Annotated in this window: 49 protein-coding genes and 7 pseudogenes (1 of these 56 running past the window's edge); 26 read left to right on the top strand and 30 right to left on the bottom strand. The window is 57.9% G+C overall.

The window, feature by feature from the left end:
• Positions 1-243, top strand: a 243-nt coding sequence (locus tag C3L37_RS18770) for a zinc ribbon domain-containing protein (protein ID WP_146333946.1), incomplete at its 5' end; no start/stop codon positions are given.
• Positions 244-354: 111 nt separating this feature from the next.
• Here C3L37_RS18770 and C3L37_RS18775 read toward each other — a convergent pair.
• Both C3L37_RS18775 and C3L37_RS18780 read right to left on the bottom strand, forming a co-directional pair.
• Entirely contained in the window at positions 355-738 is a 384-nt protein-coding gene (locus C3L37_RS18775) for a DsrE family protein (protein WP_129116115.1), read from the bottom strand.
• 5 nt (positions 739-743) lie between these two features.
• A complete protein-coding gene (locus C3L37_RS18780; RefSeq protein ID WP_129116116.1) occupies positions 744-986 on the bottom strand; it encodes a sulfurtransferase TusA family protein in 243 nt (80 codons plus the stop codon).
• A 204-nt stretch (positions 987-1190) separates the two neighbouring features.
• Here C3L37_RS18780 and C3L37_RS18785 point away from each other — a divergent pair, with 204 nt between their 5' ends.
• From C3L37_RS18785 to C3L37_RS18860, 15 genes and pseudogenes are all read left to right on the top strand, one after another.
• The gene (locus C3L37_RS18785) at positions 1191-2372 is read left to right on the top strand and encodes an MBL fold metallo-hydrolase (protein ID WP_129116117.1); all 1182 of its coding nucleotides are present in this window, start codon (positions 1191-1193) and stop codon (positions 2370-2372) included.
• Between the two features lies 1 nt (position 2373).
• Positions 2374-2868: a YeeE/YedE family protein gene (locus tag C3L37_RS18790; RefSeq protein ID WP_129116118.1), complete on the top strand. Its 495-nt coding sequence runs from the start codon at positions 2374-2376 to the stop codon at positions 2866-2868.
• A complete protein-coding gene (locus C3L37_RS18795; RefSeq protein WP_129116119.1) occupies positions 2865-3332 on the top strand; it encodes a DUF6691 family protein in 468 nt (155 codons plus the stop codon). The genes C3L37_RS18790 and C3L37_RS18795 overlap by 4 nt, the downstream gene beginning before the upstream one ends.
• Positions 3333-3535: 203 nt before the next feature.
• Complete coding sequence (locus tag C3L37_RS24525; protein ID WP_164974814.1) at positions 3536-3685, top strand: DUF7512 family protein; 150 nt, start codon at positions 3536-3538, stop codon at positions 3683-3685.
• Positions 3686-3687: 2 nt separating this feature from the next.
• Positions 3688-4683, top strand: a complete 996-nt coding sequence (locus C3L37_RS18800) for a sulfite exporter TauE/SafE family protein (protein WP_228546357.1) — start codon at positions 3688-3690, stop codon at positions 4681-4683.
• Between the two features lie 1145 nt (positions 4684-5828).
• A complete protein-coding gene (locus C3L37_RS18815; protein ID WP_129116120.1) occupies positions 5829-6953 on the top strand; it encodes an MBL fold metallo-hydrolase in 1125 nt (374 codons plus the stop codon).
• A 13-nt stretch (positions 6954-6966) separates the two neighbouring features.
• A complete protein-coding gene (locus C3L37_RS18820; RefSeq protein ID WP_394345808.1) occupies positions 6967-8247 on the top strand; it encodes an MFS transporter in 1281 nt (426 codons plus the stop codon).
• 180 nt (positions 8248-8427) lie between these two features.
• Complete coding sequence (locus C3L37_RS18825; RefSeq protein WP_129116350.1) at positions 8428-8829, top strand: helix-turn-helix domain-containing protein; 402 nt, start codon at positions 8428-8430, stop codon at positions 8827-8829.
• A 321-nt stretch (positions 8830-9150) separates the two neighbouring features.
• Positions 9151-9456, top strand: a complete 306-nt coding sequence (locus C3L37_RS18830) for a hypothetical protein (RefSeq protein WP_129116121.1) — start codon at positions 9151-9153, stop codon at positions 9454-9456.
• On the top strand, positions 9457-9954 hold the full coding sequence (locus C3L37_RS18835) for a type II toxin-antitoxin system VapC family toxin (RefSeq protein WP_228546359.1): 498 nt from the start codon (positions 9457-9459) through the stop codon (positions 9952-9954).
• Between the two features lie 171 nt (positions 9955-10125).
• Entirely contained in the window at positions 10126-10416 is a 291-nt protein-coding gene (locus C3L37_RS18840; RefSeq protein WP_129116122.1) for a hypothetical protein, read from the top strand.
• Positions 10413-10748 (top strand): annotated as a pseudogene (locus C3L37_RS18845) (DUF7558 family protein); the annotation flags it as partial. The gene C3L37_RS18840 and the pseudogene C3L37_RS18845, both read left to right, overlap by 4 nt.
• Positions 10749-10840: 92 nt before the next feature.
• The gene (locus C3L37_RS18850; RefSeq protein WP_129116123.1) at positions 10841-11200 is read left to right on the top strand and encodes a MarR family transcriptional regulator; all 360 of its coding nucleotides are present in this window, start codon (positions 10841-10843) and stop codon (positions 11198-11200) included.
• The gene (locus tag C3L37_RS18855) at positions 11197-11538 is read left to right on the top strand and encodes a PemK-like protein (RefSeq protein ID WP_129116124.1); all 342 of its coding nucleotides are present in this window, start codon (positions 11197-11199) and stop codon (positions 11536-11538) included. Before C3L37_RS18850 ends, C3L37_RS18855 begins: the two co-directional genes overlap by 4 nt.
• Positions 11538-12170, top strand: coding sequence for a trimeric intracellular cation channel family protein (locus tag C3L37_RS18860; RefSeq protein WP_228546360.1), 633 nt, complete (start codon positions 11538-11540; stop codon positions 12168-12170). Before C3L37_RS18855 ends, C3L37_RS18860 begins: the two co-directional genes overlap by 1 nt.
• A gap of 230 nt (positions 12171-12400) precedes the next feature.
• On the opposite strand, the gene C3L37_RS18865 is transcribed toward C3L37_RS18860, so the two are convergent.
• Positions 12401-12847: an ester cyclase gene (locus C3L37_RS18865; RefSeq protein WP_129116125.1), complete on the bottom strand. Its 447-nt coding sequence runs from the start codon at positions 12845-12847 to the stop codon at positions 12401-12403.
• A gap of 97 nt (positions 12848-12944) precedes the next feature.
• On the bottom strand, positions 12945-13298 hold the full coding sequence (locus tag C3L37_RS18870; RefSeq protein WP_129116126.1) for a winged helix-turn-helix transcriptional regulator: 354 nt from the start codon (positions 13296-13298) through the stop codon (positions 12945-12947).
• A gap of 62 nt (positions 13299-13360) precedes the next feature.
• Here C3L37_RS18870 and C3L37_RS18875 point away from each other — a divergent pair, with 62 nt between their 5' ends.
• From C3L37_RS18875 to C3L37_RS18885, 3 genes are read left to right on the top strand one after another with little or no spacing between them, the layout of a single operon-like run.
• The gene (locus tag C3L37_RS18875; protein ID WP_129116127.1) at positions 13361-14062 is read left to right on the top strand and encodes an SDR family NAD(P)-dependent oxidoreductase; all 702 of its coding nucleotides are present in this window, start codon (positions 13361-13363) and stop codon (positions 14060-14062) included.
• Complete coding sequence (locus tag C3L37_RS18880; RefSeq protein ID WP_129116128.1) at positions 14062-14481, top strand: DoxX family protein; 420 nt, start codon at positions 14062-14064, stop codon at positions 14479-14481. The genes C3L37_RS18875 and C3L37_RS18880 overlap by 1 nt, the downstream gene beginning before the upstream one ends.
• Positions 14482-14491: 10 nt before the next feature.
• On the top strand, positions 14492-15340 hold the full coding sequence (locus C3L37_RS18885; protein WP_129116129.1) for a VOC family protein: 849 nt from the start codon (positions 14492-14494) through the stop codon (positions 15338-15340).
• Between the two features lie 156 nt (positions 15341-15496).
• On the opposite strand, the gene C3L37_RS25875 is transcribed toward C3L37_RS18885, so the two are convergent.
• Positions 15497-15985 carry a hypothetical protein gene (locus tag C3L37_RS25875; RefSeq protein ID WP_129116130.1) on the bottom strand — a complete coding sequence of 163 codons (489 nt, stop codon included), beginning with the start codon at positions 15983-15985 and terminating at the stop codon, positions 15497-15499.
• Between the two features lie 17 nt (positions 15986-16002).
• Complete coding sequence (locus C3L37_RS18895) at positions 16003-16554, bottom strand: DUF7342 family protein (RefSeq protein WP_129116131.1); 552 nt, start codon at positions 16552-16554, stop codon at positions 16003-16005.
• A 136-nt stretch (positions 16555-16690) separates the two neighbouring features.
• On the opposite strand from C3L37_RS18895, the pseudogene C3L37_RS25090 reads away from it, so the two are divergent.
• Positions 16691-16897: pseudogene (locus C3L37_RS25090) on the top strand (hypothetical protein); the annotation flags it as partial.
• 10 nt (positions 16898-16907) lie between these two features.
• Here the strand turns inward: C3L37_RS25090 and C3L37_RS18905 are convergent.
• Both C3L37_RS18905 and tnpA read right to left on the bottom strand, forming a co-directional pair.
• Positions 16908-18136 (bottom strand): annotated as a pseudogene (locus C3L37_RS18905) (RNA-guided endonuclease InsQ/TnpB family protein).
• Positions 18133-18555: an IS200/IS605 family transposase gene (gene tnpA / locus C3L37_RS18910; protein ID WP_129116132.1), complete on the bottom strand. Its 423-nt coding sequence runs from the start codon at positions 18553-18555 to the stop codon at positions 18133-18135. Before tnpA ends, C3L37_RS18905 begins: the two are co-directional and overlap by 4 nt.
• Positions 18556-18815: 260 nt before the next feature.
• Between tnpA and katG the strand changes: the two genes are divergently transcribed.
• Complete coding sequence (gene katG, locus C3L37_RS18915; protein WP_129116133.1) at positions 18816-20981, top strand: catalase/peroxidase HPI; 2166 nt, start codon at positions 18816-18818, stop codon at positions 20979-20981.
• A gap of 447 nt (positions 20982-21428) precedes the next feature.
• On the opposite strand, the gene C3L37_RS18920 is transcribed toward katG, so the two are convergent.
• The 5 genes from C3L37_RS18920 to C3L37_RS18940 all read right to left on the bottom strand — a co-directional run bounded on the left by C3L37_RS18920 (position 21429) and on the right by C3L37_RS18940 (position 31197).
• Positions 21429-21677, bottom strand: a complete 249-nt coding sequence (locus tag C3L37_RS18920) for a hypothetical protein (protein WP_129116134.1) — start codon at positions 21675-21677, stop codon at positions 21429-21431.
• Positions 21678-22583: 906 nt separating this feature from the next.
• Entirely contained in the window at positions 22584-23054 is a 471-nt protein-coding gene (locus C3L37_RS18925) for a DUF7344 domain-containing protein (protein WP_129116135.1), read from the bottom strand.
• Between the two features lie 956 nt (positions 23055-24010).
• Entirely contained in the window at positions 24011-28618 is a 4608-nt protein-coding gene (locus C3L37_RS18930; RefSeq protein WP_164974815.1) for a GAF domain-containing protein, read from the bottom strand.
• An 840-nt stretch (positions 28619-29458) separates the two neighbouring features.
• Complete coding sequence (locus C3L37_RS18935; RefSeq protein WP_129116137.1) at positions 29459-29947, bottom strand: universal stress protein; 489 nt, start codon at positions 29945-29947, stop codon at positions 29459-29461.
• Positions 29948-30018: 71 nt separating this feature from the next.
• On the bottom strand, positions 30019-31197 hold the full coding sequence (locus tag C3L37_RS18940; RefSeq protein WP_129116138.1) for a M24 family metallopeptidase: 1179 nt from the start codon (positions 31195-31197) through the stop codon (positions 30019-30021).
• Positions 31198-31375: 178 nt separating this feature from the next.
• On the opposite strand from C3L37_RS18940, the gene C3L37_RS18945 reads away from it, so the two are divergent.
• A complete protein-coding gene (locus C3L37_RS18945; RefSeq protein WP_129116139.1) occupies positions 31376-32791 on the top strand; it encodes a sodium:solute symporter family protein in 1416 nt (471 codons plus the stop codon).
• Between the two features lie 309 nt (positions 32792-33100).
• Here C3L37_RS18945 and C3L37_RS18950 read toward each other — a convergent pair whose 3' ends face one another.
• From C3L37_RS18950 to C3L37_RS18990, 9 genes and pseudogenes are all read right to left on the bottom strand, one after another.
• Positions 33101-34417, bottom strand: a complete 1317-nt coding sequence (locus tag C3L37_RS18950) for a DUF362 domain-containing protein (RefSeq protein ID WP_228546362.1) — start codon at positions 34415-34417, stop codon at positions 33101-33103.
• Positions 34418-34475: 58 nt separating this feature from the next.
• Positions 34476-35483, bottom strand: a complete 1008-nt coding sequence (gene pdxA / locus C3L37_RS18955) for a 4-hydroxythreonine-4-phosphate dehydrogenase PdxA (RefSeq protein WP_129116140.1) — start codon at positions 35481-35483, stop codon at positions 34476-34478.
• Positions 35476-36747: a four-carbon acid sugar kinase family protein gene (locus tag C3L37_RS18960; RefSeq protein WP_129116141.1), complete on the bottom strand. Its 1272-nt coding sequence runs from the start codon at positions 36745-36747 to the stop codon at positions 35476-35478. Before C3L37_RS18960 ends, pdxA begins: the two co-directional genes overlap by 8 nt.
• A gap of 254 nt (positions 36748-37001) precedes the next feature.
• Positions 37002-37807: pseudogene (locus tag C3L37_RS18965) on the bottom strand (IS5 family transposase); the annotation flags it as partial.
• 218 nt (positions 37808-38025) lie between these two features.
• Entirely contained in the window at positions 38026-41457 is a 3432-nt protein-coding gene (locus C3L37_RS18970) for a molybdopterin-dependent oxidoreductase (protein ID WP_129116142.1), read from the bottom strand.
• Positions 41454-43070, bottom strand: coding sequence for an NADH-ubiquinone oxidoreductase-F iron-sulfur binding region domain-containing protein (locus C3L37_RS18975; protein ID WP_129116143.1), 1617 nt, complete (start codon positions 43068-43070; stop codon positions 41454-41456). The genes C3L37_RS18970 and C3L37_RS18975 overlap by 4 nt, the downstream gene beginning before the upstream one ends.
• A gap of 344 nt (positions 43071-43414) precedes the next feature.
• Positions 43415-43999 (bottom strand): AarF/UbiB family protein, encoded by a 585-nt coding sequence (locus C3L37_RS18980; RefSeq protein WP_129116144.1) that lies wholly within the window; start codon positions 43997-43999, stop codon positions 43415-43417.
• 164 nt (positions 44000-44163) lie between these two features.
• Positions 44164-44697, bottom strand: coding sequence for an Rrf2 family transcriptional regulator (locus C3L37_RS18985; protein WP_129116145.1), 534 nt, complete (start codon positions 44695-44697; stop codon positions 44164-44166).
• Positions 44698-44942: 245 nt separating this feature from the next.
• Positions 44943-45395, bottom strand: a pseudogene (locus C3L37_RS18990) (IS1595 family transposase); the annotation flags it as partial.
• A 707-nt stretch (positions 45396-46102) separates the two neighbouring features.
• Between C3L37_RS18990 and C3L37_RS18995 the strand changes: the two are divergent.
• Positions 46103-47407, top strand: coding sequence for an amidase (locus C3L37_RS18995; protein WP_129116146.1), 1305 nt, complete (start codon positions 46103-46105; stop codon positions 47405-47407).
• A 140-nt stretch (positions 47408-47547) separates the two neighbouring features.
• On the opposite strand, the gene C3L37_RS19000 is transcribed toward C3L37_RS18995, so the two are convergent.
• Entirely contained in the window at positions 47548-47769 is a 222-nt protein-coding gene (locus C3L37_RS19000) for a hypothetical protein (protein WP_129116147.1), read from the bottom strand.
• Between the two features lie 387 nt (positions 47770-48156).
• On the opposite strand from C3L37_RS19000, the gene C3L37_RS25880 reads away from it, so the two are divergent.
• Complete coding sequence (locus C3L37_RS25880) at positions 48157-48549, top strand: sodium:solute symporter family transporter (protein ID WP_394345815.1); 393 nt, start codon at positions 48157-48159, stop codon at positions 48547-48549.
• Entirely contained in the window at positions 48468-49871 is a 1404-nt protein-coding gene (locus C3L37_RS19005; RefSeq protein ID WP_394345810.1) for a sodium:solute symporter family protein, read from the top strand. Before C3L37_RS25880 ends, C3L37_RS19005 begins: the two co-directional genes overlap by 82 nt.
• 142 nt (positions 49872-50013) lie before the next feature.
• Here C3L37_RS19005 and radA read toward each other — a convergent pair whose 3' ends face one another.
• Positions 50014-51042, bottom strand: coding sequence for a DNA repair and recombination protein RadA (gene radA, locus C3L37_RS19010; RefSeq protein ID WP_129116148.1), 1029 nt, complete (start codon positions 51040-51042; stop codon positions 50014-50016).
• Between the two features lie 618 nt (positions 51043-51660).
• On the opposite strand from radA, the pseudogene C3L37_RS19015 reads away from it, so the two are divergent.
• Positions 51661-51938 (top strand): annotated as a pseudogene (locus C3L37_RS19015) (hypothetical protein); the annotation flags it as partial.
• A gap of 66 nt (positions 51939-52004) precedes the next feature.
• On the opposite strand, the gene C3L37_RS19020 reads toward C3L37_RS19015, so the two are convergent.
• The 6 genes and pseudogenes from C3L37_RS19020 to C3L37_RS19050 all read right to left on the bottom strand — a co-directional run.
• Positions 52005-52589 carry a DUF2243 domain-containing protein gene (locus C3L37_RS19020; protein WP_129116149.1) on the bottom strand — a complete coding sequence of 195 codons (585 nt, stop codon included), beginning with the start codon at positions 52587-52589 and terminating at the stop codon, positions 52005-52007.
• 1777 nt (positions 52590-54366) lie between these two features.
• Positions 54367-54732: pseudogene (locus C3L37_RS26020) on the bottom strand (TatD family hydrolase); the annotation flags it as partial.
• A 45-nt stretch (positions 54733-54777) separates the two neighbouring features.
• The gene (locus tag C3L37_RS19035; protein WP_129116150.1) at positions 54778-56001 is read right to left on the bottom strand and encodes an iron-containing alcohol dehydrogenase family protein; all 1224 of its coding nucleotides are present in this window, start codon (positions 55999-56001) and stop codon (positions 54778-54780) included.
• Between the two features lie 57 nt (positions 56002-56058).
• Positions 56059-56382, bottom strand: coding sequence for a 3,4-dihydroxy-2-butanone-4-phosphate synthase (locus tag C3L37_RS25095; protein WP_394345811.1), 324 nt, complete (start codon positions 56380-56382; stop codon positions 56059-56061).
• Positions 56383-56725: 343 nt separating this feature from the next.
• Positions 56726-57154 carry a DUF120 domain-containing protein gene (locus tag C3L37_RS19045; protein WP_129116152.1) on the bottom strand — a complete coding sequence of 143 codons (429 nt, stop codon included), beginning with the start codon at positions 57152-57154 and terminating at the stop codon, positions 56726-56728.
• A 142-nt stretch (positions 57155-57296) separates the two neighbouring features.
• On the bottom strand, positions 57297-57671 hold the end of the coding sequence (locus C3L37_RS19050) for an alpha/beta hydrolase (protein ID WP_228546364.1). The gene runs 564 nt beyond the window's last position; 375 of the gene's 939 nt are visible here — the last part of the coding sequence; its start codon lies off the right edge, out of view — the gene reads right to left on this strand; the stop codon is at positions 57297-57299.

Here is a 57671-nt window from a genome sequence, read left to right on the forward strand (position 1 = left end):
ACGGACTGTGGGTTCACGCACGAAGCGAACCGTGACGGCGAACAGTTCCACTGCCAGAAGTGCGGCTACGAGGTCAACGCGGACTACAACGCAGCGAAGAATATCGGGCTACGCTACGCCCGAAAGCGGACACACAGACTCCGTTCCTCGCCCACGTCGGGGAGCGGAGACGCACCAGTAGACGTGCGTATACATGGTGGGGCGTTGAACGGCAAGAGTCACCGGCAATTGGCCGGTGACTGATTGCCGGGAGTCCACATCAAAGCCCTCCCCTCAACGAGCGAACCCCGTATGGGGTGAGCGAAGTAGGGTAGGGTAGTTTACTCGACTGCTGTGGCGCGTCCGAACTCATGCTTAGAAGCTGAACACTTGATCGGCGCCGTCTACTTCTTCGAGGAACGTCGCCGCGCCTGCGAACTTGGTCGTGACTGACTCGTCCACCGCATCCCGATCCCACTCAAGCATGTCGAGCGTGGTGGTGCAGGCGACCGTCGAAACGCGGTTGCCACCGTCGGCTACGAACGCTTTGAGTAGGTCGTATGGGTTCGGCATCCCCGCATCGAGAAGGGGCTCAATCTCTGAGAGGTCCTTCTCATCCCCCATCAGGTGGGTCAATCCGTCGAAGGTGAAGTAGGTAATGACCTCGATGTCGGACGCGAGCGCGGTGTGGCCCAGGTTCATGGCCATCGCCAGGTTTTTCGGGTTCTCGTCAGAAACGATGATTCCGATCTTCTCCATCGGTGTTACTCCGTCTTGCGGACGTAGTGCTTGTACACGTCGTCGTCTTCCACTTGGTTGACGAGTTCAACGCCGTCTGTGGTCTTTGCCCAGCCTGCGATGTCGCTCATACTTCCAGGATCCGTCGCGAAGACTTCGAGAACGTCTCCTTCGGCAAGTCGGTCGATATTCTGTTTGGTCTTGACGACCGGCATCGGACAATTCTGTCCCTTTACGTCGAGCGTTTCGGTTACTTCGTACTGTGTCATGGTATTGACTTCATCACCCAATATTAGATCTGGGTGTAAAAGCGTGTCGGTAGAAGTTCGATATTCGAACACAGCTGTTCACCCAATTCTATTCACTATGGCTATAATCAGCTTGAGACGGAGGAATTCGTGATTCAATCTTGCGTAATCATAGAATTACTATGCAAAGCCTTATTTGGAACGCATGGTTAGCCAAGAGTGACGATGACCAAGGATACCCTCTCAGACATGGAAGGAGAGGTCGAATCGATCACCCCGGAGAACCTCAAAGAGCAGATTGATAGCGGTTCGAAGGTATTCCTCCTCGATACTCGGTCAGAAGAGAACTTCGACGAGTGGCACATCGACGGTGACAACGTTGAGATTGTGAACTACCCTTACTTCCAGCTGCTGGAGGGAGTTCCACTGGATCTGCTCGCCGAGCTTCCTCACGAACAGAAAATCACAGTGCTTTGTGCAAAGGGAGGCTCAAGCGAAATGGTCGCCGAACTCCTCGGGGAAGAAGGCTACGACGTCAATCACCTCGAACGCGGAATGAACGGTTGGGCGCGCATTTACGAGTACACGGAACTTGACGTCAACGTCGACGCTACGATCGCTCAGTATCAGCGGCCATCCAGCGGCTGTCTGGCGTATCTTATCGCCTCCGGTGACGAAGCTACCGTTATTGACCCACTCCGTGCGTTCACAGACGAATACGAACAGGACGTGCGCGCACTGGGGGTTGAACTTAGGTATGCACTCGATACGCATATCCACGCTGATCATATTTCCGGTGTCCATAATCTCTCGGAGCAAACTGACGCAACGATAGTTCTACCTGAGCCTGCCGCCAATCGTGGTGTGATATACGATCAGCCCTACGAGATTGTCTCAGACGGCGATACCATCTCCGTCGGCGATGTCAAGTTAGAGGTCATACACACACCTGGGCATACGACAGGGATGACTGCGTACAAAGTCGGGAACGTCCTGTTCACGGGCGATGGACTCTTCACCGAGAGTGTCGCCCGGCCGGACCTCGAAGATCCAGAAGCGGCGAAGAACGCGGCGGGGACGCTCTATGAGAGTCTCACCGAGAAGATCCTGACGCAGCCCGACGATGTGATCGTCGCACCGGCGCACTTCAGCGACTCTGCGACGCCCAACGACGATGGAACGTACACAGCCGAGCTTGGCGAGCTAAAGGAAACGATGAACGCACTATCGATGGACAAAGACGAGTTCGTTGAATTTATCGTCTCAGACTTGCCTCCGCGGCCGGCCAACCACGAAGAGATCATTGCGACGAACCTAGGACAGCAATCGCCCGACGATGAGGAAGCGTTCGAACTCGAACTCGGGCCGAACAACTGCGCAGCGAGCGAAGGAGCGCTGACGAATTAAAATGGCATCATTCGTGCAACTGGTCGCGCTCAGTGAGCTCTTCCCGCGAGGAATTCTGCCGTATCTTCTTGGCGGATTGCTCGTCGGCAGTGGAGTCGCGGTTATCTACCTTGCAACGGGAATCATCGCCGGCGCGAGCACGTTTCTCGAGTCGACGCTGTCGTACGTCTCGGACGTCCCACGGTTCAACCAATTCAAATACATCCAGTCACGCGGCTGGCGACTCGTATTCACCGCAGGCATCATCAGCGGCGCAGCCCTGTACGGACTCGTCTTAGATTCGGGCATCTGGACAACTGAGGTCCAGTGGTGGCGGCTGCTCGGGGGCGGATTTCTCGTCGGAGTTGGCACCCGCCTCGGCAAGGGATGTACCTCAGGCCACGGTGTCTGTGGGACTGGTTCACTCTCGCAGACGTCACTCGTGAACGTCGTGACATTCCTTATTGTGGCTATCGGAACTGCTCAGTTCGTGCAGGCACTTGGGGTGACACCATGACTGGCGAGAAACGTAGCCCCTTGTTCCTCCCCGTCATCTATATTGGGGGGTTGATCTTCGGATTCGGCCTTGCTATCAGCGGGATGGCTCGCCCCGAAGTTGTACTGGATTTCCTCCAATTCGAAGACTTTGGTCTCCTGTTTGTCATGGGTGGTGCGGCCCTCGTCACCGGAATCACGTTCGCTGTCGCAACGCGATCACTTGAGCAGGCACCATTGACTGGTGACGTCTACCTCCGGCGGCTGAAGGAGTTTGACCGCAACGTCGTCATTGGCGGGACGATCTTCGGCGTTGGTTGGGGTTTATCCGGTATCTGTCCCGGGGCTGCGTATGCGAGCGTCGGAATCGGCAATTATCCAATTCTGTGGGCCATCGGGGGAATGTTCCTCGGGGCGTACGCCCAGGGATACTGGCGGACCGCGCGGACATCGACCACCGCTGACGCGGCAGCAACGGACGACTGATCGGTAACTGACCTGTTTTGAACACGTACTCCGCGGTTTCGTTCGTAACTTATCCATCGCATACACATGGATACCAGTTCGTTACTCGGATATAGTATTGTGCAATATTCCCAAAATTGTTTTTACCCCGCGGGCCTAACCCAGTATTGTGCAGAATGGTATGTACTATACGAAAAAAATCCGAACGCTAACGGTGAGCTAAGATGTTCGAAATTGGACTACTAGGTGGGTCGGTACAGGCTGTAATAACAGTTGGCCTCGTCCTCAGCGAGGCCATTATTCTATACATTGGATATGGTGCTCTCTCACAAGTTGCCAGCTCAACTGTGCTCGAAGCACTTGAAGGAGAGTGAGTATGGATTTGCTTGGAATGAGCATTACGATGGCCGGGGTCTTCGTCGGATTCGGTCTCCTAATTGGGACCCTCTTTGGGTTCTTTGGTATGGGTGGGTCGTTCCTAATCACACCGGCGCTGTTGGTCATGGGGTATCCGGCGAAAGTGGCTGTGGGAAGTGGTCTCGCGTTTGTGTTCGGGACGAGCATCATCGGAGCGCTCAGACACCGTAATCACGGCCAAATTGACTACAAGTTAGCAGCCATCATGACAGTGTCCATGACTATTGGAATTGAAGGAGGCAAACACGCCGTCCTCTTCCTGGAAGCGACTGGAATGGCAGACCAGATCGTTAGCATCGCGTACGTCGGTCTATTGGCTACCGTCGGTCTTCTCACTCTGCGTGATGCCCGCTCTGCAAACGACGAATCCGCAAGTTTCGATCTTTCCGAGAGAGTGCAGTCGATCGAACTCCCGCCAATGGTCACATTGAAGGGAGATATCCGTGTCTCTGGTGTGATCGTCTTCACGATTGGACTAGTAGTTGGTGTACTATCTGGTTTTCTCGGCGTCGGTGGTGGATTCTTGCTGATGCCCGCGATGATGTATGGACTCGGCGTCCCTGCCACAGTTGCTGTGGGAACCGATATCCTCCAGATCACTATCTCTGGCGCGTACGGCACATTCGCCTACGCGCAGGCTGACGCGGTCGCCCTCCCTGTCGTCGCCGCACTACTCATTGGAAGTGCATTCGGGGCACGGATCGGAGCAGGAGCGACGAAACTTGTCGACGATGATGAGATCAAGGGCTATTTCGCGGCGATGCTGCTCGCGGGAAGTCTGGCAGTCGCCACAAAGAACTTCGGGACTGCGTACGGAATCGACGCGCTCAACACGGTGAGTATCATGCTTATCTTCGGCGCAGCAATTCTCGTCAGCGGTGCGGTCGTCCTCGCGGCCGTCTGTCGCCTTCGGGGAGATCATACGGGGACGTTGTGTCGGTTCACTACATCATGAATTGTCTCACCAATCCAGAGAATCCGTACGTGAACTACCCTACCCGACTCGCTCATAGCTGACGCCGTTCGCTCCATCAGGGTAGGGGTTCCTACTTCCACGACGCGCGTTTCAGCTTTAGCAGATAGCGCGGAGCCCCCTTCCTCACCGAGCGCCGATGGCGCGGGGAGGGAGGGGTGGAGCGCGTTTCGCAAAGGGGTAAGCCGGTGTACTGCCGATCCTGAGTTACTGCTCTCCCGGCACACGTCCAGGTGGGTAGGCGTCGCCAGTAGACCGACGCCTGTGGCACGAGAGTATCGCGTCCTAAACTCGGGAACGACGACCGTGAACGGGTTCGACTCCCGTTCCCCGATTGGGGATAGAGCGCGAGAACACCGGAAATTAAATCGGCGGGACAATCCTCGCCGCGGTCGGAGTAGGAGGCATCAACAGTGCGCCTACGCCGTCGGCAGGACGGTAATAGGAAGCCGGGCCGCGTCCATGCATGGGGTCGCGGGGTACAATGTCGGTGCGGTAAAGCCCCGTCCTCAAGGAGCGACCGACCGCCGCACGGCGGGAGCGAGCGAGTAGGGCGGGGTAGTTTACACACCGAGGTGGACACAGAGAGCGCAGTCTCCACAGGCGTTCAAAAATCGCTGTGCGATTTTCGCCGGTCATCAGAATCGCGGTGCGATTCTGAGGACGTTGATTCGGAGATCCCCGCATCTACGTCTTCGAGGCCGCGAGAAAGAATGTTCCACGCTCGTTCGCGTGGAGAACGCCGCACCGAGGCAGGCGTCCTCGAGGAGGAAGTCAGCAACGCCAGCCGTGACGAGGTCGGCGACCGTCTTGCCACCGTCGAGCGCGAGCGTCCATAGAGTTCCTCCCGGGAGAGGCATCGATACCGCTCGGACGCGTTCTCGAGTTTATCCGCCTCCGCAGCATCGAACGTGTGATGGCCTATATGTTCTCAGTTGTGGAACTATCACGAAGTAGTTGGCGGTCGTCGAAACATGCCGTCAGGTTAGAATTCTATGCCAGATTTTATGAAGCCGATGTTTCAAGCCGAACCACCGGTTTGGCAGGCATATAGAAACCATGTGCTGGGACGTCCCCCACTGGAGTCAACGGATTTAAGACAGTGGAGTTGCATAGTTGTGTACGTAATGAGCAATACCAAGCTCGCACCGTCGCAAGTCGCACAGCGAGTTCAAGACGACGACGCCGAGAACGTCTTCCTCCTTGACGTCCGTCGGGAGGATGACTACGAAGAGTGGCAGATCCCCGGGAGTACGAACCTCCCGATTTACGACGATCTCCTGGAGTACGACTTCTCCACGCTCGAAGATCGCCTCGACGAACTTCCCGAGGACGAGAAGATCGCCGTCGTCTGTGTCGCCGGCATCACGTCGGCGCGCGCGGCCGAGTTCCTCCGCGAGCACGGCTACGACGCAGAATCCATCGACAATGGGATGAACGGCTGGGGGCGTGTTCATCGCCAGTACGACATCGACGCGGTCAATGGTGTCGTCCAGATCGTCCGCCCCGGCACGGGCTGCGTCTCTTACCTTATCCACGACGGAGGCGAAGCCGTCATCGTTGACCCGACACAGTACATCGACGAGTACCTGGCGGCGGCCGACGAACGCGACCTCCGGATCGTCGGCGTCGCGGACACGCACGCCCACGCCGACCACGTCTCCGGCGCTCGGCGCCTCGCGGGCGAACTCGACGTCCCCTACTACCTCAACGCCGAGGACGCCGGCGAGCTCGATCGGGTAACCGAGATCGAAGACGGCGACGCCATCGAGGTTGGCAACCGTGCTCTCGACGTGCGTCACACGCCCGGCCATACGCCCGGCAGCGTCTCCTTCGAGTACGGTGACGCCCTCCTCTCTGGAGATACGCTGTTTCTTCGGAGCGTCGGTCGTCCCGATCTGGAGGACGGCTCTGAGGACGCCGTCCGCGAGGCCGCGAGTCTGTTATTCGACAGCCTCGGCGGACTGACCGACATCGACGACGGAACGGTCGTCCTCCCCGGTCACTTCAGCGACGAAGGGGTTCGGCCGCTGGCGACCGAACTCAGTGAACTCCGTGCGGAGACGACCAATGAGCTCCTCAGCTACGTCGAAGACGACGACGAGGAGGCGTTCGTCGAAACCATCGTCGAGAGTCTCGCCGACGAACCCGCAAACTACAACGAGATAAAGCAGATCAACTGGGGCAGAGAACAGCCCGGCGACGACGTCGAAGCGCTCGAACTCGGCCCAAACAACTGCGCGGCCAACTAACGACCGAGACCGGTTGCATCATGTCATACAGGCAGGGATTCGACGGAACTTGCCGCAGTTCGCGCTCCAGCTGCTCACCGTCTTCGCAGTCGGGTTGACCATCGGCGCCGAGCGAAACGTCGTCCCCGTGCTCGGACGGGACGTTCTTGGCATCGAGTCAGTGCTCGTTATCGGTTCGTTCGTGGTGAGCTTCGGCTTCGTCAAGGCCCTGCTCAACCTCTACGGTGGAAAGTGGTCCGAAGCGTACGGACGCAAACCGATCCTCGTCGCCGGGTGGCTCGTGGCACTCCCGATTCCCGTCATTATCGTCTACGCACCGAACTGGTGGTGGATTTCGGTTGGAAACGTACTACTCGGTGTCAACCAGGGACTTGCGTGGAGCATGAGCGTGAACGCGAAGATTGATCTCGCTGGAAGCGACGCGCGCGGCTTCGCCGTCGGACTCGACGAAGCCTTCGGCTACGGGGGCGTGGCCATCGGTGCCTGGGTAACGGGCGTCCTCGCGGCACAGTACGGGCTCCGTCCTGCACCCTTCTACTTCCTCGCGGGCGTCATCGTGGTCGCACTCGTGGTTTCGGTTCTCCTTATCGAGGAAACGCTCCCCTATGCACGGGCTGAGGCCGAGAACGAATCCGACGACGCGGACGCCGACCTGCCGTTCCGGACGATACTGAAGCGTGCGACGTGGGGCGACAGGACGCTGTTTGCTGCGTCACAGGCGGGAAGCGTCGAGAAGTTCGTCGACGCCCTCGTCTGGATTGCGTACCCGCTCTACCTGACGACCGCCGGGTTGTCAGTCGCCGAGGTCGGCGTCGTCGTCGGCGTCTACGGCGGTGTTTGGGGTGTCCTCCAGCTCTATACCGGGAAGCTTGCGGATGATATCGGACGACGACCGCCCGTCGTCGCCGGGATGTTCGTCGCCGGCGTGGGCGTGTTCGCGACGGTGTTGGTCGACAACTATTGGCTTTGGCTCGTGACCGCCGGCGTTACGGGCGTCGGGATGGCACTGCTCTACCCGAACCTGATCACGGTCGTCGGCGACGCCGCACACCCCTCTTGGCGTGCGACCGGGCTCGGCGTGTACCGGATGTGGCGCGACGCCGGCTACGGCTTCGGCGCGATCCTCATCGGCACGACGGCCGATCTTGTCTCCACGGAGGCAGCGTTCTACGTCGTCGCCGCCGCGATGTTTCTCTCAGGCGGTATCGCGGTCGTGTGGATGCGGGAAACCCACCCTGAATTCGGTGCCGGCGGGAACATGGAAATCCAGGCATCAAGCCTTTTTGACGACTGAGATCAGCGCTAGGAAAGATGCTGACATTTGACAAGAGGGTCCAGCGGCTTGTTCTTTTGGAACATACGGGTTATGAAGAGTCAGCGGTCACACCAAAAACGTTCAGCAAGGATGGCGTAGACTTGTACAACCTATGCACAAGTCTTTTACGGGCCTAGTACCTAGCTAAACGTGATACGAATGCCGAATTCAATGGCCGAACAACTCCAGCAGGACATGGAGTGCGAGGGACTCTTTGAGTGCTTCCACGGGCTCAAGCAACTCGACAAAGAGTGCTTCCAGGAGCTCGTCGGCGCTGAGGAACCTCTCACCGTCGATGAACTTGCGGAAGCGGTTAATCGCGAACGTTCAACCGCCTATCGAGCCGTTCAGCGTCTGCTTCAGGTTGGGTTCATCCAGAAAGAGCAGGTCAATTACGATCAGGGCGGCTACTACCACGTTTACTCGCCGACCGATCCCTCGAAGATCTCCAAGAACATGCAGCGGATGCTCAACGACTGGTACGCCAAGATGGGGCAGCTCATCCAAGAGTTCGAAACGAAATATAAACAAACTGACTCGACGGCACCCATCGAAGGGTAAACAGCGCTTTTACCTGAATTGCAGACGGGTAAGGTGAATCTCAGAACATCATGGCTGCGACTAGTGACTCGTCAGCCTCCTTCGAGGAGACCGACACGCGGAAAGACGAGATGCACAGTACGATCGAAGCATGAATCGACGAGCTCGTTGACGACGGTGTGGTGACGGCGGTCACCGACCAGCGGGCCCTTCTGAATTCCGATCTTGCTACTGGGGATGACCCTGACGACACCAGCCGTTCGGTGATATGACGCCCCAAGGTTCCATGGATAGGCTTGTACTCCATGAACCCGAATCTATTCATCAACAAGATGAGTGCCGATGAGTAAGACCACACACGTCCAGACCGAACTGCCGGACGAAGAATACCGTCACTTTAAATCGCTTGCCCAAGAGCGGGGCCTCTCGCTCACGGCGGCATTGCGTGAAGCGACCGCAATCTGGATTGAACAACAGGAACGGGTCGATCCAGACAATCCACTGTTTGCGATTCTCGACCAACTCGATCAAGAGCCAGTGCCCGAGACACCACGGACGAACGCCGTCACAGAAGATGACCTGGCTGAGGAGTGGAGTGAGGATACGGCTGGGATCCGATTCTCGGGCGCTCCCGACAGCGAGGAGTGAATGGGCCGCTCGATTGAGACTGACGCTGGGCCGGTGTCCGCGGGAGACTTCGAGCCTGAACGACTCACACATCGGGTGTTTCTCGGTCCGAAATTCCTGTTCGCGTTTTTCAATCCGAACGACGAACTTCACCGAGCATCGCGAGCGCTCGCCGAATTCGCACGCAGCGGGGACCTTCCATATCGACAGTTCATCGTTAACGAGCACGCGCTCGATGAGGCGGCAACGCGACTGAAAAAGCGTGCGTCGCTCCGTTACGCCGAGTTGCTCTTCAAAGCGGTCGATGAAAGTGGGCTATTTCGCTTCGAGCGTGTTCCCGACGAGGCATTTGAGCAGGTACGTGACAGATTCATCGGATGGGACGACAACAACGCTTCATTCACGGACTTCGTCATTGCGTGTCACATGGAGGAACTAGGTGTCGATCACATTGCGACGTACGTTCGACACTACCAGCTATTCGATGTCGTGACGGTTCCGCACATCGACCTCGGATAAGACCCTCACCGGGGTTGTGCTGGCCGCCAGTGGCCTCGTGGTCGGGGGGCGTGTCCTCGCTACTCGGGGTGTGTTGAGAGAGCGTATTCGGTCGCGTCTGCGTCGTAGGGATGTTTGGCAGCGCCAGGGGGGCGTGAGGCGCGTTCACGATTGGGCCTCGCGTGAGTTCTCATGACTGACCCAGACAAACTCGATGACACTGCAGATAATCACGAGCGGCTCGAAACCGAGCTTCTCGCAAAGGACTGGGATCTTGCTCAGGTATCGACGGCGGACGTTGACGAGACGACCGCACGACACCTTCTGAATGACCTCGTCGACGACGGTGTCGTGACGGCAGTCGCCGAACAGCGAGTCCTCGTTCACGAACCAAGTGGTGAAGCGTTCGGCTCAATTCGGCAGGTCGTCGTCTTCCATCGTGGGTGGACGGCTGGCTGTGATGCTGGCGAGGTAGACGAGTGACGCAGCAGACGCTTTCCGGATGTGCCTTCTGTGCGGCCCTGGGCAGGGCCGCACCAGGCACGGCGTATACGTGGGGGAAAGACGAACGAGTCGCCCACCAGATCTGTGTCGACTGTGCCCTACAGGAGCATCCCGATCCCGACGAAGGTGACCACCACGCTTGCGACGGGTGTGGACTCGTCGTGGACACGCTCGCAGCGCTCATTCGATTCCGCGTGGAGGTCGGCCATCTCGAAGGCCCATTGCAACTATGCGAGCGGTGTAGTCCAGGCGGGCTCGCGACGTACTGGACGCGCGACCTCGAGAAACATCTCGTCTCGACGCCAGCGGAGTGGCCCCCTCCCGCATTTCTGGGCACGGAAACGCCCACCCACGGTAACAAACATGCCAAACAACTATGTTCCAACAGCCCCAACACTAGCCTATGTCGAGCGGTACCATCGATATCGACGAGTTCGAGAACGCTGACGCCGACGAATTCGAGAAACGGAATGATACCGAACGGATCGTGCTGTTCCTCGACAAGAATAACGACAGGGCGTGGAAGGCAGCAACGATCGCCGAACAACTCGGGCTGGATACAGACGCCGTCAGTGCGATTCTCTCGCGATTGAAGGAACGCGGTCTCGTGCGGCACAAGCGCCCGTACTGGGCGATCACAGACGACGAGGAACGGCTCCAATCTGCCTACCGGCTACACCGACACTACGAGACGGCAGACGAACAATACGATGAGGAGCGTCTTGAGGAACTCCAGACCGACGAGATGGAAGAGATACAGTGACTGCGTTCGAGGACTTGGAACGTGGCGACATCATCTGGGGGACCGACCCGCTCTCAGATAAAGGTCGCCCGATGCTCATTCTGGGAGCGCCTCAATTCCCGGACCATGGCACCCAACTCATCACGGTCCTGCTCTCCACGAAGACCTACCACGAGGAGGCACTCCCACTCCGAGACGACGACTACGAGGGCGACCCACTCGGAGAACGAAGTCACGTGCTTCCGTGGTCGCTCGTGACCCTCAACAGTGCTGCCGATGTCGAGTACTACCTGACCTCTCTCGTCGTCGAACGAACTGACGATGTGGCCAACCAGTTGATCGACTATATATCGTCCTGATGCGACTGCTCGTTGCGGAGCATCCATTCGCCGTGATGAACACGATTGGGCTCGTCGCATTCGCACTCGTTGGCGCCAGCAAGGCGATCCGAGAGGAGTTCGACATGTTCGGAGTCACAGTAGTCAGCCTCGCCACGGCATTCGCTGTCGGGATGACCCGTGACCTCCTCGTCAACCGGGTCCCGCTCGCACTCAGCTCACACATCGAGATTGGTCTCGGCCTGCTCGGTGTTGGACTGGCGATAGGGGTGAGTGCTGCACTCGAGTCCGCCGACACTCATCCAGTGACATCGCTCTCAGATGCGATCGGGCTCGCTGCGTTCACCACGACCGGCGCTATCGTGGCGACGCAGGCCGACATCCCGGCGTTCGGCGTCGTCGCGATCGCGACGATCAACACCGTCGGAGGTGGTGCTGTCGCGGATATACTGCTGGACCGCTCGCCGTTCATCCTGCTCGACGACTTCTACGCCAGTTGTGCGGTACTGGGTGGCAGCACCTACTGGATTGTCGTCACTGCCGGCGGCTCGAACGGAACCGCTGCAGCGATCGTAGTTGGCACGCGAATTGGCGCACTCATTTTCGGGTGGTCACTTCCGACAACACAAGTACTGGGGTTAACGGGCGAGTAGCACCGTTCGAGATTCGCGAGCGGCAATGTGATCCCCGCTGTCGTGGCCTCGGGCGGAATAGTCAACACGGTAGCTATCCTGACGGGATGTAGTCGATACCACACCTCCTCGCCCTAGAGGTGGTACATTGCGTCGATGGGTTCCAGAGAGAGGAATTTCCCCCGTATCACCGAGGAATCATCTGCATTCCCTCGCATCAGCAGGTCGGAAAGATAGTTGTTCTCGATTTGCTACGTCTCCAGCCCGATCTGCTCCATGAACGTCACGAGGTCGTACATGAGATTCTCCTCGACGATCTGCCCGTCATCCCACTGGGCAACCGTACAGAACTCGATGTCGAAGCTCTTCCCAGTCGGCGGGATCTCTGTCCCATCGGGGGCGATCATCGGTCCCTCCATGGTTCCCCGAAAGCGCGCGATTGAACACGTCCAATCCCCTGAGGCGAAGAAGATACGATAGGGGCGGTTGTCGAGTTTCTGGTCGGGGAACGTCCGCCAGAACTCTTTCGATTCCTCCGTGTGATCTTCGATGCCCACGGTCGGCTCTGGCTTCCCGGGCCAATGCACGACCACGCCCGGCTTATGCCTTTCCCTGAAGACCTCGACGTCCTGATCGTTCCATGCATCGTCCAGCGTCTGCATGAGCTCCATGTTGCGCTGCTCAACGTCTGTAAACATGGCTTGCGTTCACCTGGATCCCAGGTATTTGTGTCCACCTGGAATCTATAAATAGGGCATATCGCGTGTTAATGGTTCCCACAGATCCAGACCGAAGTTACAGCCAGTCTTCGCCCCAGGCGTCGAGCGACTCGAACACGGGACAGAGGGCATCCCCCTTCTCAGTCAGCGTGTAATAGCTCGCGACCGGCGATTCGAACTCCTTGCGGTTCTCGATGAAGCCTTGCTCCTCCAAATCATCGAGCACACGCGAGAGCGTGTAGGAGCTCGCTCCCGTCGAACGCTTGAGTTCGTTGAACCGCTTTTCGCCGTCACGCAGGTCGTTGAGGACGATGAGTTTCCACTTCGCCCCCATCTCTTCGACAGCCCCGACGACGTTGCAGACGTCCGCATTCCGCCGTTCGACCTCAGTGTCTTCGTCAGTGTCAGCCGATGGTGGTTGGGTCGCCATTACTTGGTCACACTATTGTTGCCTTATCTATATATAGGTTTGGGAGCAAACTAGGTAATGTAATGGAACTACAACACTCGACGGTACTCGTAACCGGCGCCACCGGCAACATGGGCCCGTACGTAACGGATTCGCTCGTCGACAGTGACGCCGACGTCATCGGCACCTACGTCACCGAAAAAGCGAGAGATGAGGTAGCGACCCGCGCTGAGCACGCTGAAGAGATATCGTACTACCAGGTCGATCTGACCGATCAGGCGGCGGTCGACGCCGTCGCTGAGACTATTACCAACGAACATGGGTCGGTTGATCACATCGTCGGCCTCGCTGGCGGGTTCTCGATGGGCGGGGTCAGCGATACCGATGGCGATGCGTTCCAAGCCGCGCTCAATCGTCACGCCACGACTGCCTTCCTGACCGTCAAGGCCTTCGCAGACCACCTCGACGAGCACAGTGGCGTCGTCCTGTTCAGCTCCGACCGCGCCATCGACCCTGTCGGCGGTACGCTCGCATACGATGTCGGCAAGGGAGCAGTCCGTACGTTGGCCGAATCGCTCGACGTCGAACTCGATGCCCGCGTCAACGCGGTCGCCCCGCTCCTCATCGACGTCCCGGGCAACCGCGAAGCGATGCCCGACGCTGATTTCTCGGAATGGACGGCCCCCGAAGCCATCGTCGATGAAGTGCTCCACCTGCTTTCGAACGAGGGCGTAACGGGGCAGATCGTCCAGATGACCGGCGGCCAGCCCGAGGGCGCAGTCTGATGGCGCTGGAGACTACGGCTGGCGGTCTCGCCTTCCTGGTGGGTCGACTCGTCTTCGGTGTCCTACTCGGATTCATGGGGCTCAATCACTTCACGGGCCTCGACGGAATGAGTGGCTACGCCAAGACCAAGGGCGTTCCAGCCCCCCGGTTCGCGGTCATCCTGTCCGGACTCATGCTCATCCTGGGCGGGCTTGCCATTGCGCTCGGTATCTACCCACTCCTCGGTGCGGCAGCGATCGCACTGTTCTTCCTCGGTGTAACGCCGGTCATGCACGACTTCTGGACGGTCGATGACCCCGAACAGCGCCAGTCCGAGATGACGAACTTCCTGAAGAACGCCACGCTCTTCGGCGCAGCGCTCGTACTGGTTGCAGTTAGTGGAACCGCCTGGCCGTACGCGCTCAACATCGGTCTCTGAGATGTCCACCATGACCACGCAACCGAATACAGACACGCTCCCGCAGGGGACACACATCGGTCGAACTGCACTCCGCGTCAACGACCTCGAGGAACTGACCGGGTTCTATCGGGACGTCGTTGGCCTCAGCGTGCTCGAGGAATCCGATATCCGTTCGGTGCTCGGTGTTTCAGACACCCCGCTGCTCGTCTTGGAGGGTGATGCAGACGCACCCACACGGCATCGGTCAGGCGCTGGACTCTACCACACTGCCTTCAGAGTGCCCTCGCGTGAGGCCCTCGGTGACGCGTTGGCTCGAATACGGGCCCACTGGCAACTCGGTGGCGCATCCGACCACTGGGTCAGTGAGGCCCTGTACCTCACTGACCCGGAAGGGAATGGAATCGAAATCTATCGCGACTTCCCACGCAACGACTGGTCCCACAGTGACGACGGCCGTGTTCGAATCAGCACAGAGCCACTCGATCTCGACAGTATCGAAGCCGCAGCCACAGGTGACGCCCAGGCACCTCCTAAAATGGATATCGGGCATATCCATCTCGAAGTCTCCTCGCTGGACGCGTTCAAGGACTTCTACGTGGACACCCTCGGGTTCGAGGTGCAAACGGCCGTGCCCGCCGCGGCCTTCGTCTCCGCAGGGGGGTATCACCACCACATCGGCGCGAATACCTGGCATCACCGAACGAGCCCAGTGAGCGGGCGCGGGCTGTCGTGGTTTGAGGTGATCGTCCCGGATCAGGGTGCGCTCAGCGCTGTTCAGTCGCGACTGGAAAGACGTGAGATTCCTGTGACCGAGACGGATGGCGATCTCGTCATCCACGATCCCGACGAGATCGAGGTCCGAATTCAGGTCAAATAATCTGCCCTGTAGTCCAGATAGAGACGGACTATTGTCGTAGAACGAGGGTCCTCACTCTCGTAAGCTACCCACGACTACAGTCGTGGGCTTCCTCGCCCTACAGTTATGTGAATCGCACTAGAGGAGGCGTGGTGGTCGCAGTTCTCGGGCCCCTATTCAACCCAGCCACGTTGGGAGAGATGGCTGCCCGTCCTGCCAGCGAATCGATCCCAGTGCTGTAGGCAGTTGCTGGAGTCGGTCATTGAGGACAGCGAGTGGGTGCGCATCGAGAAACGAGGCACTATGTCGATCGACGGGTGTGTCTTCGTAATTGAGCTGGATGTGACAGGGCCCAAGGTCCGGATGGTCGGCATCTTGGTGAAAGCCGAGCATCAGGTTCCGTTCCGGTTCGACCCAGTTGATGCGGTAGTATTCGTGGTCGACGCCAGCTGGGTACCAGAAACGAACCTCCAGTCGTGCGGTCGCCGCGTCGTAGGAGTCACTCAGGAACGGTGTCGGATCGACATCCGCGATAACGTACCGAGGTCGTCGTCGAGACGGGTGATAGCGCACGTCCTCACACCCAGCCTGCCTCGTCAATCGGTCGTGAACGTCCCGGAGGAGGGTCCGCTGTGTATAGCGGTCGCGACCGGCGAGAAAGATCATATTGTGTGAAGGGCGGATTAGCTCGTGGCGCGGTCGGCCATGTCGGTCATCTGTTCGCGAGCGGCTTCGACATCCGAATAGAGTTCCAGTGCGTGCTTGATGAGGCGGCGATCCTCCTCGTTCTCGCGCCAGAATGCGATGACGTCGCGGCGTTCGCGAAGCTCATCACTTGCGAGATCGCCGTCGGCGAGCGACTGTTCGAGATCCTCCCACGTCTCGACGTCGTAGGTTGCCTGCCACTCCTCGATCTCCTCGGTAATCGCGGCCAATTCGTTACGAAGCTCCTCGCGCGTGTTCTCCTCGATGAGCGTGCGGATTTCCTCGAAGAGCAGTCGCGTGTAGTCCGGCAAATAGCGCGTCGTCTCGCCGGCCTCGACGCGGCGCAGCTGGCCCTGCTCGACGAGAGCCTGGAGTTCCTCGTTGGTCGTGCTCCAGGCGGCATCGGCCTGCTCGCTGATCCAATTGATCGACCGGGGTTCGCGAAGCGTCTCGGCGACCACCCGAATGCGTTCGCGGGCGCTCATCGACTCGGTCCACGATTGGACCCCATCTCGCGAGGACTCGGACATTCTGGGCACCTCTATCAACAGTGTTCGTGCCTAGCTCTCATATATGTTTGTGTCTTCGCGCATAATCAAGATGCTACCGCGAGCACGGTCACCCTAACGTTGAAATACTATCACGGCAGAACCTACGAGTCAATCGATGTACAACCGATATTCGGACTTTGAGGAGCTGCAGCCGACCGGTGAGACGTCCCACATTCCAGACGATAAGCTCAACGAAGGTCGTGATGGCGAACCTCGGCGGCAACGCATTGCAACGAGTACAGGTGGCTCCCCCGACGAGCCGACGGAAGCTGGCGGTGAGTGCCGATCCTGTGGCGCGTCGATTCCAGCAGACCAGAGTGAACCACCCCACCCTACGCGCTTCGCGCGTTGAGGGTGGGGCTTCCCCGTTCTATGACGCGACGTGCAGATACCACACGGGTATCCGTAGCGGTCGCAGTCTCCGGGGGCGTCGATTCGGCCTGTCCCATGCCTAATTCAGAAAACGCGCGTTGAAGGATGTTCTTCGCGGCGTTCGCGTCCCTATCGTCCTCGTATCCGCACGACGGACACGAGTGTTCGCGCACCCACAGGGGCTTGTCGGTTTCGACGCTGCAGTTGCTACACTCCTTGGTAGTGCCGCGTGGATTAACTTCGACGAGGTCCGTACCGGCGCTCTCAGCCTTGTATCGCAGAATCTCGATGAAGGTTCGCCACGCGGAATGGGCCGTGTTTCGACTGTTTCGGTCCTGTTGCATCATGCCGCGAACGTTCAAGTCCTCTACCGTCACCGCGTCGTAGTTCGAAACGTAGTAGCGAGCGAGCTTGTGGAGAAAGTCGCGGCGCTTTCGCTTGATACGGTCGTGACAACGGGCAACGACTACCCGTTGTTTCTCGTAGTTGTTCGACCCCTTTTGCTTCCGCGAGAGCTTCCGTTGCTCGCGTCCTAGTCGTTCACGTTCATCCGAGAGGTCCAAGATTCGACGGCGGTCCCGTCGGTGTCGTGAGCGTATTTCAGAATACCTACGTCGATTCCGACGGTATCCCTCGGGTCGATAGTTTCGGGAGCGGATTTCTCCGGTTTCTCGTCGGTTTCGATACCGAGAGTCGCGTACCAGTTGCCCGTAGCGTCCCGTTTGATACAGACCTGTTTGATGGTCGCGTTCTCGGGGACTTCGCGGTGGTACGCTATTGGTATCTCCCCGATTTTGCTCAGTCGAAGACGGTCCCGCCGCGTATCGGTTTCGATGAGCCTGAACCCGCTTTGGCTGTAGGTGAACGACTTGTACCACCCCGGACCCTTCCAGCGAAGCGCGCCGACCTTGTACCCGTTTTCCTTCTGTGCGGAAAGCGTTCGAAGGTTGGAATACAGGCGCTCTACGACGACCTGAAGGACTTTCGAATGGACTTGTTTCAGTTCGGGCCACTCGCGTTTCAGGTCGGGAAGCGTATTCTTTTGGGAGTATTCCGAGGGTACGTCGTCGACTTCGTTGAGTCGGTTCAAGAAGTGGTTGTAGACCTGCCTACAGGTATCGAGCGTCCACGCTAATGCTTCGCGTTGGTCGGCAGTCGGATAGAGCCGATACCTGTAGTTGTAGTTCATCGGTCGCTTGGTGGTTCCTCGCGTTGGCTATCGACGTATTCCATGAGTACATCAAGTGACACTTGCCCGGTGGAAATCAGACAGTACGAATCCGTCCAAAACGAATCTCCCCAGAGCTTGTGCTTGATTTCGTCGTGAAACTCGTTGCGAATACGCCGTGCGGTACTCCCTTTAAGAGTGTTGATGAACTTGGTTAGATCAGTACTCGGCTTGGCCTTGAACAGAATGTGTACGTGGTTGCCGTCGGCTTCGAGCCGTTCGATTTCGACGCCGTAGTTATCCGCGAAACCTTCGATGGCCCCGCGCATGAAGTTCTTCATATCCTCCGTGAACACGTCTCTGCGGTATTTGACCACTAAAACGAGGTGGTAGTGCAGGGAGTACACGGAGTGCGAACTTTTGTCTAAGTCGTACACCATTGGCCTTTGCCTGTACGATATACCATTCACCCAAATTATTTAATAGTTCAGTTTGGATGCCCCATATCTTCTATACCCAAAGACGAATCGAGTGTACGGTGCGTATCCCCTCCCTACGTCCTCGCTTCGCTCGGTCGTTGAGGAAGGGGGCTTAGCGCCTCAATTTAGCTAAAACAAATCTTTCGAGAAGCTCTTTGAGTCACTAACACTGTACTTCACAAGAGCGTAAGCTTAACAGACAAACGCCCTATTGTTTAGATATGACGTGGTCTAACCAAGAGTGGTGGCCGGACCTCCTTCGACTGGATATCCTCGACGATAACACTGCGGACACAAATCCGTACGGCGAGGACTTCCACTATGCCGAGGAGTTCGAGACGCTCGACCTCGACGAAGTGAAGTCGGACATCGAGGACGTGATGACGGATTCGGCGGACTGGTGGCCTGCCGACTACGGCCACTACGGGCCGCTGTTTATTCGGATGGCGTGGCACAGCGCTGGCACGTACCGCACCAGCGACGGGCGCGCCGGCGCGTCTGGCGGCCTTCAGCGACTCCCACCGGAGAGTAGCTGGCCGGACAACGTCAATCTCGACAAGGCCCGCCGCCTGCTCCAGCCGGTTAAGAAGAAGTACGGTCGCAGGCTCTCGTGGGGCGACCTCATCGTCCTCGCGGGGAACGTCGCCCTTGAGTCGATGGGATTCGAGACGGTTGGTTTCGCCGGTGGCCGCGAGGACGAATTCAAGTCCAACGAGGCCGTCGAGTGGGGTCCCGAGACAGAGTGGGAGACGACCTCGTCTGAGCGCTTCGAAGACGGTGAGGTTGGCAATCTCAAAGACCCGCTCGGGAACACTGTGATGGGGCTCATCTACGTAAATCCAGAGGGGCCGTACGGCGAACCGGATGTCGAAGGATCTGCGAAGAACATTCGCGAGGAGTTCAGCCGTATGGCGATGAACGACGAGGAGACGGTCGCGCTCATCGCCGGCGGCCACACCTTCGGGAAGGTCCATGGTGCGGACGATCCCGACGAGCATGTCGGCCCCGAGCCCGAAGCAGCATCCATCGAGGACCAAGGCCTCGGCTGGGCGCAGGAGCACGGCGACAAGATCGGCGGTCTCGAAGCCATCACGAGCGGTATCGAGGGCCCCTGGAACGCCACGCCGACCCAGTGGGATATGGGGTACGTCGACAACTTGCTAGAGCACGATTGGTCCTCAGTCAAGGGCCCCGGCGGTGCCTGGCAGTGGCGGCCGGTCGGCGACGAAGACATCGACTACGCGCCGGGAGCGCTGGAGCCATCGGAGACGGACCAGCCGATGATGCTGACGACGGACATCGCCCTCAAACACGACGACGACTACCGAGAGATCCTAGAGCGCTTCCAGGAGAACCCCAACGAGTTCCAGGAGGCGTTCGCGAAGGCGTGGTACAAGCTCATCCATCGCGACATGGGCCCGCCCAAGCGGTTCCTTGGCCCGGAGGTCCCCGACGAGACGTTCGTCTGGCAGGATCCCGTCCCCGACGTCAACTACGAGCTCATCGGCGACGAAGCGATTGCCGAGCTCAAGGGCGAAATCCTCGCCTCGGACCTGCCTGTCTCGCAGCTGGTCAAAACTGCGTGGGCATCTGCGTCGACATATCGCGACAGCGACAAGCGCGGCGGCGCGAACGGCGCGCGCATCCGTCTGGAACCCCAGCGGAGCTGGAAAGTAAACGAGCCCAAGGAGCTGGATACGATCCTGGGGACCCTGGAAGTGATTCAGGAGGAGTTCAATAGTTCGCGGGATGACGACGTGCGCGTGTCGCTTGCCGACCTCATCGTACTTGGTGGCAACGCAGCTATCGAACAGGCAGCCTCCGAGGCCGGCTACGACGTGGACGTTCCGTTCGAACCGGGCCGTACGGATGCCTCACAGAAGCAGACCGATGTCGAGTCTTTTGAGGTGCTTGAACCGAAGGTCGACGCATTCCGGAACTACCTTGGTGGCGAGTACGACGACCTCTACGACTCCCCGGAAGAACGAATGGTCGACAAGGCGGAACTACTGAACCTGTCCGTCCCCGAGATGACGGTGCTCGTCGGCGGGATGCGCACGCTAGGTGCGACCTACAGGGACTCTGATCGCGGTGTCTTCACTGATGATCCCGGTACGCTCTCGAACGACTTCTTCGTGAACCTGCTCGATATGGACTACGAGTGGGAGCCAGTCGACGAGGACAGAGAAGTCTTCGAGGTTCGCGACCGCGACACTGGCGAACTCAAATGGGAGGCCACCCGCCTCGATCTGATCTTCGGCTCGAATGCCCGACTTCGCGCCACCGCGGACGCCTACTTCGCTGATGACGCCGAGGGGAAGTTCGTCGAGGACTTCGTCGACGCGTGGAGTAAAGTGATGCAGCTCGATCGGTTCGATCTCAAGTGAACTACCCCGCCTACACCTCGAAGACGTATCAAGAATGTGATCACATCGGGCGACGATGTATCTCTTCTTTTCTTTAGCACTTCTAAGACGCTGTATTAATCTGTTCTTTATCACAAAGGTGAGTTTCCTAGTCCAGGTACCGTCTAATCTACGGATTCTCCGTAGTGGGGCTACAGGGATTTGAGGTGACAGCCCCGACTTCAACCGTGGGATGTATCCAACATCGTATTTAGCACCCCCGTCAGTAGCAGGGCCGGGTATTAAACGCCGGTTGCACATCGGTGGGAAGGCCACTTTGGTCGGCTACACGCACTGCAAAGCACGTCCATGGCCATAAGTGGACGGCGACCGTTGAGGGAGGACGCGAAAGCGTACGCTGCCCCCAAGAGCACGTGCAACCGTAATATCCCCTTCAGAATCTCACGACTGAAGCTGTGGGGGGTAATATCAGCTTTCTATTAGTTCTAACTTAACGAAGTGACCGTTTTCGTACTCTTCTTCATGATCTTTACTCGCTTCAAGTGCAGGCTTGAATCCAGTCGCAATCTCGGTATGGGAGCACTCCACACAGGTTAATTCGTAGGTGTTTGCCCCTGTGCTCAGGGAGGGTTCGGATAGCGTTTTGGACCGTGATTCGGACGGCTCCATTCGCTCATTCTGTGACGTGAGGTGTGGCTGCATATCCTTCCCTGTCATACGCAAACATACGTAGACGCTAGACCCTTGAAACACTCTCCCCAACAAGTGAAGGGTCTTTGAGTAGGTCACCGTAGTAAGCTACCCACGACTACAGTCGTGGGCTTCCTCGCCCTGCAATCATGTGAGACCCGTCGAACTCCGGTTGTGGGTCACAGAGAGAGCTCTGATTCAGCGCTGCCCCGACAATTCACTCCTATCTCTCTATTAGAAGCGGGTAAAGACAGGATAACGCAACGAGAAGCCGTATGTCATCAAGGTACGGGGAATCAACCGGCCTCACTCTTTCGACAGACCGTTCTCGCAAGTATTGGCACAACGACGGCAGATGGTCTACCCGTTACTGCTGGCTCGGTCTTTGCAGCCGGATGGCTGGGACGACTCATCGACACTCGGTGAATCACCGCCAGGAAAAGCCCTCGTCGTGGATGTGAGCCTGCGTCAACTACCCCACCCTACACGCCTTCAGCGTGTTGAGGGTGGGGTTGTCCGTGAACTCGGCCTTGAAGCCGCTTAAACCCCTCGAGAGCATCTATGAGCCACTTATTGAGTGACGAAATTAGCTGAATTGCAGGCGCTAAGCCCCCCATCCTCACCGAGCGCCGAAGGGAGCGAGTAGGGTGGGGATACAGCGCCGTCTTTGGTGGTCTTACACGTACGATAGCGTGATATACTATCTCACGAAAGCGGTACGTGTGCGTGAGAGTAGGAGGAATTGAAGCCCTCAAGGCCCCCACGCACTGCGCAGTGCGGACACGTAGGCACGGGACAGGCCGAATCGACGCCTTCGGAGACTGCGACCGCTGTGGATTCCCGGTGAATCTGCACGTCGCGTCGGTGAACAAGGAAGCTCCCACCTCACCACGCGAGGGGTGGGTAACCCCGAGCGCGATAGGTGGGAGTAGTTCACTTACAGGGTTCACTGACTTCAATTCGTGACGTGTCTTCCTCTTCGTCTTCGTGGTCGTACACCTGCGAGAGGTACTGAGAAGCCTCTTCGAAATGAGGACCTCGTCGAATCGTTCCGGTGTCTTTGTCCCAGTCAATGTAGCCGGCCTTCGCGAGTTTCGGAAGGTGAGTGTGATAGAGTGCCACCGTGAGCTGCTCGAGATCGTCATCTTCGGTCACCAACTCATCGATGGGAAGGTCGGCCTTATCACGAGGAGAATAGTTACTGAGGGGGAGAAGAACTCGGCGACGATACAGATGACTGAGTGCGTCGAACATCCGGTCCAGTCGTCGGTAGTCACCACTCCCGTCCGTTTCGATAGTGGCCGAGGACGTTTTGTCTGTTCGACCTGGTCCAGCATCGTCCCTGGTCTTGACATCCTCCATACGCCTGAAGTCGTGGGATTCCTCGCGCTCGGGGTCGGTCACGCCGACCACCCCGACGGAGGCACCTTCCCGACCGCGATAGTCGGTCCCGGTTTGTACGCGGAGCGTCGGGGCGGTGAGTGCATGGTGACGCCAGTCCAGTCGGACTGCCTCGCTAACACCCTACGGGCGGTGCCATCTGCCCGACTCGGTTGGGCAGGGTTGCTTGTTGGTGATGGGGTCCCCAATCCAACCCCAGTTTTCCCTGTCGAGTCAGATTCACAAACAATCCCAGACGGCCGAAATCTTGCGGTAGAGGGGCCGTACCTATCGCGTAGACCCACGACTAAAGTCATGGGCTTCCGCTTGATCCATGTCATTGCGTCTGCCACCACCTCTGTGGACCTCTGGTTGGTGTGAGAATGAGCTCACTCAGTTGAGTGCTCCCACAGTCATGGGGTCTGTTATGTAAGGGTATTATTGGTCTTCACTCCTGTTATGCTAAGAGGCACGTAGAGAACGTGTGTGTGTAAAGATACACCCTAAATAGTAAAACTACTCCCCAAATCCGATTCTAATACTACGGGTTGTTTTTGACATCCTCCTACGAGTTTACTCGTGGGATTCCCTCGCTCGGGGTCCGCGCTGACCCGTCGGAGAGTCTATTGCCGGTTTGTGCGAACCACGTCGGGGCGGTGAGCGCGTGACGACGCCAGTCCGTGCGAATGCGGACGCCCCCGCTTGTGGCACACAGGCCGTGCCATCGACCCGACTACCATCGAAGCCATTTCGGTAGTCCCCGAGCGGGTAGGGTTACTGGTTTTTGTTAACGGGCTACCCCAATTCAAGCCCACTTTTCCCATTCGAGTTAGACTCACAAGCGACCCCAGACGGCCGAAATCTTGCGGTAGATGGGCCGTGACTATCGCGTAGACCCACGACTAAAGTCGTAGGCTTCCGCTTGATCCATGTGTCAATGGGTGACGACTGGGTCGTTTGAATGAGCGCACCACGTGACCCTACGCGTTCGATACCTCGTCAAAGACGACGTCGCAGATGGATCGTTCAGCGGCCCGCAAATGCTCGGAGAATGTGGGCTGAGAAATTTCTAAAAGTTCGGTGACTTCCTGGCCCGTACTCACACGCGGGGTCTCGAAGAAACCGCTCAGGTAGGCGGTCTGCAGAACGTCCCGCTGTCGGTCCGTCAGTCGGTCCTCAAGCGCGTTTACGAAGGTTTCCCGCGTCTTCAGTGGCCGTTCGCGCGACTTACGAGCGCGCAGTTCGAAGTCCAGGTTCCACTGACGGAGCTGGTCTAAGAACTCACGGACTGCTACCGTATGTGGGACATCGAGGACGGTGGTTGCGATATCGGCATCGATGGTAATCGAGTGGACGACACAGCCCTCATTGCTGATTCGAGCGGCAAGCGGCGGGTCGGACACCCGCGCCCTGAACAGAGAGCCACCACCGCGTTCGGTAAGACAGTCTAGATCCGTGAACGCAAGGAGGTCCGCTGCTGTGGCCTGAACGTCTTCCGGTGAAATGTCACGAGCAATGAAGAAGATGTCGGCATGCCCGTTCGACCGGGGAACGACTCCCTGGTAATCGATGGTACATCCCGTCTCCCGGGCGAGGCGACACAGCGGCGTGTCGGCGTCCTCGAACCGGAGCAAAAGTTCGACGACGCTGTCGGTTTGTAATGTCGCTCTCGTCTCCCGGGCGTTGATCGTGTGAGCGATCGTGTTGCCGAGCTCCGAGAGCACGTCCCGATTCCGCTCGTCCTCGTCCAACTGGGGGTGGTCGGCGTAGACGGTCAACACGCCGTACGCTGCGTCGTCGTAGGCGAGCGGAATGCAGACGAGCGACCGAGCGCCGCGTTCGAGCGTCGCTTCCCGCCAGGGGGCGAAGTCGCTGGCCGTTGCGATGTCCGCAACCACCTGCAGGTCGCCAGTGTGTAGTGCACGAGCGATGGGATCTCGATTGGTTGGCGTGTCCTCGACCGCGATCGTGTGATCCTCCAGATAGCCGCTATCGACGCCAGCCCACGTCCGTGGCTCGACCACGTCGGTCGACGAATCGTGGTCGCCGATCCAGGCGAACTCGTAGAGGTCGGAGTTCGCCACTCGTTCGCAGATGGCAGCGTCGATCTCCTCACGCGTGTCGGCGGCCACGAGCGCCTGGTCGATCTCCCGAATGAGCGTGTTGAGTCGGTCGAGGCGAGTCAACTCCTTGTTGCGGCGTGCTAATTCCTCTTCGCCGGCGGCGCGGTCCCACGCCGTCTCGACGGTCGCCGCGACCGTCGAAACGAAGTCAACCGTTCGTTCGTCGAACGCTCCGGTTCGCGTCGACCCAACACAGATGACGCCGTGTCTCCCAAGCGGCACGAGCACGCGGCTCCGCAGCGACGACTCCGAAGACGCGCACTCGGGGCCGTCGAGATCGTTGTCAACGTCCATATCGTCGCCGATGAACGTCTGCCAGATCTGGTCGGAAAATTCGTCAGAGAGTTCGATTGCCTGCGGATCTATTTCGGGGCTCGTATGGCGGATATGCTCGTGGAGATCTCCAGTCCGGTCGTCGTATCGACAGAGAGCGACGTAGTCGGCGTCAAGCACCTCCTGTACGAGTGCGGGGGCGCGATTGCTGATCTCCTGTGTCCCGGCGTTGATCAGTTCGCGACTTGCGTCGTTGAGGCGTTTGAGGGATTCATTGGTCTGCCTCAGTGCTTGCCGTGACCGGTGGCGCTCGACCGCGATGCCCACGATATAGATGGCAAAGTCCGTTAATCGGTGTTCCCACTCGGTCGGAGTGCGTGGCTCGTCGAAACAGAGCATAAGCGAGCCCATGGGCTCGCCGTCTCCATCTCGTATGGGTTCTGAATGCCCGGCGAGTACGTCGTTCGCGACACAGAGTGCACGCCACTCCTCCGACCATCTGGCGTCGGTAGTAACGTCCTCGCAGGTGACGCTATCGCCGCGAAACACCGCCTCTCCGCACGTGCCGATCATGAGGTCGTTGATCGGTGCGTCTTCAAGACCCTCCCCCCACGATGGCCCCAGGTCTGGAGCGATGGGCCGCTGGAACGATTCGCGCTCGTCGTCTGCGAGCATGACACAGGCCCGGACGCCAGAACCCAGCCGCGGGATAGCAGCGCACAGCGCGGAGAGACACTCCTCAAGTGGCGCACCTGTGGCGATCAGTTCAAGCAGCTCTTTTTGTTCCTTCAGTAACTGCTCTCGCTGCTTGCGCTCGGTGACGTCAGAGAAGAGAATTGCCACCATCCGTTCTTCCGGTTCTCCGATGCGGAACGCGTAGACGTCGAACCATCGGTCGTCTAGAAATTTGGCTTCGTCCGTGAATCGCTTCGGTTCGCCCGTCAGCGCAATCCGTCCGTATCGTTCGAACCAGTGGTCTTCGTGGTCGGGTTCGAGGTCCCGCAATCGTTCGCCCTCCGCGTCGACGAGACCGGTTAGCTCTTCGAACGCCGGGTTCGTCTCCAGGAAACGATAATCGACAGGCTTGTCGTCTTCGTCGAAGAGGACTTCCATGGTGCAGAAGCCCTCGTCGATCGACTCGAACAGCGTACGGTACTTCGCCTCGCTTTCGCGTACCGCCTCGTAGGCCGACCGTTGCTGGAGGAGGTCGGCGACCTGCCGGGCAAGCACGTCCAGCAGGTGGAGATCGCGCTCGGATGGCTCGTGCGGGTTCGCCCAGTGTATCGTGAGCATCCCGAGCATCTCCCCGCTCCGGGAGACCAGCGGCGTGGTCTGGACCGCCCGGATGCCGATCCGGCGGCACATCTTGAGGTCCTCGGGATTGGACATGAACTCGCACGTCTCGACGTCCGGGGCGACGACGCGCTTGCCTGTCTCAAGAGCCACCGAGCAGATCGACCCCGACTCGACTCCAACTCGCTTCCACAGATTAGCAGCCTCTGCCGTGAGCCCGACGTGGGTGAGCAGTTCGAGATCGTCTGCCTCGGGGTCGAGCCGCTGCAGACCCCCGAAATCGGCATCCAGCATTTCGACGGCGGTGTCGAGGACGGCATCGTACAGGACATCCTCGTCGTCTTTCTGGATCGACTGAGTGCTGACCTCGTGTAACCGCTTCACGGCCTCCAGTTCGGTTTCGAGCCGTTTCTCGCTCTTACGGAGGGCCTCCTCGGTCTCTTTGCGCTTGGTGATGTCACTGGCCGTGCCGAACCACTCAGTGATTTCGCCGTCGTCGGAAAGCATCGGCACTGCCCGCGAGTGCGTCCATCCCCGTGTGCCATTGATCTGCACCACCTGGTGTTCCAGTTCGAACGTGCTCTTGGTCTCGATAGCCTCGTCGATAGCCGCCATTACCCGCGACTGTTCGTCGGGCGGGATGTACTCCTCCAGCCACGTCTCTCGGGGCTTCTCGGTGTCGACGATGAACTCCTGTCCATCCAAGTAGTACAGCTCTGACCAGTCGGGACTCATGCGATAGACGACATCGGAGGTCGTCGTGACGAAGGCATCAAGTCGCTCCTCGCTCTCGCGCAGTTCCTCCTCGGTCCACGCCCGTTCGATGGCCGCCCAGGTGCGATTGAGGACGTCACGGCAGAGTTGTCGTTCGTCTTCGGACCATGGACGTGGTTCCGGATGAGCAGCGTACAGCCAGGCGACGAGCTGACCGTCCTTCTGGAGCGGCACCATCGCACCAGCCTCGATACCAATGGATTCTGCCTCGGTCGATCCACCCGCCGACGTCCGGGGATCCGACTCGTACTCCTTGAAGAAGACCGTCTCGCCGGAACGCAGGGCCGTCTGGAACTGGTCACTGAAATCTGAAAGTTTGAACCGGTACCCTTCTAGGTTTGGCATCCGACCATCGCCGTACTCGCCAACGACGACAGCCGAGTCTTCGTCGTCTTCAGCCAGCGTATACCCGACCTGTGATACGTCCAGATACGCTCCGAGATGTTCTGCTGCCGTCGCCATGATCTCGTCGGAATCGCTGAGCGGCTGGAGCGAGTCACTGAGTCCGGCCAGGCACCGCTGACGTTCTTTCCGATGTTTTCGGTCGGTGATGTCGATGACGAATTCCAGATACTCATCGTCGTTCAGCCGCCGCGACTCGAACAGCCCCCACCAGCGCGAGCCGTCCGTGTGGTAGTATTGCTTCTCGTAGGGGATTCCACTGCCGGTCCCTTCGACCTGCTCGATGTGTCGCTCCGAGGCCGGCTGAAACTCCTCGGGAGTGAGGTCCCGCCACGCCGTGCCTAGCGCTTCCTGGTACTCAAGGCCCGCCATCTCGAGAAAGGCGTCATTCGCGTCTCTAATCGTGAGGTCTTTCCCCCAGACGATAACGCCGACCAGCTCGGAGTCGAAGACTGGATGGGAGCGGACCGGCTCTCGCCCCTGTGGAGTCTCGCTTCGCTGAGTGAGCTCTGCGATGGGTCGCCACCATACGCGGCTGTTGGCCCCGACCTTCTTCGTCTCCAGGATGCCGTCGCCGACGAGCGCCTCCAGCCTGTTGTAGATTGTCCGCTGGGTACAGTCGAATCCCTCGGCGACCTCCGGAGTCGTCACCGGTGTGCCAGGTGAGCCAAGGTCGTCGACCTTCTCCAACACGTCTTTCTGTGCTGGTGCGGCCGTTGTCATAGGAGGGCTTCGGTGAGCGCAGGCAAAAGCGTTCTGTCGATAGAACCCCGGCGGCATAAATTGGGATCTCCGTGCGTGTCTCTTTCCGCTGTCGCCTGGTGAGACGGGCACGCGGTTTGAATGCGTCTCGGGTACGAGAGCCTGGTAAACCCATTTTTTTGGTCCCCTCTCTCCAGAGATCGGTGTCTGTTCACGGGGGAGAAAATCGGGTGCAGACGATCATCGAAGTGGATGGGGCCTCTCGTCTTGATCGCGGCGCCGATTAGATGTTGACCTCCTCCCACGACTAAACTCGTGGGATTCCCACGAGCGACGGCCCGTTGAGTTGGGATGTTTACGGTTCGCACACCGACGAGGTGCTGGCTGGGCCAAACGGTCGGTACTCCTATCCTCAACACCACGACTCCACTCGTTTCCAAGTGGATTACGAGGTGCGTCGGCGGATTCGGAGGTACTTGGGTCTGTAGCGTCGGTACCCGACGTGAGGTATCCCGACGGGGTACCGTCGGGTCTCGGTCGGGGGTCCGAATGTGTCCGATTGTCCCGGTATGGGCGCGGACGTGCCACGTCGGATAGGTATAGAACCGCGCGGAGAGCACCTAAGACTATGCCACACACTGAAAGGAGACGATGACGGCGATTCATCCCACGACTCAAGACGTGGGTTTTCTCACCTGAAATCCTGTAACCCTCTCATTCCTCGTTTCGGTCAATGAGGGTAATAAGCTCACGCTGCACGGGAGGAGAATCCGTGTGGGTGATATCTTCCCCTATGTGTGTTTCCGGTATTCAGGGTCGAGGGCGGAAGTGTACCGTCCTCAATTCCAGACACAATGACGGCTAGGTAATATATCGTCGCTGTTCTTCTGAGATGTCCTCTTCGAGCCTCTCGACGTCCTCCACTCTCATATGCACCGTTAAGACAGGAATGGAAGCATGACAAACGACTTCTTCTGCAATACTTCCCAAAATTCGTTTTTCTTCACCTGTTCGTCCATGTGTCCCCATGAAGATGAGATCAATCCCGTTCGTGTTTGCATAGTCGAGAATCACTTCATACGGGATCCCGTGCCGAATCTCGGTGACGATCTCGATCTCGGAGGCCGTTGCTCGATCGTCAAAGTATTCGAGAGCGTGTGCTCCCTCTTGTTCCTGGACGTGGATAACCTGTTTCTGAATTTTCTCGGGAAGTCGCATGTAAGCGCGAATATCAACGACGTAGAGGGCATGAATGGTAGCTTCGTTCAACTCGGCTTGATGAAAGCACTGTTCGATGGCACTCGCCATTGCACGACTGCCATCCGTCGGGATTAGAATATTGCCGTACATATCTTCCCCATATTAGAGTGGCAAGTATATATAGAATCGAAGCCTCAATCACGAGGAGGTCTTAGTCATTCTCAGACGTCAACCGTCAACTCGTCGACGGTACGTGGATAGTACGTAAGTGTCTCAGTGCCGTTCTCCGTCACAAGCACGGTGTCTGAATGGCGAAAGCCACCAATCTCGGGTATATAGAAGCCAGGTTCGACGGTGTACAGCTCACCGGGTCGGATCGTTCCTTCGTAACTCCGATCTAAGAACGGTCGTTCATGCCCCTGCATGCCGATGTTATGGCCGATGTGGTGTTGGACATACTCATGAACTCCTTGCTCATGATAGTACTCCATCACAACATCTTCGACCCCCCCGTATTCAGTGCCAGGTTCGATAGCCTCGATCGCAATTTCCTGCGACTCGCGCATGATCTCAAAATATTTTCGTTGATCTTCAGAAGGCTTGCCGACGAACATCGTTCGTTCTAGTTCCGTTGTATACCCACCAACAGAGGGCTTGACGATCGTTACGATGTTGTCTCCCTTGGTGATTGGAGTCGTTTGATCAACGCTGTGTGGACGTGCTGTAACGGTGCCCGTCGTGAACTTACACGTCATTGGAGTCGCCCAGTCCATCATCACATAACGCTCGCCCAGCGTGTCGAGCATAATCTCTGTCGCCTCCGTCTCGACTTCTGCCCCGACAGTAACTGGACGTCGCCCCGGTTCGATTTTCGCTTGCAGAAGTGAATGGCCAAGATGGGCCCAAACGCTGGCTTCGCGAATTAGAGCAATTTCGATCTCACTTTTACACTCACGCATTTGCGTCACGTAGTCTTCGACACCGACGGTACCCGAGATGACGTCTGAGAGCGCAGGCCCAGTGTATCCATTTCGAGCTGGGCTCCCGTCACTATCGACAGCGATCGCTCCGTCGGCAATCCCGAGCGAATCACACATATCTGTGACGAGCTCCATCGGTTTGCCCTGCGGGTAATCGAAGTACACGTACACATCATCGATCAGAAACTGCTCGTCGTGGGCGTGCTGCTGTTCGAGACGGGGGACAACTGCTTCGATTTGATCCGATGTGATCCCAAGAACACACGGGCGCTCTGTTGGAAGATGGTACATCCCACTGGTATAGTGGATGTTAAGGGCGGAGAACAGCACGACACCATCGTATCCATCAGACTCAGCCTGAGCAAGGAGATCGGCAGCACGATCACGGTGTTCTGCTTTCGGAATGCGTAGGGAGCGCATCTAGATGAGCTAACTCCTCTGACCAAGGTATATTTATCCCTAATCACACTGAGGAATAGACAGTGATGCTCAAAAGCAACAGAGGGTCTCTGAAGATAATCGCTCGATCGAACATGATGAGAGCTACTGGGGAAGTGGTTTCGCGATCGCCCCAGATGCACCGAGGATGTGTGTAAAGATGGCTGTACAAGCGGATATCACGCTGATATATCCGGTTGTTGGATATCTCCTTATTATGGGGGGAATCGGCGCTTGGGCATACAATAAAGCTGAGACAGCTGACGACTTTCTCTTGGCTGGCCGAAGCCTGGGTACAGCCATTGTTGCAGGGACGTTATTGGCAACCTGGATGGGCTCGGGAAGCATCACTGGGGGTGGCAATTCGATCGCGTATTCATTTGGACTCTGGCCCGCTGTCCTCCTTGGGACTGCTGCATTAGGTGGAATTCTCGTTCTTCGACTCCTCGCGCCGCGTATCCGGGGATACAATAAGTACACCATCCCAGAGATTCTCGAAGAAGGGCTCGGAAAGGAGGCAAAGGCAATCGGTCTCGTTGTGATTGCGGTCGCGTACGTGGGGATCGTGTCCTACCAGTTCATCGGGCTCGGATTTGTCCTGAACGTCACGACGGGGATTTCGGTTGAAACAGGGACGCTCATTGCTGCGGTGATGATTATCGGGCTGGCGATGCTCGGGGGTTTGTTATCCGTCGCATATACTGACGCGCTGAGCGCCTTCTTGATGGTCATCGGACTGCTGATCGGACTTCCGTTCATTCTCGCGAGCGCAGGCGGGTGGGAGACAATTACAGCGAGCGTTCCCCAAGAGTCTCTCGAACCACTTGGGTCGTTGAGCGCGCTCCAATTCCTCGGATATTGGGCACCAGTTGTCTTGCTGATTCTTGCAGATCAGAACATGTACCAGCGAATTGTCGCTGGCAAAAGCGATGAGGGAACGAATCGGGGCATGATTTGGTGGTTCGCCGGGGTAGCACTCGCGAGTGTAGTAATCCCCGTGATCGCGTTCGCAGCCCGCTCGATGTTCCCCAATATCGATCCCGGAATGGCAATGATCTCGATGACGACCGTGATTCCGCCATGGATCGGCGGTATTCTACTTGCTGCAGCGACTGCCTTTATCATCACAACTGGAAACTCCTACCTGCTCTCTGCGAGTACAAACGTCTCACAGGACCTGTATCGTGGATTTATTAACCCTGATGCCTCGGACCAGCGTGTCTTTTGGCTGACGCGCGTTGCCGTCGTCGTCCTCGGTGCGTTTGCATTTATTCTCGGTCAGTATTTCCCGACGATTCTTTCCATTCAAATCCTGGCCTACACGGCGTACGGTGCGACGATCACGCCCGCACTCTTTGCGATCTTTCTCATGCGAGATCAGGTGACGCGAATCGGAGGGATTGCAGGGATGGCTGTCGGATTTGGCGTGACGATCGCCTGGGATACGGTGCTTCAACAACCGTTCGACCTGAATGCAGTCATCGTCTCAGCCCCGCTTGCGGCACTCGTCATCGTGGGCGTCAGTCTGCTCACGAGTACTGAAAAGTCTAAAGCGAACGTGACTGATATCAAGTAGCGCGGCCAAGCGATACTCGCACCTCGGAGCGAGGTGCAGGCGTGTGACCTCCTCCCATGATCCAAGTCGTGGGCTTCCCACGCCCGTTTGCGCTGGGTTGGGAACGTACGTTTCCGACCCGACACGCCGATGGGAGTGCCACGCCCCCGGTACTCCTATCCTGTACAGGACTTGGAGGTACTTGGTTGTTTTACCTAACCGCAGGCGCTAAGGCCCCTTCCTCAACGACCGAGCGAAGCGAGGTCGTGGGGAGGGGCCTTAGCACCTCAATTCAGTTAAAAATCTCGACGGACAGTGGTGAGGGGTTCCTCAATACGGGATGTCCGACAAATCGCCGTCTTGGAAGTTGAGCCGTCGGGGTTCCCCGACGGTCACGTTCTCACGTGCTCTGAGTTCCGGGATGATCGGCTCGGAAACGAGGAGTGTTCCGGGCTCCATCGTATTGGGAATGCGAGCGATTCGCAACTCCTCGGGGTTCGGGGTACCCGTAATCGAAGGAGCCAACAGGAGGGCGCTAACGTCGTCTGGAACGATCAACGGAATCTTCGCACGCCGCGTCTCGCCGCTCGTTGCGATGTTGACGTACGTGTCGCCTAAATCAACGTCAGCGATGAGATCGCGGTGGACCAGATCTGCAAGCCCCATCCCGAGGGCGTTCCCGTGAGAGGGTGGAGTGAGCGAGCGCACGTAGATTCGCGTGTTGTCCGGGGTCTCCGGTTCCGCCTCACCTCGGAAGTAGGTTCGGCCGATGACGTTAGTGTCCATTCCGGTTCCACTTACCTCCTTTCCCAACTCGTCTACGATGAGCAGATCCAGGTCGTCGACGGGTAGCCGCGGCAGTTCCTCGTAGGCTCGCTCCAGCAACTCCGGTTCCCGATCGAGTATCTTCCCAGTCGGAACGCCCTCGACGTGTGCCGCTCGCTCTGCCGCGTTCTCGATCAGCGCCACACCGCCGACGACTGGCAGTTCGTCGAAGATGACGCGCGCTCGTTCTCGAATCTCCGCGCCCATGTCGCCGGTCAGCGCCGCGTTGTGCATCATCTCTGCACCCCTATGTTTTCCCATTCCGATGACCGCCATCTTGCAGAGACCGGACTCGATACGTGCGGAGAAGTCGGTGTGGGGCTTGACGCGATTGGCGATCAGAATCGCGTCCGCATCGGCGGCAAACCGGTCGGCGTACACGGGACTGCCGTCGTACTCGCCAACTTCGACGACGTCCATCGACGACTTGACGGGGCAGCCGAGCGATTTCTCGGTCATTCCGAGATCCGCGAGAACTCGTCGCTGGCCGTCGGCCGTGGCACCGCCGTGGCTCCCCATCGACGGGAAGACGAACGGCTCGTGTCCCCTGTCTTTCAGCTCGTCAACGACACCCTCGACCATCGCGGGGAAGTCGTGGATGCCGCGACTCCCGGCGGTGACTGCGACCTCTGCATCGGCCGGGAGCGACTCGATCGCCGGTAGATCGACGACGGCCTCTCGCCCCGCTTCCCGCACGTCTGGAACAGTGTCGATCTCCCAATCGACTGACGCCGGCGCGAACCGGGGCAGGTCGTCCACGGTCGCATCGTTTGCCGCTGCTAGTCGATCCGGGCTCGGAACGTCGAGTGGAATTTCGGTCATGGTGGACTTTGATCGGAGAGACGTGGTTCGTATTCGGCAGCATCGGTGTTACGGGTGATCACTTGTCTGCGCGGCCCGCCATCTCGACGGCGACTTTGACGGCGTCGATTAAACTCTGCTCGGAGGCAATTCCTTCGCCGGCGATGTCAAAGGCGGTTCCGTGGTCGACGCTCGTCCGGATGATCGGAAGCCCTATCGTCGTGTTCACTCCGGAGACCGCGTCGCCACCGGCGAACCCGAGCATCTTGATCGGGATGTGCCCCTGGTCATGATACATCGAAACGACGCAGTCGAACTCTCCGCGGGCCGCTCGGACGTACACTGTGTCAGGGGATTCGGGGCCAGTCGCGTCGATGCCTTCGTTGCGAGCGCGTTCGACCGCGGGTTCGATCCGTGCGCCGTCCTCGTTCCCCAACAAACCCCCGTCGCTGGCGTGAGGGTTTAGTCCGGCAACGCCGACCGACGGCGATGTGATGCCGAGATCACGCAGTGCGGCATCCGTCAGCCGAATCGTTTTCAAGACGTTCTCCGTCGTGACTCGGTCACAGGCCTCCCGCAACGAGACGTGAGTGCTCACGTGAGTCACGCGCAGTTCGTCTTCGACGAGCATCATCGAGTAGTCGTCCGTCTCGGTGTAATCCGCTAGCATACCGGTATGGCCGGCATAGTTACTGCCAGCGAGTTTCGTTGACTGCTTATTGATCGGTGCCGTGGTGATTGCGTCGATCTCGCTTGCTTGGGCGAGTTCGATAGCGCGTTCGATGTACTCGAGACTCGCCGCACCGTACTCCTTGCGAATCTCCCCGCGGACGAGCGTATCGACGTTATCTAAATCTAGAACAGGGATGCTTTCAGGAGCGAAACGCGCGTCCGCCACAGCGTTGACACGGTCGACGGACAGTGACCGCTCGCAGACGTCAATCGCGTCAGCGACGACGTCCGCGTCGCCGATGATGAGCGGACGGCTGAAACCGAGCACATCGGAATATGCCTTGACTATCACTTCTGAGCCGATGCCACCGGGATCGCCCATGGTAATCCCGACGACGGGGGGTTTCTCACACATCGTTTCGAACAAATGCGTCAAGACAGGTAATGATCGTCCTCTGCGTTCCGAATCCCCCCGCTTTCGTGACGATCGGCGTTCCTGCCGCGGAACCGTCCGCGAGGGTACCGATAGGGATTCCCACACCTATCGACGTTCCGGTCAGTGTGACGGCTGTTGCGTCGAGTGCTCGGATGACGGCGATTGCGACGTCGCCTCCCGTGAGGAAAAGCCCAGATGGTTCCTCTCTCTGAAGGGTACGCATCGCGGCCTCTCCTAGCATGGTTGCGACGCGCTCTTGGATTTCGTTAGGCGAGAGACCGCGCGCTTTCCCCGCCTCAACGGTTCGTTCGACCGATTCACGGTCTGTTGCCGCGGTCAAGACGGTGGCTCGGCTGGCTTGGAGTTGTTCGGCGGCTCGTCTCGCGACTTCGTCGACGCCATCCTCGGCCAAGAGTTCGACAGGATCGAGTTCTATCACGGTGTCGTCGGGGACGCGTTTGAGTTGAGAGAGTGTCGTTGCGTTCACACTCCCGACGATGCCCAGCGGGGAACCGTCCAACCGCTCCAGCGGGGAAGGCGAGTCGTTGCCGTCGGGGACGGAGATGTGCTCCGCCAACCCTCCGCTGCCGACGTAGAGAGCGTTGAATCCGTCGCTGGCGTCGGCAATCGTCGACAGGTGTTCGTCCGTACTGGCGTCACAGATGAGAATCGAGGGATGGTCGTTTCGAACGACCACGTCCGCCAGCACCGACGCCACGCGGTCGCTTCCCGCCTCGATAGTGGGCGTGTAGACATTCTGGACCGGTCGGTTGAGTCCCTCGAACAGGTCGGACAGCGACGACGATGACGGTCCCTTTTCGTCGTCTCCGTACTCCGTCTCGGCGACTGGCGTCCCGTCGACGTAGTGGACGCCGTCGTCCGTCGTCCGTCCAACAGCGGGAAACGCTGGAACGACCAGACCAATGGCGACATCCGACGCTGTGAGTGCTGCGTCAACCTCCTCAACGAGGTTCCCTCGAAGCGTCGAATCGACTTTCTTGTAGACGATCTCTGCGGTGATAGACGTCACACTCTCGGTGACGACGTCAACCGCCTGCTGTCTGTCGGCGTATCTGCTGTCGGTGTTGACTCCCAGTATCGCGGACTCTCGGACGTCCGGACTGGCATTCCGGTCGGACGCGGGGACCGCAAGAACGGACGTTCGGTAGCCGCGGGCGGCGAACCCGTGTGCAGTGTCCATCGCACCCGTGAGGTCGTCGGCGACAATAACGGCAGAGTGCATTGGAGACAACTATACCGTAAAGAGGTAAAATACCCCGTGAGGAACTGTCTAGTGGGGATCTCCTCGACTAGCGTGCGGTTGTTTAGTGTCCGGTTCGGTTAGCCGAAATTATGGTGGTAGACGAAACGACTCAGCCAGCGACGTATACTTAGCGGACTGCCCCACCAAAATGAATGAAAGCAGTCGATTCGCATCAATACCGTCTGAAACGGCTCTGGTGAATCGCCATACAGCGGTTGATTTGGATATGTTGCAGTACGCTTGATGTTATGAACGACACATTTCAAGACGAGCTCACAAAATTCTCGGTACCACGTCCGCGCTCGCACGGCGACGCCGTGCGTACGCTTTATCGACGAGAAGACGGTCTCACACATCGATTTCTGGCGGTAGCGAGGCCCATCGACCCGCGCGTTATGCACGTGGTCGATGGACCAGAAGATGCGATGTTTAATCAGCGGTCTCACACCTTCTTCCCGTAGTTTTTCGTGTAATTGCATCCAGTCGTAGCCTTTGTCGGCGGCGAGGCTGTGCAGGTCACCTGCGTTGCGGCAGGCGACCTGCCAGCCGAGTTGTGTGTCGTGGGTTTTCTCATTCGTACAATGAACTTCAAAAACAGCGTGCGTTTGAGTATCGACGTGAGCCGTCGCTTTGAGTGTCTGAACGCGGTAATTCGTGCGGCGGTAGTAGTGCTTGCTAGCGTTTTCGCGGTCGAAAAAAGTGGCATCAATGGCGGCGTGACCCGAGAGGTCGTGCAGCTCCGACTCTCGTCGGAGCTGCACTCGCCAGAGCTTCATATGAAGCCTATCAAACGCCTTAATCAGCGTTGAATGGTCAGGAAGATCGTCCTCTTCGAGGCCGATCTCGGCGAGAATATGCGGCATTTCGTTCAGCAGATCGAGGGCGTTGCGGTACGACTCATCGAGGTAAATCCGCAGACAGTGTATCGATACAAGAGCGTAGCCGGCGAAGTCGCCATCCCCTTCGGGGAGGCGACTTCGCCTCGGTCACCAACAACATTTTTAGCTAACGTGACCGCTTTGTTCGTGAAGCGGGAGATCTTTGACGTGAACTATCGCCGGTTTCCCGCTTCATCTTCCAAGTTCTAACGGTCGAACCCGACGCTGTTTAGTGATTCACCAGAGCCGAAATATAGGTAGAATGCGCCGACCAGCGCTTCTGTGAACTCGCGACCGCCACAGAGCGACAGAGAGGAGTCCTTGCACCCCGGCTAAGCGATTACGAGGATATTCGGTGTCTGATGGTTGATGCCGGCGCTCAGTCGTCGCCGGCCAAGGGGTCGGAGTCGTCATCGGCCAATTCGTCGGGCAATGTCGGTTCCTCATCGGGGTCTGCTCCGAGTGGTTGGACCTGGACGTTCGTCACTTTGTACCGCGGAATCTTGCTCGTGGGATCGAACTCCTCCTTAGTCAACTTGTTGATGGCCCCGTGGACAAAGTGCATGGGAATGAACAGCACGTCCGGTCCCGACGTCTCTTCGACGTTTGCCTTCACGATGATTTCACCTTGTTGGGACGCGACGCTGACGTATTCGCCGTCAATGACGCCAAGTGACTCGGCCGCCTCTGGGTGGATCGTGACGAAGCTCTCAGGAAAGTGTTGCATTGACGTCCGTACGCGTCGGGTCATCGACCCTGTGTGCCAGTGGTAGAGGACGCGCCCCGTGATGAGCGTGAACGGGTAGTCCTCAATCGGACGAGGGTACTCCTCTTCAGGTAACTCGGACGGGACGAACCGCGCCATTCCGTCGTCGAAGTTAAACTCCTCCTCGTACAGGTATGGGGTCCCGGGGTGGTCCTCGTCCCAGCACGGCCACTGGAGGCCGTTTTCCTTCTCCTCCAAGCGCTCGTAGGTCACGCCACCGTAAATGGGAGTTAGATCGTTGATCTCGTTCATTACGTCGGCGGGACTCTCGTACGCCCAGTCGAACCCCATTCGGTTGGCGAGATCTTGCAGGATGTCGGCATCCGTGCGAGCCTCGCCGGGGGACTCGGCGGCTGGTCGAACGAGTTGGATCCGCCGCTCGGTGTTCGTGATAGTGCCGTACTTCTCGGCGGCGGACGCTGCTGGCAACACTATGTCCGCGAACTTCGCCGTCTCGGTCATGAACAGTTCTTGGACGACGAGGAAGTCGAGCGCCTCCAATGCCTTCTCGGCGTGTTGGATTGCTGGCTCGGAAAGCGCAGGGTTTTCGCCGATGATATACATCGCGTGCAAGTCGGTGGTTTCGGGGGAGTATCCCTCTTCGGCGCTCGGATCCCCGGTGCCGCGCTCTTGTTCGCCGTCACTGGTGCGCTCAGTCCCTCCGTACGCATCACTTTCGTCGTTTTCTCCGGAGACGGTTTCTTCGACTCCTGGAATGGCGCTGAACATCTCGGTGACGCGGAGGCCGACTTGGTTCGGTGGACGGACCCCCCACGCGCCCTCGAACGTATCAAGCACGTCATCGTCGTCAATGGCTTGGTAGCCCGGCAGATTGTTGGGAATTGGTCCCATGTCGCCGCCACCGCCCTGCACGTTATTCTGACCTCGGAACGGCGACAGTCCGGAACGTGGCTTGCCGACGTGGCCACAGAGCAGTGCCAGGTTGGCGATGGCGAGCGCGTTGCGCGTTCCGTGAGAGTGCTGGGTCAGTCCCATCGCCCAGCCATAGACGCACGTTTCCGATTTCGCGATGGTCTCGGCCGCGCTTTTGAGTTCCCCCGGCGGAACGTCCGTTATTTCTTCGACCACATCGGGTGTGTACGGTTCGACGGCCTCCTCCAGCTCGTCGAAGTGTTTGACCCGTTCCTCGACGAACGCCTCGTCGTGAAGACCCTCCTCGATGATGTGTCGCATCATCCCGTTGAGCCAGGCGATGTCCGTGCCGGGTTTCGTCCGGGAGTATTGGTCGGCGTGCTCCGCAACGGTCATCTTTCGCGGGTCGAACACGAACAGGTCCGCACCGTCTCGGACGTTTTGAACGATGCGAGTCGCCAGTACCGGGTGGCTCTCGGTCGTGTTCGACCCGGTGATGAGATAGCAGTCGGCCCTACCGATGTCCTCGTTGATGCGATTCGTCATCGCACCGTAGCCGACCGTCTGCTTCAACGCGGCAACGGTCGAAGAGTGGCAGAGCCGAGTGCAGTTGTCGACGTGTGGCGTCTGTAATACTTGTCGCGCGAACTTCTGGGCGAGGAAGTTCTCTTCGTTCGTTCCCTTCGAGGAGGATGTCACCGCTAACGAGTCTGCACCGTACTCGTCGCGAATCTCGGTCAATCGTTCGACGATACGATCTAACGCTTCGTCCCACGTGGCCTCGCGGAACTCACCTTCTTCCTTGATCAGCGGTGTCGTCAGCCGGTTGTCGGAGTTGACGAACTCGTAGCCGAATTTTCCTTTCACGCAGGTCGAGAAATCGTTGGCAGGCGTCTGCCCCGGATCGGCCGGGCGGACGCCGAGTACTTCGTTTCCTTTCCCGTATAGTTTGAACCGGCAGCCAACTCCGCAGTACGTACAGGTGGTATCAGCTACCTTGATATTTCGTTTTCGACCACCGCTGACGACTTGTGCGGCATCGAAGAGTTGGCCGATAGTGAGCGACTCCTCGGCGATCTCTTCTGCGGTGTGTTCGACGGTCTTTAGCGCGCCGTCGGTCGCTCGCTTTGATAACTCCATCGTCTGCTGTTTCGCTTTCACCATGAACTCGGCGACCCCAGATCGTTCCTCCGCTTCCGCCCCCTGCCTGACGCTTTTGCCCTCGATTTCCGGCACGTCGCGGTTGGGCTCGGCAACCGTATCGGCCGTTTCGATTGGGGGTTTCTCATGTACTTTGCCGATGGAATTTTTTTGTGTGAACCCCGGCAACGGAATGGTCGTTGCATCCGCGAGCCCCTCCTCGACCAGCGAACCGGTTGGGCAGACGGTGACGCAGTGCCCGCAGGAAATACAGGTCGACTCGTCCATCGTCTCAGCCTCGGGTTTCTGGAAGTCAACGTGAATGTCGTCGGCGTTCCCAGACATCCGGAGCACACCCGCGACCTGAACATCGTTGCAGGCCTCGACACACCGATTACAGAGGATGCACTTATTGCGATCGATCTGGATGACCGACGTGTCGTCGATTGGAGCGTACGCGTCGCGGTCGCTGAACACACCGTACCGCGGCTTGTTAACTCCATGCTCGATCGAGACATCTTGAAGCTCACAGCGGCCGTTCTGTCCGCAGGTTGTACATCGCAGATTATGATTCGCGAGGACGAGGTCGAGATTGACGTCTCGAGCCTCCGCTGCGTCGGTGGCGTCGGTGCGTACGTTGAGGCCGTCCTTGGCCGGAAAGCTGCATGCAGGGACGACTCCGTGTTCGTCTGTTTCGACCATACAGGTTCGACACGTGCCGCGTGGTCCGATGTTGTCGGATTGTTCGGTGCCGCGGTCGTAGTAACACAGTGCCGGGACGTCGGATTCGGTGTCGACCGTCTCGAGGGCGTCAATGAGCGTCGCCCCGGGTGAGACGGCGACGGGATCACCATCGACCGTCACGGTCGTCATATCGTCGTTGTCGACCCCGACATCGGGGTCATTCGCAGTTCCCGTTCGGAAGTCCTCGGTCAGCGGCGTGCTCGGCCGCGGTTCGTCGATGTTTGGAACGCCGGGCGTCGCTTCGGTGGGACTGTGCTCAGTCGGTCCGGGGGTTTCGTCCATGCTCATGACTGGGTCACCTCGCAGGCTCCACTCGGGCAGCGACCGTCAGCGTGGGCCTCGAATTCTGTCTCAAACCGACTGAGGGCTGTTCCAACGCTGCGGGCAGTCGAGTGTCCGAAAGAACAGATACTCGAATGGTCCATTACGCGGGCGAGTTCGCGTACCATGTCGTCTTCATAGCTACCATCATAGACGTCGCGCAAGAGGGTGAGGAGTTGCTTCGACCCCTCGCGGCAGGGAAAGCAGCGGCCACAGTTCTCCTCACTCGCGAACCGCACGCGCTCGCCGACGGTCGCCACCACGCAATTGTTTTCGTTGAACACCTCAACCACGCCTTCGGTTCCAAGGTTAGCGTTCGTCAGTGCTAACGCGCTCACCGCGTAGTCGAGCGATCGGGTGAAGCCACCAAACTGGCCGCCGACACACGCCATTTTGAACCGCCCCTCTGCATCGACGGCGTCGCGGACGTCGGCCAGCGACCCGCCGGTCGGCAGCTCGACGGTTGCCGCCGCCTCTACGTCACCGGTGATGGTGAAAACTCGCGTTCCGGGATCGGCGTCGGCGGCGTCGTACGCGTCGGGATCGAGCAGTCCTGTACGCACTTGGGCGAACGTTCGCGGCGTATGCACGACTGTTGGTCGGCCGTACAGCCCGTGCCGTGCGGGGCCGGGCGGACGCAATCGCGCTTCTAACCGGTCGTTGCCCTCGAGCGCTTCGAGAGCCATGGTGAACTCCCCGGCGATGAATTCGTCCGGACCGGCGACGATCTGCGGTGTGTTCGCGCTCGCTGTGTTTGGTTCTTCACCGAGCGCGTCGGCGACAGAGAGTGCCGCACGCCGGACTCGGCGTCGAACGAGATCGTCAGCCTCGTTCGTGTAGACGACGACGTCACTCGGCTTTGCGCCGACGACGGCGGCGACAGCTAGCGCTCCGTCGAGCACCGTCGCTGGGGAACTACCGAGTAGCATACGATCGGTCTCGTTGCGACGGTCGCTCTCGTTGGCGTTCACCACCACGACTGGGTCGTCCGTCATTTTGTGCACGGTATCTAGGTCGGTGGCGATGGAACTATCTTGGCTGGCATCGCCTCGGCCGCGCCCGAGAATACCGATGTCCGTGAGCTGCGCCAGCGCCGCGTTTGGGTCCTCCCGCGCGAGTGCTGCAGCACTCGCGCGGGCGATAGTTCTGTCTAAGGGAGCCCAACCACATCTTTCTAATACATGCCGGGCCCCAACTGCGAGCGGCCCGTCGGGAGGCGTCGGTAGTGTCTTGGTATCGGGATCGTGTTCAACCACCCACACCGCGTCATTGGCTCCGATCTCGCCTGATTCGGCGCCTTCGACGAGCGAATGCGTGTGCTCGGGTGACGGACGAGAATGGTACGCCGTTCGCCCCCTGTAGGAGACAAGAACTAGCGGTTCGAGCGCGCGAGCACCGGTCGAACCGACTTCGAGCACAGTCACTCCGTCGGCGGCTGCTCGGGCGGCATCGAGGGCCTCCCCACCCCGTTCTGAGTGGAGTTTCTCTCCTTCGACAACCTCGCCACGCGGGGGCTCATTGCAACCAACTGTGATCCGGACAGTGGGCGATCCGCTCTCCGAATCGTTCGATTGAGTCATCTGGTGTACGCTTCGGCCACTACGTGCGAAAGCTTTGTGGCCTTATCAACATGTTAGTATTTTGATCAAGGCGGTGCGACCGGATGTACCGGGTCTGCCCCGAATCTGCGTTCCAGATTCGGTTCTCGATCGTTGCCCTTTTCTCTGGTTACCGTTTCGCACGTCGATACGACCGTGCGAGGGGGGCGCGCTTGCGCCACGCCCAGAAAATGGCTGCGCTGACCGCTGCGAAAAGCATGACCGCTACAACAAGAGTCCGACTATTGGTCGACTTCGCGTTTAGATTATCCATATTTTGATCACTACCCGACAGATGGTATGGGTTTGGGCTAATTTCTCGCTATTCAATAACCTACCGCTCGTGAACTACCCCGCCCTGCTCGGCCTTGTAGCCTCGCTGAGGACGGGGCTTCCGGTTTCAACGACGCGCTGTGCAGGAACCGCAACGGTTCCCGGAGGGAGCGCAGTCTCCGCAGGCATTGAATCGGGGAGAACCACCCCTTGATCTCGTCCATCATCCGGGCTTCCCGCTCGAAGTTGAGTTCCTCGAGAATGATGCGCTCGAAATCGTCCGCCATGTTTCGGAGCGAGAACTGCAAGCGCTCAAGGGCAAACAGCATTATTAGTGGGATGAGTCGGCGGATGATGCGAAGATCAGTCTCGATGAGAACTTTGATCTCGGGCCGCCGAACCTTCACGACGACCGGTTCACCCTGATACGTCGCTCGATAGACCTGCGCCAGTGATCCCCCCGCAATCGGTTCTGGATCGAAGTCCTCGTAGGAATGATAGCCGACATCATGTGCAAGAGCGGGGATCATCTCGCGATATGGGCCTGTCGGAACCGCATCCTGCAGCGTGACGAACTCCTCGGCGTACACCTGTGGGACGACATCGGGCCGGGTGGAGAGGACCTGCCCAATTTTCACGAACGCCGGCCCGAGATCAAGCAGTACGTCGCGAAGCCGGCGGGCACGTTGTGCGTGTGTGTCTCGAGAGATCTCACTTAGCTACTTGAAACGGCCTAGTGGAACGACTACACAGTTCTCAGAAGGCAGGACTGACGGACAGATCGTGAGCTGCCAGCATCACCTCACTGAGCTGGTTCGTCGGCCGGCGCCACCATGTCCTCAATACGGAGGATCAAGATGTTGCTCGTATCGTCGATTCCGTCGATCGTGCCTTCGACAACGAGTTGTGACAGCGGTGTCGGACCGACTGTCACCGCATCTCCCTCGTCAAAGTCGTGGAGTGAGCCTTGCACATGGATTTCAGCCCGGCATTGCTCAGGATGATGGACGCTCGAGAGGTCCACCTCCTGGACGTTCGCGCCATCAACTAGTTCATCATTATGAATCAGTGGGACTGACGCGGGCTCGTCCATCTGATCGATGTCGAGCGCCTCATATGCGTTCGTGGTCGGCTTGTAGCCGCCTTTCGGACCAGGTACTCCTTCGACTAGCTGCAACGCCTTCAGGCTCTGCATCTGATTGCGGATAGTGCCTGGATTTCGGTTCACCTCCTCGGCAATGTCCTCACCCTTCACCGCACTCTCTGTCTCACGGGACAGGTTGACGAGAGCGGTAAGAATCGTCCGTTGGCTTGGTGTCAAATCGATTGCTGACATGGGAGTATTTGTCTGCATATTGCCTTAAGTCCTAAGAATTCGCTCAATGAATGTTTTCGTGATCGGGTATTCCACGGAGCTAAATGTTCAATTGAGGATATCTGATGGGAAGGAAAACTATATCTTGCCCCTTACGATTGATCGCCGGTCCAACTTCTACACAACCACCGAGTCTGGACTTCACGCCCTGCACAAATGGATCTGCTGGAAACGCCAACGCTCTTGTGAAGCACATTATCGGTGATTCAAAGAACTGCTCGAACGATGTGTTTGAGAGCTTCTCGACCTGGTTTGCGGAGGATTTGTCGCCGGAGCTGGAACGATCTGAGATACGCGGTCAGTTTGTCCTTTGAGACGTCTCGATGTGGCGAGAGCCACCGTCGCGCCAGCGACGAGTGGCTCTCGCAGGTATTCACGTGCGCGTCTCCATCAACGTACTCGCCATCTCCGTGAATCACTGCTTCTCGCTGGAAGTTTTCAGCAGTTTCAAGCGGCTCATAGGCACGAAATCCATCCGTATAGACGATGAGCGACTCCTCCTCGTCGACCACGAGGAGGAGTCGCACAGTCAATTCATCAGCGGATTTTGCCGGGACGACGTATCGCTGATCGCTCCCACGATCAACGAGCGTGAAGACTGGCGGTTTGTCCTCGGTGTACGTTCTTCGTCCACGCTTCGAGAGACCACGCGAACGCGATAGATCCGACGAACGGAAAATGCGGCACGACACGATTGTGTTTGATAGAGGTACCAGCTGCAAAGACCAGATTCACATCCTCCTCGCACCGGTTGTCGGTAAAGCCAGGGGCGGCACCTGCGAGAGAGAACGTGATGAACCTCATCGGGCAGGGGCGAGACTCTAGCCGCATGAATACCTCCTACTCTTGACCTAGTGTCAAAATATATTATTTATTATTTTTCTATTGCTAAGACGTTATGAATCAAGAAGTAAGTACGTCAGATACCTCAGAAACTGTATCGACGGACACTATCTAGGCAAGCCAATTGAAGAAGTGAGTAGGTCGTTGAGTGAATTTGAATTAGAACTGGAGCTGAAGCAGCGAGAACCAACACCTGAATAAGTCTTGTTCAGTTCGCACTTTCTATGTATCGGTTATTCTCGGGTGCCTCTGATGAACCAAAGTGGCGAGACAAATGCTACATCCATATGCATTGGCCAACGCAGTCTCAACTTCTGTGGAGGCGTGAGGCTCCTCATTGCCCCTGATTCCGCTCACAACCAGTATCCCGTCGACGTTGCCGGAGGATGGAACGGTCGCGATGTCAATGCCGCTGTGATTGGACAACGAAAAGAGGACCTCTGGCTGAATCACTGAAGACTATAGAACGATAGCCGCTCGGAGAGAACCAATAATTAAGAGGTGACGACTCCTCGGTTCTCAAATGATTACCGACGCGCCGCTCGCTGGTATCGCCACGTCGCTGCGTACTGCCGAACTCAGTCCATCGACATACATTGAAACGATCCGCGCCCGCGCCGCAGACGTTGAACCGCAAATTCATGCACTTCTCGACGAGCCAGACCGATGGGATCGACTCCGACGCGAGGCAAGTGCGTGCGAAGCGCGATTTCCCAATCCGGCGATTAGGCCGCCGCTGTACGGCGTGCCTGTCGGCGTCAAAGATATTTTCCACGTCGACGGATTTCGTACCGAGGCTGGAGCAACGGTTCCACCGGAGGTGCTGACGGGCTCCGAGGCAAGTGTCGTAAGCTCCCTCCGCGATGCTGGTGCACTCGTCCTTGGAAAGACGGTGACGACGGAATTTGCCTATTTTGAGCCAGGCCCGACCCGAAACCCGCACAACCCTGCGCACACTCCCGGTGGGTCGAGCAGTGGCTCGGCCGCGGCGGTTGCAGCTGGTCTCTGTCCACTCGCACTCGGCTCGCAGACGATCGGTTCAGTCATCCGTCCAGCGGCTTTTTGCGGGATTGTCGGGTTGAAGCCGACCTATGGTCGAATCCCTATTGACGGTGTACTCCCCGTCTCACCATCGGTCGATCACGTTGGTGTGTTCACACAGGACGTCGCAGGTGCGAGGCTGGTCGCTTCAATCCTCCTCAAGCACTGGATCCCAGAGACGACGGTCGAACGTCCGGTCGCGGGCGTTCCGGAGGGCCCCTATCTCGACCAAGCCGACGAGACGGCGCTCGAACATTTTCGAGAGCACGTCGCGCTTCTCGAACGGGCAGGCTACGAAGTCCGCCGTGTTGATCTCCTCGAAAACATCGAGGCAGTGAATCGTCGACACAAGAAGTTGGTCGCCGCTGAGACAGCACTCTCACACAGCGACTGGTTTGCCGAGTATGGAGATCGGTACGCAGAGACAACGAGAGAGCTCATCGAGAAAGGACACAGTGTTAGCGTCGAAGAACTTTGCAGAGCCCGCGTCGGCCGCCGCGAGCTCCGACGGTCGGTCGAACAGGTGATGGATATGTCCGAGATCGACGTCTGGATCTGTCCAGCGGCGCCCGGTACCGCCCCAGAGGGCATCGACGGCACCGGTGATCCAGTGATGAACCTTCCGTGGACCCATTGTGGGCTTCCAGCGCTCGCACTCCCAGTGAGTACCGAGGAGCGTCTCCCACTCGGCTTGCAATGTGTCGCCCGGTTCGGTGACGATGAACGTCTCCTATTGTGGTCCGAACAGCTTGCCGATACACCCGCGACGGTTGAAGAAAGTCGATGAAACAACAGTGGTGATCGACGCTTCTGGCACTAATCGTCGCTCATCGTGTAACCCGGGAAACTGACCCTTGTGTGGACTACCCCCACTACCGCGCGTGGGGTTGCTCACCCCTTCGCGTGGTGAGGTGGAGGCTTCCTCGTTCACCGACGCGACTTGCAGATTTGCAGCGACTCCACAGCGGTCGCAGCGCTTGAACGGGCCGGAGATGCGGGATTAGCGTGTCCTTCCACTTGAACGATCAGCGTCACCAATTCGTCGTGAGGTTCTAACACCTCAATATCAATCGTGTTGTCTGTTTTTGACGCCAATTCTGAAAGCACGCAATCTCCTTCTGGCTGAAGATGAAGCGTCGCCTCGTACATTGTTATGTACTATTGATGATGATGTTAGGCGTTAGTCTCATCTGTGTTAGTCTCATACAAATTATAAAACTAGGTTTGAGGCCGTTAATAGTCCCTCTGTCGCTCACTGAACCACATTGAGGTTTCCATCAAGTCACACTGAGCCATTATTTAGTGTGTTTAAACACCCAATCAGCGGTGGGACAACACTCTTTGTGGTATGTTCGCAAGTCACCCTTGAATCTATGGTACAAAATGACGGTTGCGAAAAAATACGGAGCACTACAAAACCGGGAACAAGAATGTCCTCCGTTCAATTAGAATGGTGGTGAAACGATGGCGATAGAACCACAGACGGTGTCCTTAGGGTGGGAAATGGTGATTCTAACTATTCTTGGACTTGGAACAATGGCAGCGGTCGGCTGGTACTCATATAATAAACGAATTGGTGTAGATGTGGATGATTTCTTCTCTGCAAGCAAATCACTCGGATTCGTGATTATTGCACTCACGATATTTGCGGATTCGTATAGTGGAAATTCCTTCTTGGGATATGCAGCGAAAACCTATCGCTCTGGTGCGTGGTTCTTGGTATACCCACAATTCATGGTCGCAGGAGTAATTGGATCGCTCATAATTGCGCCACCTCTCATAAACCTTGGGAAAAATGGGACTATACATCTCCAATCGATTATCTCGAACATCGATTCAACTCCTCGGTGGCGCTACTTGCAGTCTGCTTTCCCTTGTGTGGCACATTCGTTCAATTCACTGAACAGTTCTTCGCAATGGGATATTTAGGACACGTCGCCTCTGGCGGAGTACTCCCCTATCAGGTGGTGATTGTACTCTTTACCCTCGTCATTCTACTCTATGTTGGGATTGGTGGGTTTAGAGGAACGGCACTGACCGCGGCGCTCCAAGGAGCGTTGATGATTTTCGCGCTCTCCATGATGCTAGTCGTAATCGGGCTACTTGGCGGCTTTACTGCGCAAATGAACACCGTTTGGCAAGTGGCACCTGATAAATTAACGTTACCGTCTACCTCGACAATGACGGGTTGGTACAGTACCATCGTGCTGATACTGCTGGGACTCCCGACGTATATCCATATTCAACAATTCTATCTCGGTGTGCGAGATGCAGAGGATCTCCGGAGAACGTTTCGACTGCAGGCACCGATTTTCCTCTTCGCAGCGTTGACACTGTGGTTGATCGGCATGTTCGGGGGTGGAGCGCTTCCGAATCTCACAGAATCACAATCCGAACAACTCGTTCCATTTTTACTGGGGTCGTTCGCCCAATCTCAAGGAGGAACCCTTCTTCCGTCGGTAATCTCACTCGGGGTGATTATGGCCACGCTCTCGACGGCAGGAGCCGCTGTGATGGTGCTTTCGATGGTGCTGTCTAAAGACCTCTATCGCCGATATGTGAATCCAGAAGCATCGGACAGCCGTGTCATTAACGCGAGCAGGGTCGTCTTAGCGTTATTTTTATTATTGGCGCTCGGTGTCGCATTCTCACCGTCGCTTACGATATGGGGCTGGACAGAACTCAGATTCGAGTTCCTCCTCCAAGCGACACCGGTGTTCATTTTCGGGCTTTACTCTCATCGTATCAAGAACAATCCTACAATTGCAGGGATGGTTATTGGATGCGTAGTCGCAGTCGGTCTCTATCAGACGGGGAATCCGGAGCCACTCGGGATTCACGCTGGAATCATTGGATTCCTCGTCAATTCGGTGGTGATGATCGGTGGAAGCTACCTTTCCGGAGCGGATGAAGAGACGGAACGAGCAAAGGAAATCCTCCGCTTCAACTCACGGGAACCGTCCGAAGAGACAACCACCGGTACGGTGAAGTATATCCTTCCCGCACAGACGAAGTCCTTTTGGATCGGGCTGGGAATCGTGATTGCGATTCTTGTTCCGTGGTACGCGCCCGAAAGTTGGAATGCGAGAGCTGCATTCGGCCTGCTAATATGGACGTGGGGAACGATCGTTGCACTCTGTATAGAAACTGCATTCGTCCTCTTTGCGACTTACATCTGGCGGAAAGAGTCGTCGACGAGTCAACCATCGACCGTTACAGATGACCAAACGTTGGAGGAAGAAATCATGTGAGGAGTCTTCGATTCGCCACTGATTGGAATGTTTAGAGAGGGTGACGTGATGGCCGCGATGGTGTCCAAGAACCGATTGTAACTACTGTGCGAATACGTTTCAAACGACCATAGAGCAGACTAATCCTCGGGGGACTGGTTGTTCACTCAGGCCTTAGTCCTACTTCGGTGATACGCATGACGGCCTCGCCGTTCGGGAGATTCGGTGCATCGACGAGCCGGACAATGCGTTTATCACCCTTTGATTTACGGAGGTACAGCCGGACCGTACTACTGTGGCCGAGGATATGACCACCAATTGGGCGCGTTGGATCGCCAAAGAACGCGTCAGGGTTGCTCAGGACCTGGTTTGTTACCACAACTGCCGCATCGTGTAAGTTCGCCAGCCGTATGAGGTCGTGGAGATGCGTGTTGAGTTTCTGTTGCCGCTCGGCTAGCTCCCCTCGGCCAACGTACTCAGCGCGGAAGTGTGCAGTCAGTGAATCCACGCAGATCACTCGGACAGGCCACTCGGTGGAAGCGTAGTCGCCGGCGAGTTCTCTGGCCTGTTCAGCCAGCAGAATCTGATGATTCGAATTAAAGGCCTTTGCGACGTGAATCCGATCCAGTACATGGGCGACTAGCCTGTCAAGTGCGGTGTCGTCGGTGGCGTCACCCTCAATCCCACGGTCGGCCATTGTGGCCGTGAGGACCTCGTCTGGTAATCCTCGGACTATGTCGTCAATCCGTTCAGGGCGAAACGTATCTTCGGTGTCGATGAACACAGCACGGCCGTGGAACCCACCGTACGTCTCGGGAAGCTGTACAGTGACGCACAGGTGGTGAGTGATCTGTGACTTGCCGGAGCCGAACGCGCCGTAGAATTCAGTGATCGATCGAGTTTCGATTCCCCCACCGAGCAACTCGTCAAGTTCATCGACAAGGACGCTGAGCTTCCCAATTTGTTCACGCTGTCGTCGCACCGCGGTCCCGGTTTCAAAGTCACCGATGTTGGCGGCCTCTCGTGCTGCATGGACGATCGCAGCAGCGGTGCCCTCTCCAATGTCAGTGCTGTGGCTGAGCTCACCGGGACTCGCAACGGCCAACGCCTCGTAGGAATTGAAGCCGGCTGCCAGAAGTTGGTCGGCCGTTGCTGGACCAACACCTGGTAAGCGATCGAGCTCGAATGCCATGTGTGACCGATGCACTCACACAGTCATAAACCCTCGTTAACAGACCAGTGAAAGTGAACTGGCCGCAGCTTACAGAGGTTCGAGGAGAAAGCCCCCGACTGTCGTCGTGGGATGAATCCGACATCGTTACGTTGTATGCCAGCCATCCGCATGGTACGGGAGTGATGGGTCGAACCGACCCGACCCGAACGCTTCTGAAGACTAGGACCGCTTTGCCGCCGTTGTGGTGACAGTCCTGTCGTGGAATGAGGAAGTTCACGACTGTAGTCGTGGGAGACTATCACGCAAGCCATCATTCGGTGCGTACCATGAAAGTCACCAACGGGATCTACTCTCTCAGTTTATCCAAAAAGGCCAGAAGAATTAACTCGGATAAATATGATTGAACAGATGGCCGTTGCAGACGGTTGTTCACTCTCGACTGCCCGGTGAGACTGAACGTCCAAGCAGCCAGCTGGATCCTGTGCAATCCATTCACGGTGTCAGAGTCACCGATTGACCATCTGCAACGGGCGCTTTTAGCTAAATTGAGGCGCCAAGCCCCCTTCCTCACCGAGCACCGAAGGCGCGAGTAGGGGGAGGGGAGACAGCGCCGCACAGTTCTCAAACGTGTTCGATCGTGAAAACGGCGTTCGTCCTCGCATCAAGTACCGCGAGTTTTCGTCGCTCCACAAGGCGTGGAACGCTCGACTGAACATCGGCATCTACTGATAAGCAAGGCGAGTGCCTCGGGGCTTGACCCCGAGGTACTTCATGGCCAACGTAGTCAGAACGAGACGATGAACTCCCGCCTCAAACGGAAATATGGCACATTCGTCCGCTCACGACACTGGTGGAAGCAATTCCATGAACTCGTTGTTGGCTGTCTCACTCACAACATCGACAAGGCACTCTGAACGTGAGATATAGAGAGTACATCAGGCGCTGGTTTTCCATACAACAGCAAGGATAGGACCGAGACTTCAACTGGTCTCTTCGTGTTCCTGTTCAAGCTGTTCTACCTGCCCTTCGTCCGATACTGCCTGTTCTTCTCTCTCCTCAATCAGTGGTGAGAGAGCACCATCACGGCGAACAATGGCGTATCCGCCCACGATGAACAACACTCCCCAAACCAGAAATCCAACGTCCCACAAGAGTACTGGTCCGGGGCCGTCCGGCCAAACGTGATGGATCTGAAGGAGATGATGGTCCACAATACCCTCAACGAAGTTGAATAGCCCCCACCCCAGAATCGTTGACCCGAACAGCGAACGGCCTGACTTTGGGACAGATGGTCGTCGCCATGCACGCCACAGAAGGACGATTCCAAGGGCCGTAAAGATGTATGTCGCGGCGTGGAAAAACCCGTCAGCCATCACGTTCAATTGTAGGTTTTCAATGGTGGTTGGCTCAACCCGCGCGGACACCATGTGGTGCCATTGGAGAATTTGATGCAAGACAATGCCGTCGAAAAACCCACCTAATCCCAACCCGAGGAGAATCCCGGCTTGAACGAGAGGTTTTGCACGTTGCGGAAGTCCCAACCATGTCTCCTCTTGCTCACTCATACTGTCGCTATGGGGGCGAACGAGGAAAAAGATGGACCTGCCTACACTAAAGTGTTCTATACGCACACCTACCTAACGGCTGTTTCAGTTGGAAAGGTGTTGGACCAATAGGATTTCAACAGGCCATCTTTGACTAAATCGACGCCTCTCAAGTAGTGGCAAAACGGCACATCCCGAGGAAGTGAGATTGGAGAAGCTTCCCGAAGAATGGAACTATGTGGACTACCCCGACCTACTCCCTCGCGCCGAAGGCGCTCGGTTCGTGAGGTCGGGGCTTCCTAATCCTGTGTCGGAACGTGCACCCGAAGGCACAGCGGTTCCAGACTCCGCAGGCGGTTCCCTCGCTGGGCGGGTCAGAGTAACCCACTCCTCCCGATTCGACACGCCGACCACACCAACCGATGCACGCTTTTTGTCGTCGTTCGAAAGGTGCGTCGCGCCTTTCGTGATGACGACACGGCGAGGCCGGTTCGAACCACGTGTGAACACCGGCGGAACCGTGGCGAGCGTCTTCCTCCCCGCTTCGACCGCGCAGGTCGTACAGATGCCGCAGACAGTGAACGTGACCCGTGCAGCGCTGTCTCCCCTCCCTACTCGCGCCTTCGGCACTCGGTGAGGAAGGGGGCTTAGCGCCTCGGTTAAGCTAAACGGGATCAACAAACCACGACAAAGATGATTGTACAATGTCTCTTCTCGCACACTCTGGAATAGCAGGTTTCATTAAAAAGTACTGCTATGGGCTAAACAGTTATTCTCGTCTAAAACCACTCTTATACGCCTTAGATGAGCATTGGTCTCCCACATATTTCGCCAGTTCGGTCCACCGACCGAGAGGACAGAGAGGACTCTCTTAGAACCTCAAACAGCCGGCTGTAATCGCCTAAACCGGAATCTCATGGAATTGGGACAGACACGTACGCTATGTACTTCTCAGTAGAAGCGGGAGTCATTTATTGTTTAATTATTTTTGTACACCAAACGTCACACAATTTCACCGTCATGTATTCTGGACTACCACCACCTCACCGATGAGATGCTACTGTTTACAGTAAGCCTACTGAAGAGAGATGACAGAAGATTCGAGTGCATGCCCTCACCTTTTGACGCATGGAGGATGTCAATGGTATGCAGACACACTCGCCGAACACACAAGGATTCGCTCACGGCTGCCCGTGAGCAAGACCTCGTTAACGAGAGCGAGACTCGCTTACACTAGTAGTTACTCGGCGAACTCGATGAGAAATTCCTTACCGGGATTCTACACTGGTTTGCCAAAGAAAAAAAGCCTTCAGAATGGGTGGAACTCCCACAGCGTTTCTCGGACGACTTGCAGGAGAAACAAAGAACGCGATCTTACTCACCGATTTGGCACCTATTCATTCATTGCAGAAACGAACACACCAAATCAAGATACCTGAGATGAAACGAACTCCCACGAGCGTCGGCATGTACCGCGACCCGTCTGTCCTGCTCGACAATAGGACAACGGTCACCGTCGGCGTCGAGGGTGTCGGTAAACTGGCAAACATCTGCTGCCACCGGTAGTCATCATGTCGCGCTGGATCACTCTTCCAGTCCGAAGACCTCCCGAGGCTTCTCGAGGACGGTCTGCCGGACGTTCTCCTCGTCGATCCCTAGGCGGTACAGTCCGAGGATCGTCCGCTTCACCGAAAGAACGTCCGTTCGGAGGACGTTCGCGCAGTCCGTCTAGACTATAATGCGGTCCGGACCGTGCTCGTGAACCGTCTCCGCGACACCGGTGGACGTGACGCCGGTCAGCTGCCAGCAGGTCGTCGGGGTTCTCGACGCGAACGCCAGTGTGAACGCCGAGCGCGAGGTTGGTGTCGAAGAAGTGGCTCTGCTCGATCGCCCGTCGGAGGTTGATGGCGTCATCCCAGAGGAAACGGACGGCGGCGGTAACGGGTTTGTACGGCGTCCAGTGGTACCCCGACGCCACCATCACCATCACCATCGCTTCGCAGCCCGCGAGTGCGTAGCGTTCACGATCATTCCACGACAGCGTCTGCACGTGGTTGTGGCAGTCGATCCAGGGAAGGTTGAGCAGGGACGACGGGAGATCCGGTCCGTTGTCATTGAGGTACGACGCATCGGTTGGGCGCCGGACCGGGTGCTTCGACGGCATACTGGGAAGACCGCCCCGCCGCCAAGAATCGTTATCGGCGCGCGGTCACCACATCTGTTCGAACACGGCTTCGACGTCCGACTGCGTCGCGTCGAGGTCGCGCGGGCCAGACTCCATGAACGGATCCTCAATCACCGCCTTCGCCAGGTCGGGGAAGTGGCTCACCTCCGCCTCCTCAACCGATCGCAACTGCGACGGCAGGCTGAGAGCGTCGCGCGTTTCAGCGACAGCGTCGACGACCGCCGCCGCGATCTCCTCGTCGTCGGCACCCTCGTTCCGGACATCGAGCGCCTCGGCGAGGAGACCGCGCCGGCCGTCGACCTGTTCGAAGAGATAGCGGAGCACGTGCGGCGCGGAGATCGCGTGGGCTACGCCCTGCTGGACCGGGTAATTCCGCGCGATGGCATGGCCGAACGAGTGGATGACGGACGCCCGGTAGGCGTCTGGCGTGGACAGCCCGTACTGTGCAGCGGCGATCCCCTGCAGGACCTTCGAGAGTTCTTCCTGGCTCATCGACTCCTCAGTGATAGCTGGCAACCCTTCGTGCAAGAGACGGACGCCACGCACTGCCGTTCCGTCGGTGAACGGATTGTGATATTTAGTGTAGAGCATCTCGATCCCCTTATCGAAGCCGTTCATCGCGGAGCGGGCGAGGACGGACTGTGGCGTCGTTACGAACAGTTCAAGGTCGTAGAACACCACCGTCGGCATCAACCGGCTGTCGGAGACGCCGGCACTCGGAATCTCAGACTTGGACTTCCCCTCTGGATCCACGCTCAGCTTGACACCGGCGACCTGCGAGAGGTCCGCGCCGGGGAGCGTCGTCGGAACCGCGAGGATGTCCGTAAGCGGCACCTCGTTGTTCGGCAGCAGCATCTCCTCGCGCTCCAGAATCTCCTCGACGACATCGTCGAGGGGTCGATCGTGACCGGCGAGGACACTGATCTGCTTCGCGATGTCAAGGCTGCTCCCACCGCCGAGCGGGACGAGCGCGTCGACGTCCTCGTCACGGACGCGTCGCGCCCCGTCGTACGCCGCTTTCAGGTATTTCTCCGGCGTGACCCCGTCAAAGATGCCGACGAGTCGGTCCCCGATCCCGTCGCAGACCGGATCTACCACCGACGGGATCCCCGCCAGAGTGGCGTCGGTGACAATGAGTACTCGGGAGAGCCCTCGGCGCTCCAACTCCGCCTCGATCTCCACGACGACGCTCGGGCCGTGGTGGATCGTGCCCGGCCGGTACTCGAAGATGAAGGAATTGCCATCCATGGTGACTAACTACCACTGTAGCGCGTGGACATATAATAGTAGTTCTCCCTCGAAACGTCATGTGCTTCTTTGAGCTCCATCGCGTGCTACGAACGTCCGGAGGATCAAACCTGGCGCGGGTCCCGCTCGGTCGCTAGCGGACTTCGTCGACGATGGTCGACCCTCAAGGAAGACGAAATCACACTTCTTCGCATACGACGCCGCGTTTGTGGGCGAGAGCGCGCCGCCGCTCTCGTTGTCGAGCATCTCACAGACCACAACCGCCGGCGGGATCCTGGCCAGTTCGGCAAGCGCGACGCCGAGGTCGGTGTGCCCTTGCCTGTCCTCGAGCAGGTTCGGGGCGGCCTTCAGGAGGTGAACGTGCCCCGGCGTGTCGAACACGGAGCACTTGTCGACTATATGCGGACAGCGCAGTTCGTGATCGCCGCGATCAAGGAGGCGCTCGAACAGGTGGTTTCACCATCGGTTCGGCGGGCGGAGCATCGATCACCGATTATCTGTATATGCACGTCATTCCCCGCTAGGAGAGCGACACGTCGTTTATGCCGCTGACGGCCGACATCGCCATCGTCGGGGAGACCATCGACGAGACGTTCGATAGGCTTCGCAGCGCACTTCTGGATACGAGATGGACGCGCGCCATCGAAGGGAGCGAGTCCGTCGAGATATCCACGGTTGAATTCCTCTCGTCCTGGGACGGTCGCAAGGGAACCGACGTGTCAACCTATCGTTCTCCGCTCCGCGTCCCACGATCGGCCGACTCGACGTGGATGCCAAAGGTGGCGCCGTCCGACAGTTCGAACCGATCCCGGAGGTTGACGGGCGAGACGAGTTCGATGGTGGACTTGTCGTGGTCGGTTCGATCAGGAACGATCACGTGCAGCGGGATCGAGCCGTTGCCGTCGACGGGGGATGCCAGGTAACAGTACACAGCGCCGAACGAATCGGCGCCGGACTCCCATCCCTCGATGCGGACGGCGTCGGCCCAGTCGAGTCGATCGCGGACGGGGTCGTCGAGTTCGAGATTGAGCGTTCCTGGGTAGGGTTTGTATTCTAGTCGCTCTTCGAACTGCCTCGCGTACCCCTCCAGTTTGATGAACTCCTTTCCTCGTCCGTACCCGCTCGTTACGACACCTCGTACTGTGAACCTCATATGCGCTGTCTCCTGATAATCCGTTGTCGCCTCGCTCTGCCAAGCGGTGTTTCGATTCGACCGTCCCTGCGTCGCGACCACACTTTCGTCCGACGATCGCTTATTTGCCCCCGCTATTAGAAGGCGTCGGGAGGTCGTCCCACTATTTCACCGCCGTCCGTAGGCCGTCGACGATATCGGCGAGCGCCTCCTGTGACACCTCGAACTCGAACGGCGGCGCAGCCATCTGGACGAAGGCGTGGATGGCGTCGTCGTAATGGTGATGCGAGACGTCGACGCCAACCTTCTCGAGACGATCTGCGTACACGACCGCCTCGTCGCGGAGCGGATCGAATCCGCCCGTCACGACCGTCGCGGGCGGCAGTCCCTCAAAGTCCGCGGCGAGTAGCGGCGAGGCGTACACATTCATTTTGTCGATGTCGCGCTCATGGTAATGGTTGTCAAACCACATCAGGTCCTCCTTTGTGATGAAGTAGCCGTCACCGTTCTCGTCGACGGACTCCCAGTCTTGGTGCTG

Origin of the sequence: Halegenticoccus tardaugens (assembly GCF_004116405.1) — an archaeon.
Classification (GTDB): domain Archaea; phylum Halobacteriota; class Halobacteria; order Halobacteriales; family Haloferacaceae; genus Halegenticoccus; species Halegenticoccus tardaugens.

Excerpts from the sequence above, each read along its gene's own strand:
- C3L37_RS18775 (WP_129116115.1), bottom strand. The coding sequence starts at position 738 with ATGGAGAAGATCGGAATCATCGTTTCTGACGAGAACCCGAAAAACCTG.
- C3L37_RS18780 (WP_129116116.1), bottom strand. The coding sequence starts at position 986 with ATGACACAGTACGAAGTAACCGAAACGCTCGACGTAAAGGGACAGAAT.
- C3L37_RS18785 (WP_129116117.1), top strand. The coding sequence starts at position 1,191 with ATGACCAAGGATACCCTCTCAGACATGGAAGGAGAGGTCGAATCGATC.
- C3L37_RS18790 (WP_129116118.1), top strand. The coding sequence starts at position 2,374 with ATGGCATCATTCGTGCAACTGGTCGCGCTCAGTGAGCTCTTCCCGCGA.
- C3L37_RS18795 (WP_129116119.1), top strand. The coding sequence starts at position 2,865 with ATGACTGGCGAGAAACGTAGCCCCTTGTTCCTCCCCGTCATCTATATT.
- C3L37_RS24525 (WP_164974814.1), top strand. The coding sequence starts at position 3,536 with ATGTTCGAAATTGGACTACTAGGTGGGTCGGTACAGGCTGTAATAACA.
- C3L37_RS18800 (WP_228546357.1), top strand. The coding sequence starts at position 3,688 with ATGGATTTGCTTGGAATGAGCATTACGATGGCCGGGGTCTTCGTCGGA.
- C3L37_RS18815 (WP_129116120.1), top strand. The coding sequence starts at position 5,829 with ATGAGCAATACCAAGCTCGCACCGTCGCAAGTCGCACAGCGAGTTCAA.
- C3L37_RS18825 (WP_129116350.1), top strand. The coding sequence starts at position 8,428 with ATGCCGAATTCAATGGCCGAACAACTCCAGCAGGACATGGAGTGCGAG.
- C3L37_RS18830 (WP_129116121.1), top strand. The coding sequence starts at position 9,151 with ATGAGTAAGACCACACACGTCCAGACCGAACTGCCGGACGAAGAATAC.
- C3L37_RS18835 (WP_228546359.1), top strand. The coding sequence starts at position 9,457 with ATGGGCCGCTCGATTGAGACTGACGCTGGGCCGGTGTCCGCGGGAGAC.
- C3L37_RS18840 (WP_129116122.1), top strand. The coding sequence starts at position 10,126 with ATGACTGACCCAGACAAACTCGATGACACTGCAGATAATCACGAGCGG.
- C3L37_RS18850 (WP_129116123.1), top strand. The coding sequence starts at position 10,841 with ATGTCGAGCGGTACCATCGATATCGACGAGTTCGAGAACGCTGACGCC.
- C3L37_RS18860 (WP_228546360.1), top strand. The coding sequence starts at position 11,538 with ATGCGACTGCTCGTTGCGGAGCATCCATTCGCCGTGATGAACACGATT.
- C3L37_RS18865 (WP_129116125.1), bottom strand. The coding sequence starts at position 12,847 with ATGTTTACAGACGTTGAGCAGCGCAACATGGAGCTCATGCAGACGCTG.
- C3L37_RS18870 (WP_129116126.1), bottom strand. The coding sequence starts at position 13,298 with ATGGCGACCCAACCACCATCGGCTGACACTGACGAAGACACTGAGGTC.
- C3L37_RS18875 (WP_129116127.1), top strand. The coding sequence starts at position 13,361 with ATGGAACTACAACACTCGACGGTACTCGTAACCGGCGCCACCGGCAAC.
- C3L37_RS18880 (WP_129116128.1), top strand. The coding sequence starts at position 14,062 with ATGGCGCTGGAGACTACGGCTGGCGGTCTCGCCTTCCTGGTGGGTCGA.
- C3L37_RS18885 (WP_129116129.1), top strand. The coding sequence starts at position 14,492 with ATGACCACGCAACCGAATACAGACACGCTCCCGCAGGGGACACACATC.
- C3L37_RS25875 (WP_129116130.1), bottom strand. The coding sequence starts at position 15,985 with ATGATCTTTCTCGCCGGTCGCGACCGCTATACACAGCGGACCCTCCTC.
- C3L37_RS18895 (WP_129116131.1), bottom strand. The coding sequence starts at position 16,554 with ATGTCCGAGTCCTCGCGAGATGGGGTCCAATCGTGGACCGAGTCGATG.
- tnpA (WP_129116132.1), bottom strand. The coding sequence starts at position 18,555 with ATGGTGTACGACTTAGACAAAAGTTCGCACTCCGTGTACTCCCTGCAC.
- katG (WP_129116133.1), top strand. The coding sequence starts at position 18,816 with ATGACGTGGTCTAACCAAGAGTGGTGGCCGGACCTCCTTCGACTGGAT.
- C3L37_RS18920 (WP_129116134.1), bottom strand. The coding sequence starts at position 21,677 with ATGACAGGGAAGGATATGCAGCCACACCTCACGTCACAGAATGAGCGA.
- C3L37_RS18930 (WP_164974815.1), bottom strand. The coding sequence starts at position 28,618 with ATGACAACGGCCGCACCAGCACAGAAAGACGTGTTGGAGAAGGTCGAC.
- C3L37_RS18935 (WP_129116137.1), bottom strand. The coding sequence starts at position 29,947 with ATGTACGGCAATATTCTAATCCCGACGGATGGCAGTCGTGCAATGGCG.
- C3L37_RS18940 (WP_129116138.1), bottom strand. The coding sequence starts at position 31,197 with ATGCGCTCCCTACGCATTCCGAAAGCAGAACACCGTGATCGTGCTGCC.
- C3L37_RS18945 (WP_129116139.1), top strand. The coding sequence starts at position 31,376 with ATGGCTGTACAAGCGGATATCACGCTGATATATCCGGTTGTTGGATAT.
- C3L37_RS18950 (WP_228546362.1), bottom strand. The coding sequence starts at position 34,417 with ATGACCGAAATTCCACTCGACGTTCCGAGCCCGGATCGACTAGCAGCG.
- pdxA (WP_129116140.1), bottom strand. The coding sequence starts at position 35,483 with ATGTGTGAGAAACCCCCCGTCGTCGGGATTACCATGGGCGATCCCGGT.
- C3L37_RS18960 (WP_129116141.1), bottom strand. The coding sequence starts at position 36,747 with ATGCACTCTGCCGTTATTGTCGCCGACGACCTCACGGGTGCGATGGAC.
- C3L37_RS18970 (WP_129116142.1), bottom strand. The coding sequence starts at position 41,457 with ATGAGCATGGACGAAACCCCCGGACCGACTGAGCACAGTCCCACCGAA.
- C3L37_RS18975 (WP_129116143.1), bottom strand. The coding sequence starts at position 43,070 with ATGACTCAATCGAACGATTCGGAGAGCGGATCGCCCACTGTCCGGATC.
- C3L37_RS18985 (WP_129116145.1), bottom strand. The coding sequence starts at position 44,697 with ATGTCAGCAATCGATTTGACACCAAGCCAACGGACGATTCTTACCGCT.
- C3L37_RS18995 (WP_129116146.1), top strand. The coding sequence starts at position 46,103 with ATGATTACCGACGCGCCGCTCGCTGGTATCGCCACGTCGCTGCGTACT.
- C3L37_RS19000 (WP_129116147.1), bottom strand. The coding sequence starts at position 47,769 with ATGTACGAGGCGACGCTTCATCTTCAGCCAGAAGGAGATTGCGTGCTT.
- C3L37_RS25880 (WP_394345815.1), top strand. The coding sequence starts at position 48,157 with ATGGCAGCGGTCGGCTGGTACTCATATAATAAACGAATTGGTGTAGAT.
- radA (WP_129116148.1), bottom strand. The coding sequence starts at position 51,042 with ATGGCATTCGAGCTCGATCGCTTACCAGGTGTTGGTCCAGCAACGGCC.
- C3L37_RS19020 (WP_129116149.1), bottom strand. The coding sequence starts at position 52,589 with ATGAGTGAGCAAGAGGAGACATGGTTGGGACTTCCGCAACGTGCAAAA.
- C3L37_RS19035 (WP_129116150.1), bottom strand. The coding sequence starts at position 56,001 with ATGGATGGCAATTCCTTCATCTTCGAGTACCGGCCGGGCACGATCCAC.
- C3L37_RS19045 (WP_129116152.1), bottom strand. The coding sequence starts at position 57,154 with ATGAGGTTCACAGTACGAGGTGTCGTAACGAGCGGGTACGGACGAGGA.